Source organism: Nocardia anaemiae NBRC 100462, assembly GCF_001612725.1.
Classification (GTDB): Bacteria; Actinomycetota; Actinomycetes; order Mycobacteriales; family Mycobacteriaceae; genus Nocardia; species Nocardia anaemiae.
On record NZ_BDAZ01000072.1, the window covers coordinates 1 to 56,847 of the forward strand.

Here is a 56,847-nt window from a genome sequence, read left to right on the forward strand (position 1 = left end):
TCGGCGGGTGGTGGGATCGATATCGAAGTTGATCAGCGTGCCGTAGCAGTCGAAGGAGACATACTTCGGCCGGAAAGACTTGTCTGCCATGGTCTTCCGTTTCATTGAAGAGGGGCGGCGAGGGTTCGGGAACCACTGCCGTTCCCGGGAGGATGCGGAGTTGCGGGCGGCGGTGGCCACCCTCACGCAGGACTTTCGTTGCCTGCTGAACCGACCCTAAGCCCCTAGATTGTCGATTGTCAACAGTTTACGATCAGCGTAGTGTGATCCATCGCACCGGTGATTCAATTGTGAGGAACATCGCTGTCAACTGTCGACAATTCGATGTGGAGGTGGTTGTATGAGGCCTGTCCGGAAGTGCAGATGCCCGCACGCACACCCCGCCACCTGCGCCAACAGGAATCCACCGGCCGGGAATCTGAGAACCCGCGATCCCTTCAGCGAATCCCTTGCGCTGAAATCATTCGAAGGAAACCCATGAAGACAAGCACAAAAGTTCAGGCCGTAACGGCCGGCTTCGCCCTCCTGTTTGCCCTGAGCGCGTGCGGCAGCGCTGACACCCACGGGCCGACGGGTGCGACGTCGAATACGGCCGATATCTCCGAGGGAGTGAAGCCGGACGGCGCCGCCGTCGCACTGTTGCCCGCCTCATTCAAAGACAAGGGCGAACTGACGGTGGCGATGGACCTCCACTACCCGCCGACCACCTTCCTTGCCGACGACAACACCACTCCCATCGGCCTCAACCCTGATGTGGCCCGTCTGGTGGGTAAGAAGCTCGGACTCCGGGTGAAGTTCGTCAACACCAGCTTCGACACCATCGTTCCTGGCATCGATGGTGGCCGATTCGACTTCACCGTGACCACGATGGTGCCCACAGCGGACCGGCTCAAGGTCATGGACATGATCAACTACTTCAGTAACGGCCTATCCGTGGCTGTCGCCGCCGGCAACCCGCTCCACCTGAACAACGACGATTTGTGCGGCAGGAACATTGCCGTGACGAAGGGCTCGAGCGGTCAGCTCATACACCTGCCCCACGTGTCCGAATGGACGTGCGTCTCGCGGGGCAAGCCAGCGATCAATGCCGTCACCCTTCCCAATGTCCAGGAAGCGCTTACCCAGCTGCACTCCAAGCGGGTCGACGGTGTCTTCTACGACACCCCTTCACTGGTATGGGCAGAAAAGCAGCAGCCGAACACCTTCACCATCCTCACTCCAGAGGTCGACACGCGTTCGGACCACAACGTTGCTGTCGCCCTGAAGAAGGGCTCCCCGCTGACTCCCGCTCTGCAAGTAGCCGTTCAATCGGTCCTCGACAGCCCCGAGTACAAGACCTCGCTCACCAATTGGGGGCTCACTAGTGGGGGCATCACCGAAGCCCACCTCAACTAGGGAGACACCATGGTGCAACTGACTACCCACGGAAATAACCCGACGATTAACGGGATCGACCCCGCCCTCAAACCGAGGCTCCGGCGAAGAAGTGCGTCCGAATACGCGGCTTGGGCGGTGTGCATCCTGCTCGCCGCGGGAATACTCGTCTCAGTCTCGACCAACCCCAACTTCCAGTGGAACGTGGTCGCCAAATACTTCACCGATGAATCGATCCTGCACGGCCTGGTCCTGACGATCGTCTTGACAGTGGTCAGTATGGTCCTCGGAACGCTGCTGGGGCTGATCATCGCGATCATGCGGTGCTCGAGCATCAAGCCGGTCGCCGCAACGGCCGGGGTGTACATCACTTTCTTTCGAGGCACTCCGGTGCTGGTCCAGCTGATCTTCTGGTTCAACATCGCCGCGCTGTACCCGAACCTGTCCATCGGCGGCATAGCCATCGACGTCAATGCCCTCATCACCCCCCTCATGGCCGCCGTCATCGGCCTCACTCTCAATGAAGCGGCGTACATGGCAGAGATCATCCGCGGCGGCTTCTCCTCGGTGGCCAAAGGCCAGATCGAGGCCGCCGACTCGTTGGGCATGAGCAGCGCGATGAAGATGCGCAAGGTCATCATCCCTCAGGCGATGCCGTCGATCATTCCGGCAACTGGAAACCAGGTCATCGGAATGTTCAAGGAGACCTCCCTGGTCAGCGTGCTGGGTGTCGCGGAACTGCTCCAGAGCGCGCAGCTGATCTACGCCCGCACCTACGAGACCATCCCGCTACTGATCGTTGCCAGCCTGTGGTACCTCGTGATGACCCTGGTTCTGAGCTACCCGCAATCCCAGCTAGAGAAGAGATACTCCCGTTCGGCATCGAGGCTTCCCCGGAAAGCGAAGAGGGCTGTGCTGACAGATTCGGAAGGTATTGCCCGATGACTTGCGACGGAACGATACACGGCCGAGGAATCCGTAAATCCTTCGGCTCCAAAACAGTTCTGAAAAACATCGACGTCGATATCGCCAGTGGGGAGATCTGTTGCATCATCGGCCCCAGCGGCTCCGGCAAATCGACATTGCTCCGCTGCGTCAACGGCCTCGAGACCATCGATCTCGGAGTTCTGAAGGTCAATGGCGAACACTTCGGCTACTACGAAACAGACACCGCCTTCCACGCCCTGAGCCGCAAACGCCTGGCCGCGCAGCGCACTAAGGTCGGCATCGTCTTCCAACAGTTCAACCTCTTTCCCAATATGACCGCCCGGGACAACATCATGGCCGGTCCCGTGCTGGTCAAGGGCGGTGACAAGGCACAGGCAGCCGAGCAGGCGCAGCAACTGTTGGCGAGCGTGGGACTCAGTGGTTTCGGCGGCCACTATCCCGCGCAGCTGTCCGGCGGCCAGCAACAGCGCGTAGCCATCGCGCGAGCGTTGGCTATGGATCCGCAGATCATGCTGTTCGACGAGCCCACAAGCGCGCTGGATCCCGAAAAGGTTGGGGAAGTCCTCGCCGTCATGAAGGACTTGGCCCAGAAGGGCATGACCATGGTCGTGGTCACCCATGAGATGGGTTTCGCCCGGGAGGTGGCCGACTCGCTGCTGTTCATGGACGAGGGATGCATCGTCGAACGCGGTGATGCCCGTGAGGTCCTTGCCCACCCGAAGGAACGCCGCACCCAGGCCTTCCTGGAAAAGGTGCTCTGAACACAATGGATGGACAACTTGCCGTCATCGGCCTTGGCAGCATTGGCAGCATGGCATTGTGGCAGGCGTCCCGATCGTCCAACTCGGTGGTTGGATTCGAGGCACAATCCCCGGGCCATGGCCGCAGCGCCGTCGGCGGCGACACCCGCCTGTTCCGCATGCTGTATCGAGGAACGCCGAACTACTATCCCATCCTCGAGCGCTCCCGCCGCCTCTGGGCCGCGCTCGAGGCCGACTCAGGTCAACAAATCCTGACGCGCTGCGGCGGATTGTCCATCGGAACGGTGGACGGACCGTATCTCCCGCACCTGCTCGAAACCACCCGACTGACCGGGGCGGACCACGAAATACTGACCCGCGGCGCGATGGCCGAGCTGTACCCGCAACACAATCTTCGGCCGGACGACCAAGCGGTATTCGATCCCCATGCCGGCGTCCTGCGGACCGACCGCGCGGTCACGGCGGCGGTGGACGCCGCCCAAGCGAACGGAGCAACGGTACTCACCAATACTCCGATCGACGACATCCGCGATACCGACGACGGCGTCGTTATTACCTCCGGGTCCAGCTCGTGGAAATTCGAGAACGTCATAGTTTCCTCGGGCGGCTGGTCCCGCCGCCTGATGCCCAACTATTTGAGGGCAGTTACCGACACGCGGCGGATCTTCCTATCTTGGTTCGTGGCCAGGGACGCCGCCGAGTTCGCGCCGGAGCGATTCCCCATCTTCATCCGGATCTCCGGAGATCGTTCCATGTACGGAGCTCCCAGCGTCGATGGGGTGACCGTCAAGGCAACCCTGGACGGTCGCGGAGCGCCCACCCCACGCGCCGACGCGGTGCCGCGAGATCTCACGGCGGAGGAAACCGCGGAGACCGCCGATACGGTCATCGAGTTCCTGCCGGGTCTTTTTCCGAACATCGTCCGCTCCGATGCCTTCCCGGACCTCTTTACCGCAGACAAGAACCCCCTGCTCGGCCGCCTGTGGGAGAACAGCAGAATCTACTGCGCCACCGGATTTTCCGGCGCCGGCTTCAAAATGGCCTCCGGCTTCGGTGAGATCGCCGCGCACGAGGCCCTGGGCACGCGGTCCTTCCACGGACTGGATTTCCTGCGGCCTGAGCGGTACCGATCATCCACAGCGCGCGACTGCCAGGATCCCACCGCCAAGGTGTCCGGTGGAAGCCGGCGCGTGGGGTCATAAGACTTCGACCTAGTCCCGATGTAGTCCTGCGAGACAGGACGAGGCTGCGTGCCTCGCCCGTACCCGCATCAAACCAGCCAGCAAATTGCCAATTGTTGACAATTGACAATCCGGTAGGAAAGTATGAGTCCATGGCAGCTCTCAGTCCCGTTCTCAAGCAGGCCACCCCGGTCGTCGTCGACTATGCGGCCGGTAGTTGGGTGTACGCCACAGACGGCAAGAAGTACCTCGACTTCACCACCGGCATCGGTGTGACCAGCACCGGTCACTGCCACCCGGACGTCGTCGCCGCGGCCCGCGAGCAGGTGGGCAAGATTGTTCATGCCCAGTACACGACGGTGATGCACAAACCCTTGCTCGAGCTGACCGACAAACTGGGCGAGTTCCTGCCCGCTGGCCTGGACAGCGTCTTCTACGCCACCTCCGGTTCCGAAGCGGTCGAGGCCTCAATTCGTCTGGCGCGCATGGCGACCGGACGTCCCAACATCATCTCGTTCCACGGAGGCTTTCACGGCCGGACCGTGGGTGCCGCCTCACTGACCACCGCCGGCACCAAGTTCCGCTCCGGATTCTCGCCGCTGATGGGCGGAGTGCACATCGCCCCCTTCCCCCACGCATTCCGCTTCGGTTGGGACGAAGAAACGGCAGTTGCCTTTGCCCTGAAGGAACTCGATCACCTCCTGCAGACGATCAGCACCCCCGCGGACACGGCTGGGTTCATCATCGAGCCCGTACTCGGCGACGGCGGTTATATCCCTACCCCGCCAACCTTCCTGCACGGTTTGCGCGAACGCGCCGATCAGCACGGCATCGTGCTGATCGTGGACGAAGTCCAGGCTGGTGTGGGGCGGACCGGTAAGTTCTGGGGACACGACTGGGCCGGCATCCGGCCGGACGTCGTCATCACGGCGAAGGGCCTGGCGAGCGGATTCCCCATCTCCGCGATAGCGGCCCCGACGGAGCTGATGGCCAAGGCATGGCCGGGCTCTCAGGGCGGTACGTACGGAGGCAACGCCGTCGCCGCCGCTGCCGGCGTCGCGACGCTCGGCGTCATCGCGCGCGAGAACCTCGTGTCCAATGCCCGGCTCCGGGGCGACGAGCTGCGCGCGGGCCTGGAAAGCCTCGCGACCGAGTTCTCCGGAATCGGGAACATCCGTGGCCGTGGCTTGATGCAGGGCGTTGAATTCACCACCGCCGACAACACCCCGGACGCTGCCACTGCACTGGCCGTGCAACAGGCCGCCGTCGACGCGGAACTGCTGCTTCTCACCTGTGGTCCGTACGGAAACGTCATTCGCATCATTCCGGCTCTCAACGTCACCAGCGACGAAATCCGAGTCGGCCTCACGAAATTCACGCAGGCGCTGAAGACCGCGACCACCTAGACATCCCACATGGATTCCGCCAGACGACGAACTGATCCCCACCTGCGGAACCCGTCCCTCGATCACCGAAAGTGCGACAATGAGCTCCTCCCTTGACCCCACCACGCTGCACACCGACCTGTTCATCGACGGTTCCTGGCAGAAAGCAGCGGGCGAAGCCACCTTCACCGTGGAAAACCCGGCAACGCACGAAGTCATTGCTGAGGTGGCCGACGGTGGGCTCGATGATGCTCTCGACGCCATCGCGGCAGCTGGTCGCGCACAGGCGACGTGGAGCAAATCCACCCCGCGCGAGCGCGCGGACATCCTGCGCCGCGCCTACGACCTCGTTGTCGCCAACACCGACCGGCTGGCCGCCATCATGACTGCGGAGATGGGCAAGCCCCTCGCTGAAGCCACAGGCGAAGTGGCCTACGGCGCCGAGTTCCTGCGGTGGTTCTCCGAGGAGGCCATTCGTATCGGCGGAGACCACACCACCTCCGTCGATGGAAACACCCGAATCCTGATCAGCAAAGAGCCGGTCGGGCCGTGTGTATTGGTGACGCCGTGGAACTTTCCGCTGGCGATGGGGGCCCGCAAGATCGCCCCGGCGGTTGCGGCCGGGTGCACGATGGTGTTCAAGCCCGCTGACCTGACCCCGCTGACATCGCTCGCTTTGGTCGAAATCTTCCGGCAGGCCGGCCTGCCGGACGGGGTTCTCAACGTCGTGACCACCGCCAGCCCCGCCAGCGTGGTGGAGGCGTGGATGAACAGCGGTATCGCACGCAAGGTCAGTTTCACCGGATCCACCGAGGTCGGCAAGATCCTGTTGCGGCAGGCAGCCGATAACGTCATGCGCGCCTCCATGGAACTGGGCGGCAACGCGCCGTTCGTGGTCCTGCCCGACGCTGACGTCGAACGCGCTGTCGCCGGGGCCATGCAGGCCAAGATGCGCAACATGGGAGAAGCATGCACTGCCGCGAACCGATTCTTCGTCCACCGTTCACTCGCTGAGGAATTCGGAGAAAAGCTCGCCAAGCGGATGGCCGAACTGCAGATCGGCAACGGCGCCCTGGAGGGGACCGATGTCGGCCCCCTCATCGAACAGAAAGCCCTGGACAAGGTCGAGGGCTTGGTGGCCGACGCGCTCGCCAAGGGCGCTCGCATCCTCACCGGCGGCAACCGCCCCGAGGGGCCCGGATACTTTTACACCCCCACCGTCCTGACCGATGTTCCCCTCGATGCGGAACTGATGACAACCGAGATCTTCGGACCGGTCGCGGCCATCACCCCCTTCGACAGCGAGGACGAAGCGGTGCGCCTGGCAAACGACACGAACTGGGGGCTCGTTGGCTATGTATTCACCGAAAGCGTAGACAAGGCAATGCGTTTCTCTTCCGAACTGGAAGTGGGAATGGTCGGTCTGAATACGGGTCTCGTGTCGAATCCAGCGGCTCCGTTCGGCGGCGTCAAGCAGTCTGGCCTGGGACGCGAGGGCGGCAAGGTCGGCATCGACGAGTTTCTCGAATACAAATACACCGCGATAGCGCTTTAGGCGCGCTTTGCGTCCGAGAAGTGGTAAGCGAGATTCCATGGCGTCGACGGAGGGGCTCCTTGTGTTAGAGGGACGCCCCACAGCACAATTGATTGCCGATCATCTGCGGGAACAAATCATCCAAGGCATTTTCCGCCCCGGGCAGCAAATCAACGAATCCGTCCTGGCAGGTCAGCTGCACACATCCAGGGGCCCAGTCCGTGAAGCACTGCAGCGGCTGGCCCAGGAAGGGATACTCGTCAGTCTGCGGAACCGCGGCGTCTTCGTGCCCGAGTTGTCGATAGACGACATCAAAGAGATCTACGCGGTGCGTGAGGCCGTGGAATCAGCATCCGCGAATATCCTCCTGTCAACCGGACCGGAACAAATCGCTCGCGTCTGCCGGTCGCTGCAAGTAACGCTGAAAGAAATGGCAGCGCAGGTAGAATTATCGGACTGGCAAGCGCTCACCCGACTGGATATGAAATTCCACACCTCATTTGTCGAAGGGACGGGAAACTCACGTTTGATTCGGATCTACGACACATTGGCAGCCGAATCGAGAATGTGCATCCTCAACCTCCGAGTTTCCTATCCCCGAGTGGGCGCCCTGGTGCAGGAGCACCAGAATCTCCTGGACTTATTGAAAGCGGGCGACAGCGAAGGGTTGGAGCAGGCCATCAGTCGTCACTTGCGCAAGGCCGTTGACGATCTCACCGCAAGAACACTTCAGAAGTAGTTGGGCCGAAATGTTGTGCATGCCTGGGCGGGGACTTGATTCGCCGGTTCGTTGTCGGTCCCCGTTCGCGGACGATATCACCGGACTGGCTGGCCGGAAGGGGTTGCTCCATGCCCAAATCGACTAGCGAAAAGCAAAGGGGGAGAAGGCTTCCAGAACCGAGCCCTATCTAGATTGGTGACAGTTGCACGGGTAGGTTCCGTGCCACCCCAGCCGAGGCACGTCAGCCAAGCGTGCCCCAGAAACGGAGTAACCATGGTCAAGGCGACCGTCATGAGTGATGCAACAACTGAGAACACTGGGAACCATATCCCTAAGGCCACGTCCACGACGCCCGGTCAGACTGAAGTCTCCCTGGGACTATGGGACGGAAACGGTCTTCGGACGGGAATCTGGGAGGTCACCCCGGGAACGTTCACGAGCACCCGGGACGGCTACAACGAGATCTGCCAGATTCTCAGTGGAACCGCCACCATCACCGAATCCAACGGCAACAGCTTCGACATCGGTCCGGGTTCGTTGTTCGTGACCCCCGCCGGTTGGGAGGGCACCTGGACCATCCACACGCCCCTCCGCAAGATGTGGGTTGTGCAGGACCTTTCGGGCGCGGTCGACTGATCAGCGGAAATAACAGCACATCGCACGAGGGCAGGCCAGATCCCGTGGATCGCGCCTACCCTGCTGCGGTGCATGCCGTCCCCCCCCAGAACTAGCTCGGCAGACGGGAAACCGACGGTACAGGGGGTGCAGGCGAAATCAGCCAGGGCCCTCCTGCGAATCGAACTCGATTGAACGGATTAGGATCTCGGGGGGCGGCTCTGCGCCGACGTATCCGCAGGATGTGCCGCGGTGCACGGCGGGCCACTGATGCCGTTCGGCGCTGAGGTGTAATATCGCCAACTGTCAACAATTCACAAGTCAGCAATAGCCGTTCATCAGGCGCGGTTGACAGTGCATTCGGGGAAAGGCAGCAGCAACAGATGGCCGGCGTCGACAACATGGTTCCCATGCCTCTTCGGGTCACCTCTGCGGTGATCGCGGAGCAGCTGCGGGAACTGATCCTGGATGGCAGCTTCGCCCCGGGGGAGCAGATCAGCGAATCGCAACTAGCCGCCCGGCTGCAGATGAGCCGCGGTCCCGTCCGAGAGGCCGTCCAGCGCCTCGCCCAAGAGGGACTCCTGGTCAACCACCGCAACCGCGGTGTCTTCGTCGTCGATCTCGACATCAGCGACATCGAGGACATCTACCGTGGCCGGCGCGCTGTCGAGAAGGAAGCGGCGAGCACCGTGTACGAACGCGGGATTCCGGCCGAACTCGTGGATCGTCTCCAGGAAATTCTGCAAAACATCGCCCAGTACATGAATGCCGGCGACTGGAAAAGACTCGCCCGCGAGGACCTCCATTTCCACGAAACGATGGTCGAGGCCGCGCAAAGCCCACGGCTGAGCCGTATGTTCTCCACACTCGCCGCCGAGACGATGCTGTGCATGTCGGCTTTTGATGCTCGGTACATCCGGCCGCCTACGGCGATCGAGGAACACCAGCGGTTGCTCGATCGGTTGCTCGGTGGTGATCTCCCCGAGATGCTGGCAGAAATCGATCGGCACATGACCGACGCGGTCGACTCGCTGACAAGCGCACGCCGCGAACGCGACGGCGACCGGTAGGCCCTCGATCTCCTGCCTGGCCGTGTCGCTCCCGTGTCGCTGTTTCGTCGTCGCAGCAGATGGTTCTCGATGGCGTCCAGCTCGGCGCCCACTCACATCCCCGATCTCCGGTTCACCCGGACACACCCAACGACGGTCGGACCGTAGGTGTACCTGAAGCCGTCACCAGGCCGGCCCGATTCGTAATCCCGCACCCAAACCTCCACGCCGACATGATCATCCACGCGGCGATGCAGTGCCCCCTCGAGCCCAAGATCGGTTCTCGACAATTCAGGTGTCTTCGCCGGTTGCTCCTACCGGACCGCCTTTACCACCGCACCTAGGCTCACGTTTACGCCTCCAGTCGTTGACAGTCGACAAGTGCGGTCGTATCGTCGACAATCGACGAGATTGTCGACAATCGACGATACTTGGCACGAAGTGATGGAGGAGTCATGGCATTCGAAACCAAACCGAAGTTCGTTACGTTCGACATGAACGGAACGCTGATCCACTTCCGGATCAATGACGCGATCCGTGAGATCTTGGGCGACCGGCTGTCGGCCGAACTCGCCGATGATTACTTGCGGGCCTGCAAGGCGTACCGGATCGACGAGTGCATGGGCGACTACAAACCGTTCCACCAGATCGTCGCCAACTCCATGGAACGCGCCTCCCGTAGGGTCGGCATTGAGTACCGTGCGGGCGACGCGCGGGCGGTCTACGAGATCATCCCCACCTGGGGTCCCTACCCCGGTGTCACTGAGGCACTGAACCGCCTGGCCGAGGAAGTCCCGCTGGTCATCATCACCAACAGCGACGACGCGCATGCGACGCGCCTGGTGGAGAACCTTGAGGCTCCGTTCGATGTCGTGATTACTGCCGAGCAGATGGGCGTCTACAAGCCACGGCTGGGTGCCTTTGAGTACATGTTCGACAAGCTGGGCGCGGCACCCGAGGAGATCGTGCACGTCTCGGCGAGCCCGATGTACGACCACCGATCCGCGGCCATCATGGGTATCAAGAACAAGGTGTATGTGGACAGGGGCTTCGAGGCCGACGAGCACTGGCTCGGCTACGAACGGATCACCGACATCGCCGACCTCCCTGTCATCTTCGGCCTCCCACGTCCTACCGCTTAGTGGATAAGTACAAATGATCGTGATCCACGCAAGGGCGGTGGGGGCATGAGTCCGCCGCTACCTCGAACCGTAAAGGGCGGCTCGGCTTCAGACCGGCTCAGAACCCTCGGTTTGAAGCTTCCCGTCCTCGCGAGTAACGCGTACTTCGTGCATCACCGGGCGGTGGGCTCCAGCATCCATATCTCGGGCCAACTGCCTTTCAAGGACGGTGAGCTGCTGGGGCAGGGCGTTGTCGGCCGGGACGTGGAGTTGGAGACTGCGCAGGAGCTCGCGCGTCATGCCGCGCTCAACTGCCTTGCTGCCGCGGCGCGGGCGGTGGGAGATCTGGACCGGGTCCGGATCGTGCAGATGCTGGTCTTCGTGGCCAGTACGCCGGACTTCGGTCTGCAGTCGCGGGTCGCCGACGCGGCCAGTGATTTGCTCATCGAGGTGTTGGGCGAGAACGGACGGCACGCCCGCACTGCGATCGGAGTCGCCGGGCTACCGCTCAATACCCCTGTAGAGATCCAGATGGTCTGCACGTCCGCCTAGGCGGCACGCGGGGGCATTCTTCGGGACCCGCGGTACGGGTCCTGAACTTGCGGCAATCGAGGGAATGCCTACGCACTCCTTTTCCACTCAAAGACAGATTCATGAGGAACAGCGTGAACCGGCTCCAACGAGCACTCGACGCTCTAGTCGAGCGGGTCGACACTCCCGCACCGATTGTGCTGGTCGACGTGATGCAGGGCAACATCGACCGTATGCAGGGCCTTGCCGCCCAGCAGAACGTGGACCTCAGGCCACATGTCAAGACGCACAAATGCGTCGAAATCGGTCGGCGCCAGGTCGAGGCCGGAGCGGTGGGAATCACCGCAGGCAACGTGGGTGAGGCTGAGGTCTTCGCCGCGGCCGGGTTCGACGACATATTCATCGCCTACCCGATCTGGCCCGCTGGAACTAAGGGGCCGCGGATCCGCCGACTCGCCGAGACCACCCGGCTGCGGCTCGGCGTCGACAACTTCGCTGCGATCGATGCCATCGCCGACGCGATGGGAGACGAAGCGGAACGGCTGCAGGTCGTGATCGAGATCGACTGTGGCGCCCGACGTTCCGGTGCGCCGCCCGAGATCGCGGGAGACCTCGCGGTCACCGCCCGCAAGCGCGGCCTGGTGCCGGTAGGCGTCTTCACGTATCCCGGTCACGGCAGCTCCAGCCGGGACGCTCGCAAGCGTGCCGCTCGAGACCAGGACGTCGCGCTCACCACCGCAGTGCGCAGCCTCAACGCGGTGGGTATAAGCGCAGAGGTGGTCAGCGCGGGCTCCACCCCTACCGCCGAGTTCTCCACCAGCAGCGTGATCACCGAGATCCGTCCCGGCGAGTATGTGTTCAACGACTTGAACAACACCCGGCTCGACGCTTGCACCGAGGATCAGATTGCTCTGTTCGTCGCCGGCACAGTCGTCAGCGACTGGATCCAGGATCAGTGCATCCTCGATGTGGGTACCAAAGCCCTCGGCCGCGAAGGCAGCCTCGAGATCGGCTACGGTGCCGTCCCCGGCACCACGGCCGTCCTGGCCAAACTCAACGAGTACCACGGATTTCTCCCGCTGCCCGCCGGCGATTTCCGCCCCGGCATCGGCACCGTGCTTCCGGTAGTGCCGAACCACGTCTGCCCGGTCGTCCTCAATTTCGAGGAATTGATCATCACCGACAGCACGGGCACGTCGCTCGAGCGGTGGCCGGTCGATGCCCGCGGATTCCTCAGCTAATCCGTCCCGGAGGGAACCTGGCTCGAGCAAACAACCCGAGCAATATCTGACAAAGGAGTGTCTGGCATGAGACTTGACAAGGTCACGGCCCTGGTAACCGGCGCCAGCAGCGGAATCGGGGCGGCAGTGAGTTCCCACTTCCGCCGCGAAGGCGCGCGACTGCTACTCACCGGCCGCAAGGAACGAATGGACAGTACCCGGCTCGAAGACCGGTACGTCCCCGGAGACCTCAACGACGAGGCGTTCGTCGAGGGCCTGGCCCGGCAGGCCGCCGAGGCGTTCGGCGCCATCGACGTCGTCGTCCTCAACCACGGTCTACAGCTCAGTGGCCCGCTCACCGACATGGACTACGACGATGCGAGGGATGTGCTCCACACCAACCTGCTCAGCGCCTTCTTGGTGATGAAGCACTTCGCACCGCTGATGCCCGCCGCAGGAGGTTCGTTTGTCTGCGTCAGTTCCCGGCTCGGCATGGTCGGCAAGCCCGATGAAGTCCTTTACTCCGCGGCTAAAGGAGGTCTCATCATGCTCGCCAAGGGCGCCGCGATCGAATGGGCCGCACGCAACATCCGCGTCAACGTCGTCGCTCCAGGGCTTACCGCAACCCCGGTCATCGAGGCATCGTTCCAGCGCAGAACCGACCCCGAGGCCCAGCGCCGCCAGCGCGAGGCCCAGATACCGCTCCAACGCCTCGCCACCCCCGAAGAGATCGCCGACGCCGTACTTTTCCTGGCATCGTCGGAATCGTCCTACATCACCGGCGCGGTCCTCCCCGTCGACGGCGGCTACACCGCCTTCTGAACAACGCAAAGAGGACAAAAATGAAAGGCCTTGCGGCAATACCCCGAAACGGGGAACTCGGCTTCTGGATGGCCGGACTCGCGGATGAGAGGCCCACGTACCCTCGTTTCACGGACCTGGATGCCGTGGACCTGGCAATCATCGGTGGTGGCTACACAGGCCTGTGGGCCGCGTACTTCGCCAAGAAAATAGAACCTTCACTCTCGGTCGCGGTATTCGAGGCAGAACAGGTTGGCTACGGAGCGTCCGGACGCAACGGCGGCTGGCTATCGGCGCTCATTCCAGGAAATCGAGCCACTTTTGCTCGCATATCCGGGGGCGGGGTGGAAGCGAGCCGGGCACTGCAGCAGGAGTTTATCGCCGGCGTCGACTCAGTCCTGGATATCCTTCAAGCCGAGGGCATCAACGCGGATCAGCACAAAGGTGGCACCCTTACGGCAGCCCACACCCGGGCGGGGCTAGGCAGGCTTGTAACCCGACGTGAAGCCGATTTGAAATATGGGTTGACCGCGGACGAGGTGCAACTGCTCGCCCGGGACGAGTTCCAAAGCAGAATCAACATAGCCACCGTCCATGGAGGTCTCTATTACAAGCATTGTGCGCGGCTCCACCCGGCGAAACTTGTCTATGGTCTTGCTGACACGCTCACAGACATGGGTGTCAGCATCTACGAAGGCAGCCGGGTCGACAGTATCGATGGGACGACGCTCAGTCTGGTCGGCGGGCGGATGGCCGCGGCTAAAACGTTCATCTGCACCGAAGGGTATTCCGGACAGCTGCTCGGTAGCAGGACTCTGATACCGATCAATTCCTCGATGATCGTGACCCAGCCGCTATCGGAGGACGCGTGGCAGCAGATCGGCTGGAACGGCCTGCAGTGTCTCAGCGACTCAGCACACACTTTCATCTATGCACAGCGAACATCGGACGGCCGTATCGCGATCGGCGGGCGGGGCGCACCCTACCGCTACGCATCCGGCACGGGCGATACCGGTTCCACTGGCCAGTCCACTATTGACCTGCTCTCTGAAAAGCTCGGCTCCTTCTTCCCCGGTATCGATTTCGAAGTGGACCACGCCTGGTCGGGAGTCCTCGGGGTTACCCGTGACTGGAACGGCGGGGTGCATTGGGATCCAGCGTCCGGGATTGGATCTTCTGCCGGATATGCAGGACACGGCGTGACGGCAGCCTACGTCGGCGGGCGCACTCTCGCGGAGCTGGCTTTCGAACAAGAGACAGAAAGGACGACACTTCCCTGGGTCGGCTACCGCGCACGGAAATGGGAACCGGAGCCCATCCGCTGGCTAGGTGTTCACGCAATGTACCGGCTTTTTGGTCTTGCTGATCAATGGGAAGAGCGCAGGGATTCCCACAAGACCTCGCTCTTGGCCAGATTCGGCAGCAGACTCGCTGGACTGCACGAATAGTGCGACGAACCAGGCTTCCCACGGCTGCGCGGCGCGCTCGAGGTGCGCCCGGGCCCGCTTGGGCTCGAAACAGGCGCCATCACTGCTGCCAAGATCTGCTAATTGGTAATCCCGTGCTGCCAACAGTTACCGAAAGAAATGACACTGAAATGGGTGAATTGGATCCCGCGCTCGAGCGTGGGCTGCAGCCTAGAAGCGTCTTTGAATACGTGGCATGGGTCGCGCTTGGCCTGGGCCTCCACTTTTCCGTTGCGACCAATCCGAACTTCAAGTGGGATGTGGCAGCGAAGTGTTTCACGCACGAGTCGATCCGCCGCGCCCTGATGCTCACGGTCTTTCTTGCCGACCGCACAGAGGCCACCTCGGATGATCTCCGCCATGTAGGCGGCCTGATTCAGGGGCAAGCCGACCAATGCTGCCATGATGGCTGCCCTCAGAGTATTAACCCCCAGTCGTTGCTGGAAAAGGTGCTGTAGAACGTGGATGGAAAACTCGCCGTCATTGGCCTGGGCAGCATCGGCAGCATGGCACTGTGGCAGGCCTCGCGGCTGACCGACTCCGTCGTCGGATTCGAGGCCCACTCGCCCGCCCACGGCCGCAGCGCCGTAGGCGGAGATACCCGCCTGTTCCGCATGGTCTACCGCGGCAACCCCAGCTACTACCCCATTCTGGAACGCTCACGGGATCTCTGGGGCGAACTGGAAGCGGATACCGGACAGCACATCCTGACCCGCTGCGGCGGACTCTCCATCGGAACCGCCGACGGGGCCTACCTCCGCAGCCTCCTCGAGACCACCAGAACCAACGGGGCGGCTCACGAAATCCTCACCCGCGGGGAAATGGCCGAACGCTACCCGCAACACAACCTCCGGGCTGACGACATCGCCGTCTACGACCCCAACGCCGGGGTCATACGCACCGATCGTGCCGTCACCGCCGCCGTCACCGCAGCCCAGGCCAACGGCGCGCAAGTCCAGACCCACACCTCCATCGACGCCATCCGAGAAAACACACACGGGGTGGTTGTGACTTCGGGTGAGAAATCCTGGACCTTCGAGAACGTCATCGTCTCCTGCGGCGGATGGTCCCAACGCCTCATGCCCGACCATCTCGCGGCTGCCACGGAAACCAAACGGATCTTCCTGACCTGGTTCGTCGCCCGCGACGCAGCCGAGTTCACACCGGATCGTTTTCCCATTTTCAGCCGACTCTATGAGGGCCGCTCAATGTATGGGGCCCCCGCCGTCGACGGGGTCACCGTCAAAGCCACTCTTGACGGCCGGGGGACAGCAACATCCGACCCAGGCGGCGTCGCCAGGGAACTCACCACAGCCGAAATCACTGAGACCACCGAAACAGTCTCGGAATTCTTCCCCTGCCTCATCCCGACGATCGTCCGCTCAGACGCCTTCCCGGACCTCTACACCGAGGACCGGAATCCGCTGGTGGGCCGGTTCAGCGAGTCGAGCAGGATCTACTGCGCCACCGGCTTCTCCGGCGGCGGATTCAAAAATGCCACCGGGTACGGCCACATTGCCGCGTACGAAGCGCTCGGCAAACAGTCATTCGAAGGCCTGGAATTCGTACGCCCTCAGCGGTTCTAGACGGGCTAGACCACTCTGTCAGTGAGTAGTACGGGTCTGGGCATCGCACAGTGTTGCAATACGCCTGTGCTTTCCTCCGAGGACTGCCGGAATGGGCAGACCGGCACGGCATCGTATATGTCCTCGGAGGTCCGTGGGTCGCACCGGCAAGTTCTGGCCGACGACTGGGCCCTAACGGTATGCGGATGGCGAGGAGGACAGCCCAAACGCTGCACTCACGATGTCGCTTTGGGCGAGGAGTTGCGGTGGCAGCATGCACTGCAATGCCCGAGAGCGGCGCACGACACAGGTCCCACGACGTCGGGGCCTGTATAGTCGACAATCGACAAAGAGAGGGCCCGATGGACCGCAAGTTCCAGTGGCAAGAGCAGCGGACCACGACGCCGGACGGCGTCTACCGCTTGCTGCGTACCGCCATCCTTGACGGAACTGTGCCTCAAGGTGGACAACTGCGCGAGACACACATTGCTGAAGATCTCGGGATCAGTCGGTCCCCGCTACGCGAGGCGCTGACCAGGCTCGAGGAGGAGGGGCTGGTCGTGAAGATCCCCTTCCGGGGGGCGTTCGTTGTGGAGGTGACTGCACGCGACGTCGCCGAGATCGCATCGATCCGCGTACTTGTCGAGCCATACGCTGCTGAGCTCTCGGCCGAAAAGCTGTGCGGTCCTGAGCGGCCTCGGCTAATGCAAACCATCGAGGAACTCCACCGCGCCACGGACACGAACGATATCCCGGCCAGCATTGACGCTCATCTTCGCTTCCACAGGCTCTTCTACGACTCTTCGGGAAACGCCGTTCTGCAAGGTCTTTGGAATGGTTGGGAGACCAAACTGCGTCTCTACCTCGCAGTCGACCATCGTAGTTACAGCAACCTGCATGACATTGCCGTTGAGCACGAGAGACTGGCTGCGCTTGTTTTGGAGGGTGACATCGATGGCTTCCGCCAGGAGCTGGTCAGTCAAATGCAAAACGCACTCCGAGCCCAACTGTAAACGAGACGGACTGTGAATCCCCCCCGGTGAGTCCGGGACTTCATCTCTTGTGAAGGATGGAGTCGTGTCGAGGAGGAAGTACCCGGTCGAACTGCGTGAGCGGGCCGTGCGGATGTTTGTGGAGATCCGTCATCAGCATGGTCGGAGTGGGCGGCGATGCGGGCAGTAGCCGAGTTGTCGGGAATCGGCCACCCGGAGACGGTGCGGATGTGGGTGCGCCAAAGTGAGGTCGACACCGGTGCGCGTCGGGTGTCACGACCGAGGAGTCCGAGGAACTGAAGCGACTGCGGCGTGAGAACGCAGAACTCGAGCGCGCCAACGCAATTCTGAAAGCGGCTTTCTTCGCGTCAATGTAAGGACGATCAAGCCCAGCGGGTTCGCTCTCCCCGGCTGTTTGATGCTAGTAGCTTGTCACGATGTGCGGCCCCCGCCGGGTTCCGGCCGGTGGGGTTCGTGGCCTGATAGGAGCGCGCTCGATGCCCGATTGACGCGTGCCCGTCCTCACTCGGCTCGCCAGATTCCGAGCCCGTGGAGAGGATGAAACGTGGCCGGAGGCGAAGTTCGCCATGGAGGACTGCCGCCACGTGACACGCGGGCTCGAACGGGACCTTCTCGCAGCAGGATTCGAAGTTGTTCGGGTGCCGACGCACTTGATGGCCGCTGCTCGTCGTGGTGGCCGGGAGAAGGGCAAGTCCGACCCGATCGACGCCCTCGCCGTCGCGCACGCGGCGCTGCGCGAGCCGGACCTCCCGACCGGCCGCCTGGACGGTCCAGCACGGGAGGTGAAACTGCTGTCGGACTACCGGCATGTCCTGGTTACCGAGCGGACGGAGCTGATCAACCAGCTGCGCTGGCACCTTCACGAACTCGACCCCGGTCTCGGATTCCGGCTCGTGGGCTGCGCCGCTACTGCGTCATTGACGACCTCGCCGAACGCCTCACCAGCTTCAACGGGTTGGTCGCCCAGCTCACGCGAGAGATGACGGGCCGCTGCCGCGAGCTGACCCGTCAGATCAACGATCTGGAACGGCAGCTGCGTGACCGGGTCCGGCTGCTGGCACCACGCCTGCTCGCCGTCCCCGGATGCGGGGTGCTTTCGGCGGCAGTGATCATCGGCGAAACCGCTGGGGCACAACGGTTCCGGAACAAAGACGCCTATGCGCGATTTACAGGGACCGCGCCGATCCCGGTTTGGTCGGGCAGCACGCCGGGCAAGGTCCGGCTCAACCGCGGCGGGAACCGCTGGATCAACTGTGCCCTGCACATGATCGCGCTTACCCAAACCCGTGGCCTAGGCCCCAGCAAGGACTACGTCGGCAAGCTCACCGCTCGCGGCAAGACCGGCGTCGAGGCTATGCGCCTGCTGTGCCGGCGGCTGTCCGATGTCGTCTACCGCGCTTTGATCACCGACGAGCGAGCCGCCGCTCAGTCGCCATCGGAGCTCACGAAACCGGCTGTGTTGCAGGCGGCTTGACATAGGAGCATCGCCGAGATAGACCGGCGACAGCGCTGATAATCGGGTTCATCACCGAACACCAGGGCCCCCGAGAGCGGCGGCCTGCGGCGGGCGTCGAGTCCATCTGCGCCGGGCTCACCGAGCTCGGAGTGAAAGTCGCCTCATCAACGTATTACGAATACCGCAACCGCACCGTCACGAGACAGATCCATGGCCGCCCCCCTCTACACCAGCGGCATCCTCGGATAGAGGTCGGCGTGCTGGCGCCTTGTCTCCTGCTTGCTCGTGCTGACGCAAACGAGCCCCACCAATGCCATTTCGTGTGGCTCGCCTGTGTGCAGTTTCCGACGACGTGCGCACGGAATTGGTCGTGCATGCGTCCGTCTCAGTCGTGCTGCTGCCGCATGTTAGAGAGGGGCGACGGACTCCCGCTCGCGCACGCGGAGGTGTCGACGGTGACGGAACTGTGTGCTGCGAGCGGCTTCGCTGTCTGATCTCGGCCAGGTATGACTGCCCGAGCGAGGGCGAATGTGCGCGAGGAGGCCCTCGTGCACGCGGATGGCTCAGTTGTGCCGAATGCGCGTGCTAGAGAACTGGGCGAAATTCACTCGAACACGCGGGAGGGGTCATTTCTGACGTCAATGTGTGGTGCGAGTGCTGCTTTCGGCGCATGTGCGCCACGACAGGGGCGGCCGTGAGCGACTCGGAGGGGGAAGAGTGGGTGATCGAGCACGTATTTGCATCAAATTTGACGCAAATACGTACTCGAGCAGTGCGCGAGAGGGGACTTGATCACAGATCTACGTCATCCTTGACGCTGATTGGTGTTCAAGTGGAGGCTATTTCGGTTCGCTGGAACATAGCATGGAGTCGCTGACAATGTTGTGATGTCCGTATTGTCTTGACTTGTAACGTTTTTGGTACCGTGGTGGAGGTAGCTGCGTGGGGGACGTTGTATCGATTGATTCGGTCTCGGTCTGTTGGCTGCTTCAAATGGTGAGGGTGAGGGAGACGGGTTGCCACCGGTCTATGCGTCCTTTTTCGCGTAGCAGGATGTCCGCCGCCGGATGAGGGACACCCCGCCTTCGTTCAGGCTGCCGACGGCACCGCTACAATTTCCAGCTCGCCCGCGGCATACTTCCCCCGCAGGACCTTCTTGTCGAATTTGCCGACGCTGGTCTTGGGGATTTCGGGGAGGAAGGCCCACCGTTCCGGCAATTGCCAGCGGGCGAACGTATCCGCGAGAAAGCGTCGCAATTCGGCGGCACTGGCGGTGGCGCCGCCGTGCAGCACGGTGGCGACCACGGGCCGTTCGTCCCACTTCTCGTCGGGTACGCCGAATACGGCGGCCTCAGCGACGGCGGGATGGGCCATGACGGTGTTCTCCAGGTCCACCGACGAAATCCATTCACCGCCGGATTTGATAATGTCCTTGGCCCGGTCCACCAGCGTCAGATAGCCGTCCGGGCTGATGAATCCGATATCGCCGGTACGCAGCCACCCGTCGGAGAAGGCGCCGGAACCGGTCGTCGCTCCGTCCGGAACGTAATAGCTGCCGGTGATCCAGGGACCACGGATCTGCAACTCGCCTAGAGATTTCCCGTCCCAGGGCCGGATCGAACCGTCGTCCCCGACCAGACGGGCCTGTACCGACGCAGGGAAGCGTCCCTGCGTCACCCGATAGTCGAATTCCTCCTCGGCGGACAAACCGCTGGGCGGCCAGGCGATGGTGCCCAGCGGCGAGGTTTCGGTCATACCCCACGCCTGGACGATCTCGACGCGATGTTCGTCGGCGAACGCGCGGATCATCTGTGCGGGTACCGCCGAGCCGCCGACCACCACCGACCGCAGGTGGCCGATGTCCTGTGGCCGCTGGGCGAGTGCGGCCAGGACGCCGTTCCACACGGTGGGTACTGCCGCGGCGAAACTGGGTCGTTCGGCGGCCATGAGTTCCAGTAGTGTGCCCGGCTGCAGGAAACGGTCGGGCATGATGAGCGAGGCGCCAGACATCATTGCGGGTGTTCGGCCAGCACGCCGAGGCCGGCGGCGGCATCGTCCCATCCCAACGGCGCCGCGCCGGAACGGCCGTGTCCATGAAGATCCATCGTCACCGGCCGTAGGCCCGCCGTGTGGACGGTGTGGTCGGCGAAGCGTGAGGTCAGCTGCGATACAGCCCGGGTTTGTTCGGTCGCGGCCCCGGTGTGGCATCGGCTCGGGAGGCGGGTTCCACAGGGCCCGGCGCGTCGGCTACGCGATGCCGACTGTCGGCCTCGGCGGCGGCTCTGGCATCGACCTCGCGTCGCGCGAAGGCGATATCGCGTGCGCTGCGCACGGACAATCGGCCGAGCGAGGTCGCGGCGAAGAACAGGATCAGCGCCCCGAGACCATAGAAGTAGGCCAGTTGTAGCAGGGCCCGTTTCAGGTCGGACGTGGCGACGGGTTCGCCGACATCCCCGATTTTCAGTGTGTGCGCCAGTATCGGCCCGATCACGAACCACAAGCCCGCCGCCACTGCCAGCCACGCGCCGAAGCTCGCCACAAGCCGGTTGCGGCTGGCCAGCATGAGCAATCCGCCGATGATCGCGGCGACGCCGGGCAACACCTGGAGCCACCCGCGCGCCGCCGTCCACACCCACGGGTCGTCCGGAGTGAACGCGAAGCCGAAGTAGGGTCCGATGAACGGGATCAGCGCACCCCAGATGCCCAGCACTAGCACCGCGAGCCCGCCGAGGGCTCCTCGGCTGCGGGGAATTCGAAGGCGACGGCCGTGGCCTGCGTGGACGGTGTCGTCGACGTCTCTCATGGCGCCTCCATTCGTCGAAGTAGGTGCACATATGCGGCCTACCCTTTGCACACCGCCATACGCACGGAAGCGCGTGCGGGTCCGCTGCCTGCAGTGATCGGCGGTTTCGAAGATCATCGGCGGCCGCGATTGCGGCGGTGTCCGGTTTGATCGGCCGGGACCTGGATCGTGGCAGCGATCCCACGCTCGCGCGGGTGTGCCGACGGTGCCGAGTGCGCATGCGGGAACGGCTCTGCCGAAGGAGCTTCAGGTGATTTTGGATCATTTGGAGCCGTTGCCGGGTGTGGTTAGCGGGTGGCTCGTTGCATGCGCTGCCGTATACCGGATCGTGTCGAGGTGAGGATCCGTAGCGTAGGGCGCCGTACACCCTCGTAGTGGGTGTAGTCGGCGCGGGGCGCTCATTGGTCTGATGCGTAGCCTCGTGCCACCAGCAGCGCAGTATGGTGAGCTGTCGTTCCATAAGGGGTCCAGCCAGTTGTTCTTGGATCTTGGCGAGGTGGGCCGGTTCTTCGGCGGTCCATTCATGGCCGTCCTCGGCGTTGTCGGCAACGGTTGCTCGCTGCTGACGTATCCGCTTGTTGCCGATAGTGGCGGCGACTGTCCCACTGGCGTATGGCGTTTCGGCTTCGGCTCAGTGGTTGGGGCGCACTGTCGACCACGTCGAGTTGGCCACGGGCGCCGCTGCGTTGTCCTAACCCACGACGCGCCATAGCGGTCGTCGTACTGCGGTTGATTGCCGGTGTGCATGCGCGCTCGGACAACCGCGCCTTGCGCTCGATTGCTGGCGGTATGCTCGGGATTGATACGTCGGAGGTGGATGTTGCGTGTAGTGCTGGCCGATGACGACGTCCTGCTTCGCGAAGGTGTCGCCAGCCTGCTCGCACGCTGCGGTTTGGACGTGGCGGGACAGGCCGGAGACGCCGCGCAACTCTTGGCGCTGGTTCGGGACAAGGTTCCGGATCTGGTGGTGGTCGACATTCGGATGCCACCGACGCATACCACCGAAGGTCTCGACGCGGCCCGGGTGATCCGGGGCGAACTCCCGGAGACGGGGATCCTGGTCCTGTCGGCGCATGCCGATGTCGAGGACGCGATGGAGTTGCTGGCTGGAGGTCGGCGGATCGGCTATCTGCTCAAGAGCCGGATCACCGACGTGGAGGAGTTCGTCGACACTCTGTATCGGATCGCCAAGGGCGCATCGGTCATCGACCCCGCTCTGGTGCAGGAGCTGGTATCGGCGCGCCGACGCGACGACCCGCTGGCGGTACTCAGCGCCCGGGAGCGGGAAGTGCTCGCGCTCATGGCGGAGGGCCGATCCAATGCCGGTATCGCCCGGCGGCTGTGGGTCACCGAGGGCACGGTCGAGAAGCATGTGCGCAGTATTTTGACCAAACTGGATCTGCCCGAGACCGGGGACGACCACCGCAGAGTCCTCGCGGTGGTCACCTTTCTCGATGCTCGCTGAGCGGATTGCCATAGTCCGCGGCGGCGAGCAGCGCACGAATCGCGCCCGAGGACAGCGCGGACTTGGCCAGGAAGCCCACCGCGCTGCTCGCAGCGACCATATCGGCGATGTCCTGCTCGGCACGGGCCGAGGTCAGTATCACCGGCGGCGGCGTCGGCCCGCCGTGGTGGTACACGCGCTCGGCAAGTTCGAAGCCGTTCTCCTCGCCGAGCTCGATATCGACGAGCATCACGTCCGGCTCCAGCTCCGCGACACCCCACATCGCCGCTGCGCTTGTCGACGCCACGCCGACGACGGTGATGCCCTCTCGCTCGAGCAGTTCGCGTCCGGCGTCGAGAAAGTCGACGTTGTCATCCACGATGAAACAACGCAGACGCTGAGCCGACGGCACCATGACCTGAGTGTCTGGCAGCGCGCTACGGGCGCGCATCCCCGCTAACGGGAACTTTCCGCACCGGCACAGCCACGGCCGCCTCGCCAGCGGATCGTGGAGGCTGGGCCGCTGCTCATCGGGTCGGCTGGGCCATACGGTTCTCGAAACTCAGCATCCACCGCTGTTTCTCGATGTCGTCGATGAGATCGTGCAGCAGATCCGCCGTGGACGGGTCCTCGCCGCCGACGTCGTCGTGAACGATGCGCATCGTGCCTGCGGTGGTGCGGAGCCGGTCGCAGATCAGCTCGACCACAGCGGCGGTGTTCTGCTCACTACGGGGGAATGCCCTCAGCAGTGTCGTCGCGGCAACGGTGTCGGGCCGTCCATCGGGCATGGCGTCCAGTGCGCGCATCCGCTCGGCGATGGTGTCGCTGCCCTCGCGCGCGATGTCGACGATTTCTTCGAGCTGCAGGTCCAGGTCGCGGAAACCGTGGCCGATGACGTTCCAGCGTGCTTGCTTGCCCAGCAACTGCAATGCGATGAGATCGGTAAGGACCTGTTGTAGGTCCGCGCGCATCCTCGACGAGGCGCGGAACCCCGCGGCGCTGACTGCGGAGTCATGAAAGATCGAGAAGATCGAGGTGTTGGACATGGTTGCTCCCGTTTCGTGATGGGCCCCGATCGACCAGGGCAATCGGTATCGGCCGAGGAACGCCGGTGGCGGCCCATGGCGTTCGGCCGCCGTCGTCGCGAGCAGGCAATCGGCTTCGACCTGCCGCTCGGTTCCCCGTCCGCTATCAGCTTCGCCGTTCGACGAACTCGTGTCGTCACCGCTGACACCCATTCACCGCACCCGCGACCAGGAAGATCGCCTACCTGCTACCAGCCAGTCCTGCGAACGGCTCGTCCGGAGCAACCACCCGATTGTCCGATCGTGGCCAGGGAGGATACTGAGTTCATGCCGCCGAGGGATGTGCTATCGGCGTTGCTGCGTCCGGCGACACCGCCGCTGTGGTTGGGGATCGTGATCGCCGCGGGCGTCATCGCGCTGGAGACGCTTGTGATCGTCCTCCTGGAGCATCTGTCGCCCGGTGAGACGTTCGAGCCGGTCTATCTGCTCGGCATCCTGGTGGTCTCCATGGTGTGGGGGTTGGGCCTGGCGGTGGCTACCTCGCTGGTCAGCGCCATCGCCCTGGCTTATTTCGGTGGCGCCAGACCTGGCGACGAGTTCGCGTCGTTCAGCTTCGAGAACGGTGTGCTCGTCGTCGTGTTCCTCGTGGCGGCATTGTGTACGAACTTCATCGCGGGTTTGGCCCGAGTCCGGGCGTTCGAAGCCGAGCAACGCCGCCGCGAAGCCGAGGACGCCAAAGCCGGCCTGCGGGACAGCCGCGACCGAATCGGGGTGCTGGCCGAACAGCAGGCCGCGCTGCGGCGGGTGGCCACCCTGGTGGCGCGTGGCGCGCCCGGCTTCGAGGTCTTCTCGACGGTGGCAGAGCAGTTGGCCCGCGCGCTCGGCACCGCCAATGCGTCGTTGTGGCGCTACGAGTCCGACGGCACCGCCACTCTCGTCTCGGCTCATGACGACCCGTCGCAGAATACGGCGAGGCCGATCGGTTCGCGTTGGTCGCTGGAGGGCGACAACATCGTCGGCGTAATTCGCGCCAGCGGCCGCCCGGCCCGGATCGACACCCATGACGCGCCGGGATCGGCGGCCGCGCGCATCCGTGAGCTCGGTCTGCGCGGCGGGGTGGGGGCGCCGATCATGGTCGAGAGCAATCTGTGGGGCGCCGCCGTCGTCGGCAGTGCCGAGCCAGGGTCGCTGCCACCGGATACCGAGGCGCGCGTCGCCGACTTCGCCGACCTCGTCGCGACGGCGATCGCCAATGCCGAATCGCGTGCGGAACTGACCGCGTCGCGCGTCCGGATCGTGGCGGCCGGCGACGAGGCGCGGCGCCGCCTGGAACGCGATCTGCATGACGGAGCTCAGCAACGGCTGGTATCTCTCGCATTGGAATTGCGCTCTTTGCAGGACTCGGTGCCCTCCGAACTCGATGCCCTGAACGGGCAGATCGCCCGGGTCGCGAGCGGTCTGGCCGCCGCATCGGAGAATCTCCAGGAACTTTCGCGCGGAATTCATCCCGCGATCCTGTCGAAAGGTGGACTCGTCCCGGCATTGAAGACGCTGGCCCGCCGCTGCCCGGTTCCAGTGGACCTCGATGTCGGGGTCGAACGGCGATTGCCGGATTCGGTGGAGATCGGCGCCTACTACGCGGTGGCCGAAGCGCTGACGAACGCCGCCAAGTACGCCCAAGCCTCCGAAGTGTCCGTCCGGGCCGCGGTGAAGGGCGACAGTCTGTGTTTATCGATTCGCGACGACGGCATCGGCGGTGCCGACGCCAGAAAAGGTTCAGGACTGATCGGTCTCAAAGACCGCATCGAAGCGCTGGGCGGCCACGTACTCGTCACCAGCCCGACGGGGATCGGTACATCGCTGTACATCACGATCCCAGTAGAGGTTCACGACAGCACACGTCTTGTGTGACCGCGCGGGTCTACCGCTCAGCACGGGTTCGGCGTGGAGTCGTCCCGCCGGCGGAGCGGCTACGTTCGGTGCCGGATCCAGCGGGCTCGATCGGGCCGGGTTGCAGCTAGCGGGTATCCGCACTGTCACGGTGGTGGGGCCTATAGACGGCGGCCAGCGCCGACGACAAAGGGTATGCGGCCGGACGATTCTGGATGTCGGTTCCCACCGGGCAAACGAGGAGTCTCGACATGGTCATGTACCAACAAGCCGTCATATCCCCAGCAGCCACCGAAGTTCACACTCGCGCACCGGCAGGGCGGACCACGGAGGCCGCCGCGGTGGCGAGGGAGTTCGCGGCCCGACCTGCGACATGGCCGGGTGGCCCGGTTGGCGAACTGATCGCCGAACATATCAATGCTCTGCACGTCACGCACTTCAGCATCGCGAACCCACAATCCACCGAGTTCGCGGCCAAGATGACCAACAGAACTCGCAGGGGACGGTGGCGGCTGAGTTGGCTTCCCGAAATGTCGCTGACCCGAAAGCAAGTCGTCAGTGCAATGGTTCTCGAGAAAATCCTCATCGCTCATGATCTCGACAGCGCAACCATGTTGCGGATCATGAATGTCCTAGCCGCCGATCTCCAGATGCCCCTGCACCAACTCCTCGGTCGCCTCTCGTCACATCAGAAAGGAGCAGGCGCGCCGCACTGCGGTGGCTCGGCACCGTGGTGGAGCAGGGGTCCGCTCATGGAGTACTGATACCGATCTCCGGCGCCGGAGCTGCCGAAGAAGCGCGCATCCTGCCCGCGTCCGCCGGGCCACCCGGCTATTGATACGCCACGGTGTCTATTCCGCCCAGCAGTTGCCGAGTATGACCTCGACGAAATCGGTGCGGGGGAAGCTGGGTGCGCAGTGGGCGAGGGCGTCGGCGTTGACCGTGCCGAAGGTGGAGTCGGGGCGGTGAGCGAAGCCCTTGGTGAACGCGGCGAGTCTTTGACGTTTGAAGTCGGGGCGGATGGGCCGCGACAACGGCCTCGATGTCGGTGCGGTCGAGGTTGTGGTAGCCGAAACCCGGGACGTCGGTTTCGACTCCGGCGATGACCATAGCGATCTCGGGGCCATGTGCTCGGGAATGTCCGGTGTGGAGTGCAGTGCGATGGCAGTCCAGATCCGTTGGGCCGCATCGTGTTCGATGCCGTGGGCGGTGAGGAGTTCGCGGGCGGTGTCGGCGCCGTCGACCTCGAACCGTTGCATGCTGGCTCGGTACGCCTCGCTCGAGCCGAGGTCATGGAACAAGTCGCCGACTACAGCAGTTTGGGATCAGGCCGCAGACCGAGGCGGCGAGCTTGCGGCTGTTGCCTTCTTTGGCATCGATCCCCTCGAGCATCGCGGCCATGCCTGCGGCGACCCGCTGTCCGATCTTCGGCGGGCAGCCGAGCAGGGAATCGGTGACCCCGAATGCAAGCGGGAGCGCGTACTGGCTGATCAGATCGGCAGCACCGGCCTGGCAGAAGGTGTTGGTCAGCGGGATGGCGATCTTCTCCACGGTGGCATCGAGAGCGTACAGATCTACCGCGTTGATACTCATGGTGATCGCCTGCCGGTAGCGCAGCAGGACCGCTCCGTCGTTTCGAGTCCCGTTGGGACGCCATTCCATCAGCGGCCGGATCGGGCAGTCGGCGGGGATGTTCTGCTGCCAGGTGCGTGGATCGGCAGGGAAGTGCTCGGGATCGTTGAGGATCCGCAGCAGGGTCCGGGCGATCATTGCCTCTGCCGGTCGCGGTTTTGTCAAAACACCTTGATTGCAACGGTTCTCTGGTATGCCAGCTTCTCGACATCGATCCCGATCACCGATCCACGCCTCGGGGAGATAAAGCTCTCGATCCATCAGGGCACGCCCGGACTTGCCGGCGTAAGCCAGGAACACGCCGAGCTGGGAATTTTCACACGTCCCGCTGTGCCGGAGTGTTGCCGCTGGACACCGGCCGATTTCACACCCTTCTCGAGGAATCCCTTCTCGTCCGGCACCAGGACGCCGTCCGGGCAGGCCAGTGCCTCGGCGCCATACGAGCGCAGACGGTCACGCAACTCGTCGGCCTCCCACCGGGCGCGGTTCAGCAAATGCTGCAACACATCCGGCCCTACCGCGCCCGACGGCAGCTGCCAGGAGTTCTTACGCAGCACCGGCGCCAGCCACCCGGTCAGATACGACCGCGCGCACCGCCGCGGCTCGGACCGGAAGAACACCCCCACCACCCGCGCGAACAGCTCATCGAACGCCGTCCGCCACGCCGAAACATCCTCGGCTACAACATCATCCAGCACAGACCAACAAACGACCGCGGATCCAAACATCCTGCATCACAACGAAATACAACTGTCGTGCCTTGCAGTCTTATTGACTTTCATGGAAAACTTCCGCTGACGAGGCGATTCCGCCGAAGCCGCACAATTGAAGGAAACTGCACGATGAGCGCACTCCGGAGCGTCCTCGACATGCCCACTACAGCAATGGATCGGGCGATGCGCGTTTTAGGCTCTCCCGAAACTCAGCTGAATATTGGTGCAGTTCTGCACTTGGATGGACAACCGCCGCATCTCGGTGACATCCGGGACTACATCGCTACCCGGCTGGCCGCTCTGCCGGCGTTGGCTGCGTGGATGACCCCGGGCGCCCGGCATTGGACGGTGGCCGACGAAGTGGACTTGACCAGCCATGTCGTCGAGCGTGTTGTTCCCACCCAGGAAGATCTGGAGCAGGTCGTTGCCGAGTTGGCGAGGACTCCGCTGCCGGAGGACGCGCCGCACTGGCGGATGTGGTTGCTGCGAGGTTACTCGCCGAATCGGTACGTCCTGCTGTACCTGGTGCACCATAGCGTACAAGACGCCGCGGGAACGCTTCGAACACTGGAGTCGCTGTTCGCACCTGGTATCCCTGAGAGCGAATCGTCGGCGGTATATCACGGTTTCGCTCAATACCCGCGCACGCCGGCCCGCACGCGAATGCAGTGCGCCGCAATGGGTCTGCAGAGCCTTCGGAGTCTGGGCGCCTGGGACCTGCCGGGGTGCCGGCCCACAGATGAGATAGGATTTGCGTGGGGCCGCGTGCCCACCAGCACGCTTACCTCCGTCGCCCGTGCTTTCGGCGGCACTCGCAATGACGTATATCTCGCATCGCTCGCCCACGTGCTCACTCACTGGCAGAGCGAAATCCGCGGGAACGCCGACTTGCCCGACATCCCGTTGCTGGTGCCGGCCAACGTCCGCCGCCCGGATGAGATCGCCCTGGCGGGCAACAGGACAGCCACCGCCTACCTGAGACTGCCGGGAGCGCTGCTCTCCTTCGACCAACGGCTGACCAGCACCATCCGCGCCACCCCGCCGTTGAAGTCCCCTACTGTCCGCGCAGCGTTTCGCAGCAACTTCGACGCCACGCCCACATGGCTCATGCGCACAACACTTTCCGCTCTTTCGAATCCACGGCGTGCTCCCGCCTCACTGTCAAATGTCGTGTTGCGTCATCCCCTCGCGCTGCACGGCGATCCCGTCACCGCGATCGATCCGATCACGACCAGCCTCGGAGGCATTCCGCTGAGCGTGCTCCTCCTTGTCTACGGAGAGAGTGCCACCGCATGTTTCAGAACCAATACCGGATTCCCTGGCCTCGACCAAATACACCGCGAGTGGGAAAAGACCCTGCTCTCATGGCAGAGCGATGCGGCCACGCCAAGCCGATCCTAGGCCAAGGTCCTGCGCGATAGGCCAACGGCATCCGGGCACAGACGCTTCCGTGGGAGTTCGAATTGGTACTTTGCGGCGAGCTTGGTCAGGACTGCCATTGTGCCCCTCGGCGCAGGTGGTGAGGCCGGTTTCAGCGCCCACCCGAAAACCGAAGATCGTGCGATTCATATATTCGACACGCCCCGCCGAGGGGCATGCTGCGACGATCGTGACAGGTCTCCGGCTTCCCCTTGCCCGCGGTTCGGCGCGCCCAGCCCGCCGCAAACGGGCTCTACCGGCTTGGTAGGGGCTGGACCGCTCGGGCTGCGCCATTGAGGGAAGGTCATGCCGAACTCGGCGCGGAACAGGCGTCTGCGTACACCGGTGTGCACGCGGTGGGCAAGCCAAGCGCGGGGGCACGACCGATGACTGCGCGCCATAACCGGTCTATCCCACGGATGGGGTTTGACGTGATGATTACGTCATTATATTGTGGCGTCATGCTCTTCCCGACCCCCGCTCTGACCGCGTCCGATACTGGCGTCCTCGCCGACGTGGATCGGATGCGCGACGAACTGCGTCACGAAATCCAGGCCAAACCCGGGAAATGGGCGGGTGGCCTGCGTAAGTTCCTCACTGCGGATGCCGTCGCCGCATCGAACTCCATTGAGGGGTTCAAAGTCTCCACCGTCGACGTGGAGGATCTGATCGCAGGCGAACGAGACGTTGAGGTCTCCGAAGAGAACAAGGCCGAGACGCTCGCCTACGAGCGGATGATGACCTACATACAGACGCTCCACGACGAAGGCGATTTCGCCTACAGCAAAGGCTTCCTGAACGCTCTGCACTGGATGCTCCAAGGGCATCGGCACACCGAACGCCGCCCGGCCGGGCGGTGGCGCTCCGGCCCCGTATACGTGACCGACGCCCGCGATCCCAGTATCGCCGCCTATACCGCGCCCGACGCAGAGCACCTGCCGACCTTGATGGAGGAACTCGTCGATTGGCTCAACAGCGACAACGGTACCCACCCGCTGGTGCGCGCGGCCATGGCGCACCTGCACCTCGTCTCCATTCATCCGTGGGCCGATGGCAACGGACGCATGTCACGATCACTGCAAACACTGATGATCGCGCGGGAAGGTGTTCTCGCACCGGAGTTTTCGTCCATCGAGGCATGGCTCGGCCGACCAGGCAACACATGGGAGTACTACCAGGTCCTCGGCCGACGGGGCAGCACCTATCAGCCGGATCAGGATGTGTCGGAATGGATTCGGTTCAATCTGACCGCCTACCATCAGCAGGCGCAAACGGTACACGCCCGCTGGGTACGGTCCGGCGCGGTATGGTCGCTGCTCGAGGAGTACGTCGCGGGCATCCGCCTGGACGAAAGAGTTGTCAGCGCATTGCATGATGTCGCGATGTCGGGCCGAGTCCGCCGAACCCGCTACGAACAAGCCGAAGGCCTGAGTCTGCAACAGGCACAACGCGATCTGCGCGACCTCGTCGCACTCAGAGTGCTGGAGCCGGTCGGCCGTACCCGAGCACGCTTCTACACCGCCGGACCGGATTACCCGGGACACGTATCAGAAGTCGCCAGCACTCCGACCATCCTCGACAATCCTTACCAGCGGTAACGCGGGCCGCCGGGGCAGGTCTAGAGGCCGTGCGCTGGTGGCATGTGTGCAGGAGTTACTTCGTGATCCCATTCCGTGCAGCGATTGCGTGGCCGCCGCCAGTACGAATCCGCGGTTGCCGGCTCACAGACGAGCCATCGGTTACGAAGATCTCAGGGCGCAGAAATTTCTCGGTGTCGATGTCGAAACCGCGGCTTGCCGTTCGACGTAGGGGTGAGTCAGGGTGGAGACGGTCCGCGAACGGTGGGTCGGCCCCGGCGACGGCTAAGGAGTAATCACATGCGAGTCATGATTCTGGGGAAGGCGACCGAGGACACCGAGCGCGGGGTCCCGCCCACCAGCGAGGAGTTCGCCGAGATGGAGGCCTTCAATGAAGAGCTTGCCAAGGCCGGCGTGGTGCTGGCCGGTGACGGCCTGAAGCCGAGCTCGGCCGGCAGGCGGGTGGCCTTCGACGAGAAGGGCGGCTCGTCGGTGCTCGACGGGCCGTTCGCCGAAACCAAGGAGCTGATCGCCGGCTACCAGATCTGGGAGGTGTCCTCGCTCGAGGAGGCGCTCGAGTGGGTCCGCCGCGCCCCGATCCGCAATGGTGTCGTCGAGGTACGGCCGTTGTACACCGCCGAGGACTTCGGCGAGGCGCTGATGCCCGAGCTGCGCGAGGCGTGAGACGACCGGGCTTGTAGGACCGAGGGCAGCTGGTGACCAGTGTGAGCCGGCGGACCGTGGAGGCGGTCTGGCGGATCGAGTCGGCGCGGTTGACCGCCTCCCTGGCGCGAATCGTGAACGACCTGGGTTTGGCCGAGGACTTGGCCCAGGATGCGCTGATCGCGGCGCTGGAGCAGTGGCCCGAGTCGGGCGTTCCGGATAAGCCGGGCGCCTGGCTGCTTGCTGTCGCCCGCCGTCGCGCGGTCGACATCGTCCGCCGCCAGGTGAACCTGGAGCGCAAGCTCGCACTACTCGCCCGCGAGAAGCCTGAGGGCGAGGATCCGATGGACGCGATCGAATTCGACAGGCACGTCGTCGATGATGTCCTGCGGTTGATGTTCACCGCCTGCCACTTGGTGCTCGGCCGCGACGCACGGGTGGCGCTCACGCTCAAGACGGTGGCGGGACTGTCCACCGACGAGATAGCCCACGCCTTCCTGATCCCGCCCACCACGCTCGGTCAGCGGATTTCGCGGGCGAAGAAGACGTTGTCGAACGCGGGGGTCCGGTTCGAGGTTCCGGTCGGCGACGAGCTGACCGCACGGCTGGCCTCGGTGCTCGAGGTCGTCTACCTCGTCTTCAACGAGGGATACGCCGCCACCAGCGGCGATACCTGGATGCGTGCAGAGCTGTGTGCGGAGGCCATGCGACTCGGTCGGATGCTCGCCGCGCTCGCACCCGACAAACCGGAGCCGCACGCACTGGTGGCGCTGATGGAGTTCCAGGCGTCGCGGCTGCGGGCCCGAACCGACGCCGGCGGCCGGCCGGTGCCGCTGGGCCGTCAGGACCGGACCCGCTGGGACCGGTTGCTCATCACACACGCCGAGGGGGCGCTGCGGCGGGCCGAACACCTCGGCGGACGCGGGTCCTACGTGTTGCAGGCCTCGATCGCCGCCTGCCACGCCCGCGCGACGAGCGCACCCGTTACCGACTGGCACCGCATCGCCGAGCTCTATCACGAACTCAGCGCACTCACCGGCTCGCCGGTGGTCGAGCTGAACCGGGCCGTCGCGGTCTCGATGGCCGACGGACCCACCGCCGCGCTGGCCATCGTCGACGAGCTTTCCGCCCTCACCGCGCTGCGAGGCTACCGCCTACTGCCTGCCGTCCGGGGTGATCTGCTGCTCAAGCTCGAGCGTCGTGACGAGGCACGCTCGGAGTTCGAAAGGGCCGCGGCGATGACCGGCAACGAGGCCGAGCGGACGCTGCTGCTCGACCGGGCCGCGTCCTGCTGAATCGGCCGCGACGACGGAATGCTGTCCAGCGTTCGTTTTCCACTCGCTGCCGGAGAAGCCGATGACGTTGGCGACAGCGGCCTCGAGGTTGTCGTAGCGGACCTGCCCGGCCGGGACGCCACCGAGTGTGGTGAACGCGTGCACGTGGCCTTCGAAGAACGCTTCCTGCCCACCCGACATCGACAGCCGGTGAACCGCCTTGCCGGAGAACGACATCCGCAGCGAGAACAGATAGCAGCGCACCAGTTCGCCGCAGCCGGATCACCACCTCACCGAAGTCGACCTCGGCCTCCATGCCCGGCCGATGGGTCTGCGGCACGAATACCGGCGACGGCGCGTGCCCGGACTCGATGCGGATCTGCGGTTTGCGTTCGGCGACATAGGCACGGACTCGCTGATAGGACACCTCGGTCATGCCGTGCTCATCGAGCAACCGGTGATAGATGCGGGTGACCGTATGCCGTTACTTGCGTGGCGCATTCAGATCCGTGCGCAAGATCTCATCGATGAACGGCTTGAACGGATCCAACCGCGAGGCCTGTGGCGGGATTCAGTGCGCCTGCCTGCGGTGCCTCAACTTCGCGGGACGGTCGGTGAGCTGCTCGTCTCATTGATCATGAGGCAGGTTGGCTACTGACATGGCGGTGTTCATTGCGACGCCGATTGTCGGCTTCGCTTGTCGGGTCAGTGAGCGGCTGGATGCGGGGAGTTCGTGTGTTCCGGGAGTGTCTGTGTGCCGGTGGAGCGGAATCCGTCGATGAGCAGGGTGAGGTGACGGCGCCATGCGTCTGGCGCGTGGTCGCGGGTCATCTCGACGGTGCGTGAGATCCCCCAGACCACGAAGGCCAGATCATCGACGGTGGCGTCGACGCGGAGCTGACCGCGGTCCTTGGCGTTGCCGAACAGTTCCGCCAACGCTGCTGCCGCTTTGTCTCGCAGTGGTTGTGCGGCAGGGGATTTCAGGCCGCGTGCGGCGACCTCGTTGAACCCGCGGTCGCTGGCCTGGAGCTCACACATTCCCGTGACGTAGGAGACGAACCCGCGCCAGGGGTCGGGGTCTGCTGCTGCGTGTTCGGCGAGCGTGGCGAGTGTTTCGAGTCGGTCGAGGAACACCGCCTCGATGAGGTCCTGCCGGGTCGGGAATCGGTTGTAGAGGGTGCCGTTGCTGACGCCTGCACGACGGGCGATGTCTGCCATCGCCACGTCGATGCCGTGCTCGGCGAAAATCTCCCGCGCCGCGTCGATCACCCGGGCCCGATTGCGCTCGGCGTCACTGCGCAACGAGCGGGGCACCGGAGTGGTAGGTGGCATTCCCGAATTCTATAACTTGACGGCACCGTCATGTTATGCGGTAACCTCCGAGACTAACTTGACGACACCGTCAAGTTGTGGTTCTTTCGAGGAGGATTCATGACCGAGACGTCCAAGACGATCGCGGTGTTCGGTGCGGGGCCAGGGCTCGGGCGTTCGGTGGCACGCCGGTTCGGGCGAGAGGGGTTCCGGGTCGCCCTGGTCGCGCGCACCATGGCGAAGTTGGACGCTATGGTCGCTGAACTGGCGGTCGACGGCGTCGAGGCCGCGGGGTTCGTGGCGGACCTCGGCGACCAGCAACAGCTTTCGGGTGTGCTGGAGGCGATCACGGGCCGGTTCGGCCGCATCGATGTGCTGGAGTATGCGCCGGCCGGGCCGGAGTGGATGCAGCGGCAGGTCGATATCCGCTCCTGTGATCCGGAGTCGTTCGAGTTCGGCCTGAATATGCTGCTGCGGACTCCGACGGTGTTGATCGAGTCGGTGCTGCCGGGCATGCTCGACCGCGGGGACGGGGCTGTGTTGTTCGGGTTGGCGGTCGTGGCGAGTATGCCGGTCCCGCAGTTGGGCAACGTCGCGGTCGCCGCCGCGGCGGCGCGGGCCTATCTGCACAACCTCCACGTTTCGCTGGCCGGAACCGGGGTGTATGCGGGTCTGGTCCAAGTGGCAGGCATGGTCGGTGGCAGTGAATCCGCCGAATACGCTGCCCAGCAATGGGATCCGGCGATGCTTCCGGAACCCCTCGACCCTGCCGATCTCGCCGAAGCCGCCTGGGCGTTGTATTCCACCCGGGACCGATTCGAGACAACCGTCGGGCTTTGACCGGACGGCGCGCCGAAGCGAACAGAACTCGCTGGCGCAGAGCACGATTCGCTGTCACATGACAGTGGTCGTGGCGAGAAGTTGATCCAGTAGATGCTGTTGATGAGGATCGACCACCAGCCGCCATCGCACCCGGACCTCGTCGTCGTACGAACGGCCCCACAGGCCTTGACGCCGACCACCAGCTGGGCCCACTGGGCGCGCACGGCCGGAACGGTGGCGGATGGCGCCCGCACTGCAGCCGTACTCGGCGAGAAGGCCTGGACGCAGGCGTGAGCGACAGCCGGGGTAAACAAGCCGATCACCTAGCAGGACGTACACCAACAAATTTCCGCGATGATGCTTTGCCATGCATTGCGGGCGAGCAGCTTCTAGATTTACCCGGCCATCAGGTTGGCGACAGTCGGCTGGTGCGGTCATGTTGTCTCCCCGTCTCCAGACTCCCAACAGTCATTCCCGGTGAGGCCGACCATGTTCCGCCCCAGAAACGAAGCTGTCGGTCCATGCGCGGGACGCCGGACGGGCCGGGATTGACCTACCTCGCGGTCAACCAGGGCAGTCCCGCACCAACTGGGTCCGCTGCTGGAAAGGCCCACGCCCACGAGTATCGAGTATCACCGCATCGGCCAATTCTCGGACCGGTTGCCACACAGATGAATTGATATGGTCGCGGCATGCCCGACTTGATCGCGCCCACCCTTCTATCACCGGTGGCGGCAGTATCACCGCGGCCATTCGTCGCGGTGTCGTCACCTGTGATGCACCGGCACGCCCGTGCGGTTCGAAGCGACCGAGGGCTCTGAATGCCAACCGACCGTGCGCATCCGACGCTGGCGTATGCATGTACGCGAACCGTGTATTCGTCGAACGCCGGATATGCGCCTTCCGGCTGCTACGCGACCGTTGAGGCGTGAGCCGCAACGAGCCGCCAGCCCAGCGAATCATCGTGGGACCAGGTGCGGGTGTAGCGCATCCTCGCCGCGAAAGGTGAACCGTGAACGTTTCCTTCGACGATCCCAAGGAACCAGGTAACTCCGGTCGTGCCCTCTACCAGCACCGTCAGTTGCTCTTCCTCGAGCTTGGTCAGAATCTGAGCCTTCGTGCGGTGCAACTCGAGATCATCGGCCTTGGTGAAGGTGTCCGCACCGAAGGTGAAAATCAACCGATTATCGAGCAACTCATCGAGCGTTTGGATATCCCCTGCCAGTTGCGCCGCTTGAAGTCGTCGTTCGGCGATCCTCAGATCCTGTTCCATGCCCTTACTCTGCCAGCTCGAAATCGTTACGGCCCTTGCGTTTCGCTGACAGCAGACGCACCTGGATTCCGGTTCGAGCGCCGACGACCTGGAAGATCAGACCGAAACAACTCGGCCCCATCCTCTCAGCAGGTGCCCGGTAGATGACGGAATGATTTGTCGCATCAGCTCTCCGCGGGTGAATCGTGGTCCTCAATCCTCGCGGCTCCACATCCCACTCTGCACGATCCAGATTCCGTGGGCGCCTTGGGTTGCCGGCTGGCTGAGGTTCAAGGCGACCTTGCCGCCATCGCTGTTGGTGACGAAGACGATCGTGGGGGCGCCGCCGCTAGTTTGGACGCTGGTCCAGCCGAATCGGCTCTGCACGAAAGTCTTTGCGACCTGAATGCGATCCAACCGCCAGGGCTGGTGGCCGCCGTCGACTGCCTTCTGCAAATCGGTGATCTGTTGTGCACCAAGACCTTCGCCGCCGAATGGCGTCCCCGAGGGCGGGTACGAGGTCGAGCTGGGCTGCGTCGATGCCGATGTAGTCGGTTGCGGGGGAGGGGATTGTGGCGAGGTGGGCGAGGCTGAGGGTGTGTTCGGGGCGCCGCTTCTTGACATGGAAGGTCCATCGCCACCACCCGACTGGGAGGGATCGGCGCCATTGCCTGACAGAGAAGGGGTGGCACCAGCTGGCGAGGAGAGGGCGGTGACCACCGTCGATGCCGTCGTCGACGACTGGCTCGTCGGCGACGACGTGGCCGTACAGCCGCTGATGGCTGCCGCGGAGGTGAGAACACCGAGAACTGCTGCCGTGACTCGCCGATCGAGCAGGGCGCTAGCGGACAGACCGCGCCTAGGGATGGTGTTGTGCATAGAACTCCTCGATTAGAAACAGGATTCCGGACTGCGGGCCGAAAGGGACCTCTGCCATTTTGTTCTGCACCCCGACCTGGACAGTTAACCATTCCACAATTAGCCAGCCGATTTTTGGAAGCAATCGCGGCCGACTCTCCAACTCGCCGACATCTCCGCAGACTCGAATTGTACGGAAACCACGTTGTCGAAAGATCCGCCATGTGGCGGAAGTTGATGAAGATCGAGCGGACTCCAGTCCGATGAGACTCGCCGATCGCGCTCCTCTGTCGAGCGTTGAGACGCCTTCCCGTCATTGGTAAACGCGCACCTACTGTAGCGAATTCGGGGCTATCGTCGGCTCTGATGATGTCGGCTTCGAATCGTATGCGGTATTCGGTACATCCGTACGACGGCATACGATTTCGCTGCAGCTTGGAGTACGGAAATGTCGGAAAGAGCGTCGGAAGGCTTGGCTGGTTGCGAGATCTCGCACCCGAGCCGTATCAGGGCAACTTCGGCGGCCGCGAAGGGGCGTGAATTCCAGGAGACCTACTGTTTGTTTGCAGTACAACAGAATTCGATCGAGGCAGAAAATTTCGGCCGAGTTCGCATCGGTCCCTCGAGCAGTGAAGCGGATCGATGTCGGTCGGTCTCGAGATCGGCATCGCATTGGCTTTGAATGCGGGTGCGCAATGAGCTGTTCCGTGGCTGCGGATGTCACCTTCTGGCACAGGGTATTTCGCGACAAACGAGCATCTTGGCCAATGGCTGGGTGTGTGCGGCCGTACCGATGGGCGACGCATTCGAATTTCGATCATTCGCAGTTTGATTCATGGAGGATACGGTCGTGAATTTTGCCCGGATGCGCCCGCGCCGCGACGGTGCATCGGTGAGCCACCCGTTCTCGGGCGAGCACACTAGTTACGAAACGTCGCGCATGACGAGCAGCGCTGATCAGCTCGTCGGCCCCGACAACGCGACACCCGATTTCCCGAATGCGATGAGCTACGGCGACTATCTGTCTCTCGGGGCGATCCTGAGCGCACAGCATCCGCTGTCGCCGGATCCCAACGAGCTGCTGTTCATCATCCAGCATCAGACGACCGAGCTGTGGATGAAGCTTGTTCTGCACGAACTTCGTTTGGCCCTCGAGGCGATCCACCGCGACGAGCTGCCGTCCGCGTTGAAGGTGCTCGCTCGGGTAGCACGGGTCTTCGAGCAGCTCGTGCAGGCATGGAACGTGCTCGCCACGCTGACACCGTCGGAGTATTCGGCGATCCGGCCGTATCTCGCGCAGGCGTCTGGACTGCAGTCCTATCAGTATCGGCAGCTCGAATTTCTGCTCGGCAACAAGAACTCGCAGTTGCTCCGTCCACATGTTCACAGGGTGGAGGTGCTAGAGCAGTTGCGTCCAATGCTCGAGGCGCCGTCGTTGTACGACGAGGTGGTTCTTCTGCTCGCTCGGCGTGGTTTTCCGATTACGCCTGCGCGGCTCGAGCGAGATTGGGCGCAGCCGACGCAGCACGATCAGACCGTCGAGGATGCGTGGATCGACGTGTACCGCACGCCGCAGAAACACGGGGAGCTGTATGCGATGGCCGAGCAACTCGTCGACCTCGAGGATATGTTCCGGCAATGGCGCTTCCGTCATGTGACGACAGTCGAACGCATCATCGGTTTCAAGCGGGGGACCGGCAGGACGAGCGGCGTACCGTATCTCCGGAAGGTTCTGGACGTCACGCTTTTTCCAGAGCTCTGGCACGTGAGGACGATTCTTTGAGGTGTCGTGAGCAGAGCGGGAAGATGCTCTGTCGCCACCGCTGACCGTCGTGGCCTCGGTGGCTTATCGCCGCGACTGATCGCTGCCTGCTGAGCGAGCCACCGCTCACCAGGAGCGGCGCCCCGGTCCGGTTCGACATCAGCCATGATCGTGGTCTGCTGCCGCCCATCGCTGGCGATCGCCCAGACGTGCGCGTTGGCACTCCGTCTGTCCGCATGCAGGTCTGCGATCATATGCCCAGCTAGCCCTTGGAAGGCCTGCTGCAGCCCGTGGGCGCAGCGAACCCGCGCCGGAATCGGACGAGACGGTCTCATGTGAGGTGATCGAAATCGCCGCGGACCCAACCGATGTAGCGTTCCGCGGACCGCTGGGTCACCACGCGCGCGTCGGACGCGATGGACTGACCGAAGTTGTCGTAAATACGGTCGAAGACCAGGCCGGAGATGGTCTGGGAAATCCGGGCGACCACTGCGGCCGAAAGCGGGATCCGGTTCGGGTAGCTGCGCATGAACGTCACGGTGGCGCGATCGCGGTTCGTGTGCACGGTGTCCGCACTCAAGAGAACGCCGTTGCCGTTGGCACCCGCTGCCCAGACTGCGACGGCACTGCCGGGAAAGTGTCCGCCGACTTGGGTCAAGGTAAGGCCCGGGACGATTTCGAGCTTGCCCGCCCACGGTTGGATCACCGGGTCGCGACGCGCGACCCATTCCAGGTCGGCTTCCGAAACTCGCACCGGCACGCCGCCAAGTGCCCGGCTCCACGCCACCTGGGCGCCGAAGTGATGTGGATGGCTGGCAGCGATGGCGACCACCCTCCCGAGCTGTCGGATCTGCTCGACTACGGCATCGTCGACGAACCCGACAGGATCCCACAGCAGGCAGCCGTTCGGGGTGCGGATCAGGTGGCAGCGATGGCCGATCGCGAAACTCGGCTCGACTTCTAGCGCGTACAGGTCCGGTTCGACGTCGCTGATCCGCACGCGATGCCCTTCGCCCGCCAATTCCGCAAGGCCGGTCCACGCCTGCCCGTCGGCTGGGACCCATTGGCGTTCGTCAGTACAGATCCGGCAGATCTGAGCGTTGTCATCGTGTTCCACGCCGCAGGTTCGGCAAATCTTCGACATCTCGATCCCTTTCCTTCACAGACGGCAGTGCACCTTTGGCAAAAGCTTAATGTTGAACAGTTCAATGTCAAGGAAAGATTCGGGTTCGGCATAGGGCGAGTGATGATCAAAGTCGCACCTAGGCGCGGGTTCGATCTTCGGTGTTAGGGGGAGTGTCGCCGAGTCCGACCAGGAGCTTTCGTAGCAGCTTGTCGAGTTGTTTCTGTTCGGCGGCACTGAGGGAGTCGAGCATGCGGGCTTCGTTGGCGACGTGGTCGGTCATCGTCGCGCCGACTAGTTCGCGTCCGCGGTCGGTGAGGCTGATCAAGACCGATCGCCGATTGTCCGGATCCACTTCGCGGCTGACCAGTTCACGTTTGACGAGACGGTCGACCCGGTTTGTCATCGCGCCCGCGGTGATCATCGCCGAGTCGGTGAGTGCGCCTGCGGTCAGTTGGTAGGGCGGACCGGACCGCATGAGGGTGGCCAGCAGATCGAACTCCCATAGTTGCTGGTCGTGCTCCGCCAGTGTCGTCGAGATGCCTTGTTCGAGGATTCTCGCCGCCCGTTTGATCCGTCCCACCGTGCCCATTGGACTCGGGTCCAGATCAGGTCGCTCAACCCGCCACTGCTCGACGATGCGGTCCACGTGGTCACCCATTTGTACCCCTCTGCATAAAACTGTTTGAGATTGAAATTACCATCCGGTGCCCGGTCGACCTCGTCGGTTGCGCGAGAGCGCCGCTTCGCTGCCAGGTTCCTGAGCGTGGGCCGCACTCTCTTGTCTCAGGTGATGGCCATCTTCGTCGGTCGGCCTCATGGCCGCTCGAGCTGAGTGTCGACCGTCGGGCGGCTATGCTTACACATCTCGATATCAAACTATTTGACATGAAAGTGTCTTGCGGCTATGTTAGTCCTTGTATCAAACTATTTGACATTGAAGGGTTGCGGCGATGACTGTCACCATCACCTACTGCAGGCCATGTGGCTACTTGAGGCGCGCCGAGAAGGCTGCTACCGCGCTGGAAAACGAACTCGGCGTGGTCGCTGAACTCGTTCCAGGCAAGGGCGGGATCTACCAGGTCGCCGTCAATGGCGAGGTGGTGGCGAAGAAGACCCGTTCGGGCTTCCCTGAACCGCAGGAAATCTGCGCGGCCGTGGCAGCCGCCGCGAGCTGACTGTTCGCCCTACCCTACAACTCGGAAGGAGGCGGCCATGCCGGTCGTCAACGTTCTGGACTCGTTCCTGCACTACCGCGAATCCGGTAGGCCGGACGGCATTCCGGTCGTATTCCTGCACGGCAATCCCACCTCGTCGCACTTGTGGCGCAACGTGATCCCCCATGTAACTCCCGACGCTCGACGGCTCGCGCCCGACCTGATCGGCATGGGCGAATCAGGCAAGCCGGTCATCGCCTATCGATTCGCCGACCACGCCCGCTACCTCGACGCGTGGTTCGACACACTCGGCCTTGATGAGGTGGTGATCGTGGGGCACGATTGGGGCGGGGCACTCGGAATGGACTGGGCCCGTAGACATTCCGACCGCATCCGCGGGGTGGCTGTCACCGAGACCTTCCTTCGCCCCAGCCGATGGGCCGAAATGCCCGAGAGAGCGGCGGAGCTGTTCCGGGGCTTCCGGTCCGACGAAGGCGAGGACATGGTTTTGGAGCGGAACATGTTCATCGAGGTGAACTTGCCGCTGCAGATCTTCAGCGGGCTCGCGTCGACCGACCATGATGTCTACCGTGCTCCGTATCCGGACCCGGCTTCACGCAAGCCCCTGCTGGCGTGGGCGCGCGAATTCCCCCTCGACGGCGAACCGGCCGACGTCACCGCCATTGTCAACGCCTACGACGACTGGATGGCGAACACCCCTGATGTGCCGAAACTGCTGATGGCCGTCGAAGGCGGCGCTACCCTGGGCTCGCCGGAGGTGATCGACTGGGCGCGAAAAACCTTCGCCGCGTTGGAAGTTGAATCCATCGGCCCCGGCGGACACCACATCCCGGAAGACCAACCCGACGCCATCGGCCGCGCCGTTGACGGATGGATCAATCGGCACGAACTCGCCAAGGTGTTCGGATAGAAACGGACTGCTCTCGATCACCAGGATCCCAATGCTCTGGCAGGCTATCCGCTGCACAACGCCGGGTTGCCTGGCGTGGATTCAGCGTGTGACGTATGCGGATGGCGCCATCCCGCTGAACGAACTGGGGTTCAACCGTGCCCGTTGGGCGTCGGTGAGAGCCGCGCGCCCGCTGCACTGCGGTGGCCACGAGGTCTCCGGTGAGGTTCTGATCTGTCGCTGGACCATCTACCGGAGACCTCGCCACGCTGGCCATCGACACGCCAACGCAGACAACATTTTCGGCTCAGGAATTGAAGGCGCCGCTGCCCGGCCACCATCAACTCCTACCACTTATGAAACACGCCCTAGCACGCGGTCACGGAACACGTTGCGCCGCAGCATCGCCCACGACTTGCGATCGGCCCGAGACCCTTCGGTCAACAGCAAGTTGCGGCGCTCTGGGAGCGATTGTCCGGTCCGCCCTTGTTGCTGCTTGGCTGGGTCGAAAACTCGGTCGTGTGGGCTGAACGCGAGCACGCCGCCGCCAAAGACTACACGCCGGTGCCGTTTCCCCGGCGGCCCATCACAAAGTGCCTGCGGATAGTGGTCGTCGCAGCGGATGTCGAACGCTCCGAGTTCGGCGCGGTGGTGAGGTGATTGATCTGGATTGGGCCGCGGATAGCTTTCGACGGTCTGCGATAACGGCTGATGTCTTCGACCTTGTGACCGGCCGCGTTGTAGACGACCCCCGCCCAGATGATGGAACGCGGCCCATTTCCTTGTGCGGTCAGCTTCTCCGCGTGCTTATGGCACGACTCCAGGAATGGACAGGCGAGACAGGTGCGGATCGCCTCGCGCCACGTTCGTATGGACCCGACCTCCAGGTCCCAGTTGTCCGGGCATACCGCACAAGGTGGATGGTTGGTAGCACAGTGTGCGGTGCTGATTGATGTAATGGGAACTGGCATCGCGATTCTCGGGTTGAGGAGTGTCTTACCGAGGGTATGAGCAGGTCATGGTCGAAACATCCGCACTTTTGCGTAGCTTCAGGCGCGCCGTTGCCCGGCCTGGGCTACTGCTTCCCGCAGTTGGGAAGCATGCGAACTGAGAGTGCGCGTCGGATGTACTCGTGGCGGGGTTGCGGTGGGTCATTATGTACCTGGGCCACGCATGATTTGGCGCTGCTGATGAACGGCCCGCATATGCGAATCTCTCTACCAGCAATCCATGTCGACGCTTGGGCTGACCACAGAACGGGCCGCCGCTTGACGATTAGCAGAATCGGAGGCCTGCAGGACGCCAACCGGATCATCGGCTCCGGCTCACTCGTTGGGAAGCTGCGATCAGTGCTGTGCTTCCGTTCTTCCGCTTGCCGGGCCGCGCGTTGGCAGGTCTTGCGCAGGTGCGGCTGATCAGCTTCTCGGAAGTCGAGTCGTTCTTTTGTCTCACCGTGATATGTCATGCAGTTTGAAAGATCCGCCAACATGCCGAAAAAGCGGCTTTTGCGGTGTGGCATGTGGATGGCGGCAGCATGATTCGCTGATGAGCTATGGCATGGCGGTCTGGGAAAGTGAACGGCCTGCTGGCGAGGGGGAAGCGGAGATAGAGAGTCCGCAGTACTCAGCCTACAATCAAGGTCCGTTGCCGGAAAACCACGGTTTACGCACCAGCGTCTCCGCCGTCGTGTAATCATGGTGCAGCCAGTGCTTCAATATATGTATCGGAAATTGCTGCTCCAGGATTCCGTGCGGCTCGGTGTTCTTGTACGCATGTACGCGCGCTGGTGGAACGCATCACCTATGCGGCGCAGGATCGCGTGGACTCTGGCCACGTTCGGCATGCTCGCTATCGTCCCCGGCGCGCTAGGCGCGATAGCACGAGCCCAAAACGAGTCGACTACCACCGAGTCCTCGCTGGATGCCCTGAGCTGGATGAATATCCACGACACGGAGGGGGCCCCGCTAACCGATTACACTTTCGCTACCGACCACGGCGGCGTTCTACATCCCGTAACGACCGCCCTTTCGGTGATATTGGGCCTCGAATTCATCGGTTATCTCGTCATCGTGACCTCTGCTGTGTGGATGATCGGTTATTCGGTGAGTTTCCAGTGGCTGGACCTGATCGGCCGGTCGCTGACCGGGGTTGCCCGCCGTCTGAGTGGTCAAATCGCGACTCCTATTGTCTTGATTACTGCGGCGTCTATCGGTGCGTTCTTCGTTGCTTGGTTTACGGTGCGTGGCTACTACGCCAAGGCAACCCTGCAGATCATGACTATGCTGGTGGTCGCGGCGCTCGGCCCGATTACACTGGCCGATCCGCTCGGGGATGTATTGTCTCCGCGCGGTCTGCTTGCGCAGGGCCGGGACCTGGGTATTTCGGTAGCTGCCGGCCTTTTTGGAGAATCGACGTCCCAGCCCGATCAACTGGCGATCGGGCTGCAGGGCGAACTGGCGGACAACTTCGCTCGGAAGCCATTGCAAGTATGGAATTTCGGTCACGTCATCGACCAGTCGCCTCGCTGTCGAGCGGCCTGGACAGCCGGCATCGAGTCGGGCCATGAGGACCAGGTGTTGGACGGCATTCGACAGTGCGGTGATTCCACGGCCTACGCCAAAGCTCGCAACCCGAGCCTGGGACAGGTGGGATCCGGCCTGTTGTTACTCATTTGCGCAGCCATTATGCTGTGCTTCGGCCAATACCTGGGGCTGAAGATCATCTGGGCTGCGTTGGACTCAATTTACTATTCGTTCAGAGCTATTTTCGGGCTTGCCGCAGGTGGATTCATCTACGGTCCGACGCAGACTGCGCTATTCCGCGATATAATTGACGTATTCATCGCGGCCGCGCGAATGACCGCGTTCATAATGTTCCTCGCCGTTTACGGACTGTTCCTCGGCGCTCTCTTCGAGCAAGCCCACGGTCACGTCATGACTGTGCTCGTGCTCGGCGCCAACGCGGAGTTTATTGGCATCGTGCAGCTGCGAAGGCTCAATGCCAGTCTCACACGGGGCTCTAATTGGATTACCAATCGGTTTGCTCTTGCCATACAAAACGGTGGACACAGCTCCGGTGCGGGTAGTGGCACTGCGCTGGGAATGGGGTATACGAACGTTCAGAGTCGGTCAAGCTTCGAACTGCTCGCTGCAGTTTCGGCGTTGAATGCGGTCAATACTTCCCCGATTACCGGTTGGCTGGCCGGCGGCACCAAGAATCCGCTGGACCCGTTGGCCCGGGGACGGCGACGTGTAGATCGAACAAATATCGAAGTTGCCCCGATGCAGCGCGATTTTCAGCGGTGGCAGGCTATGGCCCGGGAGAACTGGCGGTTGAAAGCATGGGCCCGTGCAGAGAACGCGGGAGGAATCCACAATGAGCTGGGCCTCCAGAATGCGCTCGATGGGCTTGGTGACAGCCGGGTTCCTGATACATATGTGGCCAGCACACTGCTCAGCTTTGGTGCAACGAACGCCGCCGTCATCAATGGTCAACGTGCGATGGCGGTCCAGAATGCCAGCATGTCGCGCAACCCTTACGGCTTCGCGCCGCTGCAGAAGGCAGTGGCCGCTGCGCGGGCCGTCGAGAATCATGTTGGTGATCCGGCCCACGGAGCGTTCGCTGCACAGGCGGTTGTTTCGGCAAACAACTTCCTCAGACATACCAACGCGCCAGCAGCTGGCTCGGCGGATGTCGACCGTGTCTTTGTGGACAGAGTGCTTGCATTGTCGGATTCCGAGATCGACCTGCGCGCACAGATTTTGCCGGACGAGTGGAACAGTGCCACCCGGGATACTCGGTGGACCATAGGCCACCAGCTGGCAACAGACCACCAGGCCGCAGCAGCGGCATATTGGGAGGCACTCAACGACCCCAACCGCGCACTACCCTTGGAGCGCTATCGCCTCGACCTGATGAACTCGGCCAGACGAATCTCCAACCTCGATCACCTCGAACCCGACACAGGTCTCGATCCGTGGGACCCCTAATTCCAGCTCCGCCGCTTCGGAGCGACATTCATCATCGACCAGGCCGGGACCCCGACAACGCATCCCGGCCTCCCACTGCCCCCGTCATGGAGCAACATTCCGCGGCATTGGGCGAGAGGTGAATGACCGCTCGCCCAAATCGGCCGGTTCGGGCATCGCCGTGCAGGCATGCTGCACATTGGAGCGTGTTCAGTCCGCGGGGGCGGCGTCTTCGATGTCAGCCTTGGTGATCGAGCGGACGACGGGGCGCAGAATCTCGACTACCCGGTCCGGGTCGGCCTCGGCTAGGTGATCGAGCTTGACCAGATGGCGACACAGGACGATGCCGATCAAGGCGGCGCTGACCACCTCTGCGCGCAGATCGGCTTCCTCGCCAGGGATGGCGTCGCTGATCTGATCCTTATAAACACGCGAGGAGGTGCGGATCTCCTCGGCGGCCTCGGGGTGGGTGAGCATCGACCGCAGCATGGCCAGCGAGGTAACCGGTTCCTCGATCAGTGAGTCGCGCAGTCTGTCGAGCAACTGCTCGGCGACATCCGCGGCGCTGCCCCCTGCGAGCAGTGCCGCTCCGGACCCGATAGCGCTCAGGAACAGCTGCTGTTTGCTGCCGAAATAATGAATGACGAGTCCGGGATCCACGCCAGCGGCGGTGGCGATCGCCCGGATGGTGGTGCGGTCGTAGCCGGATTCGGCGAACAACGTGCGGGCGTGGGCGAGGATCCGCGCCTCGGTATTGCGTCGCTGCTCGGCCCGCGAAGTGGGCGCCGGGGGGTTGCTCACGCGGGTCATTCTACGGGCGTTGACCGGGGCGGCCTTTCGTTCTACGCTCGTTGAATCATTGATACAACGAGCGTTGAATGAAAGGTGGTCGCCATGACCCAATCAGGTGTAGAGAGCCCACTGCAGGTCTTGGAGCGGCGAAACAAGGCGATCCTCGCCAACGACATGCACGCGTTTGTGGACCTGTTCGCGGAGGACGGCGTGATCGAGATGCCGTTCACTGCAGGCGAATTGCCTGCCCGGCTGGCAGGCAAGGAGGCAATTCGGGCGTACGCGATCGACGCCGACCGCGGTGGGTTCCATCTCGACGAACTTCGTGTACACCAGACCCACCGGACTGCCGATCCGGAGGTCGTGATCGTCGAACTGACGTCCATCGGACGCGTTATGTCGACCGACCAGCCGTTCAAGGTGCCCTGTATTCAGGTCTTCCGAATCCGCGACGGGAAAATCGTGTTGTTCCGTGACTATGTCGGCCACGCGTTCCTACCGGACCTGAGATGAGCCTCGATCCAAGCGGACTTCAGGTAGTGCTCTGACGCATTCCTGCCACTTCGAGCGCATCCTCATCGAACCGTTCGGGCCGATGATCGTGTCGCCGCTGCGCTCACCTGCTTCAAGAAGCTGATGAAGGCGAAATCAGCCACGTAAGTGGTCCGGGACTCCGGCGACTGCGCCGTGCTGTATGGCGCGAAAGGACCGTGACCTCCGACGGCAAGGCCTACTTCAGCGCCGTCGGCTCGGGCATCGGCGACGATGCGTGACTCATAGGGTCGGAGCTAGCGGCCGGCAATGCGCGGTGTCGTCCCCGGTGCCCGGCGGCGTCGGTGCTGGCTGTGATAGCTACTATCAAATTGGCCATCGTTCCTGTGCCTGGCGACTAGCGTGAGTGCTGGGTCGCTCGTCCGGAGCGAACAGCAGCACAGGGCGAACAGCACGCCGAGTAGGGCCGGTGGTCGCGGGGCGGGCGCGCCCACACCATCCAGCCGACGTTCAGGCGCTCGGCGACAAGCGCATAGTCCGACGTGTCTAGGCGCGTCTGTGAAGTATTGGCGCACAAGATGTTTTGCCTGTTGCCGGGCTATCGTCACCAGCCTGTCAGCGCAGCCCACTCCAACTATGCACATCGTCTGTCATTGTTTCGAAGGCGCCTTGAGTGCTGACGTGCGGATTCGGTTCTGACTGAAGGGACTTCGTACATCGGCGTGTCGCGTACTCCGCTTCAGTAACGTGCTTTTGCTCGTACTCGTCGTCAGCCGATGCGGTTCGCGCGATCGTCGGTGATCCAGTACTCGGGCGATTCCGCAGATCCAGCTGATGTGATCGTGATCGTCTCGGTTGCCGATCCGGCCACCGAGACAACCGCATCACGGCGGCCCGCGAAGCGCTGATACCGCGGCCGCGACCAGCACAAGGCGCGCCGCCACCGCGAGGGGTACGGGGGAATCCGAGCGCGGAGGCCGTGCCTCGCGCGCGTCAACCGCCTATTTGTCCCTAGACCGGTCCTTTTTCCCGGTTCGCGCAGTCTGTACCGGTGGAAGGTGTTGTCGACTGGGAGAGTGAGGCGACTGTGGTGTCCGATCGGGGCGATTTCGCCGTCCGTACTGATCCGTTCCGGCGGGAGCTGCTGGTGCACTGTTATCGCATGATGGGGTCGGCTGATGAGGCCGAGGACCTGGTGCAGGAAACCTATCTGCGTGCCTGGCGCTCCTACGACAATTTCGAGGGTCGTTCCTCGTTGCGGACGTGGCTGTATCGGATAGCCACCAACTCCTGCCTGACAGCGCTCGAGCACCGCGGACGTCGGCCGCTGCCCTCCGGCCTGGCAGCACCGCAGGAGCAAGCGGATACCGCCGTGGCGCTGGTGCGCCAAGAGATCGACTGGCTGCAACCCCTGGCCGACAGCGAGGTCTGGGCAGCGACATCGGATCCCGCGACGGTCGTGGTGTCGCGGGAAAGCCTCAGGCTGGGTTTGATCGCCGCACTGCAGTTGCTTCCACCGCGCCAGCGTGCGGTCCTCATTTTGCGCGATGTGCTGGCCTGGTCGGCTGACGAGGTCGCGGACCTGCTCGGAACCACGACGATCGCGGTCAGGGGCCTGTTGCGGCGAGCCCGGAATCAGCTCGAGCAGGCGAGTCCGCGCGAAGAGCAACTTGCTGAGCCGGACGATCCGGCCGTGCGTGCCCTACTGGAGCGCTATATGGCGGCCTTCGAACACGCCGACGCCGTCGGGCTGGCAGAGTTGCTACGCCAGGATGCCGAGTTCGAGATGCCGCCGTTCGTCACGTGGTTCCGTGGTCGCGATGCTGTCGCGGGATTTGTCGGGAGTACGGTCTTCAGCCTGCCGGGCGCGTTTCGTATGGTGGCAACGCGAGCGAACGGGCAACCCGCCGTGGCGGGCTACCTACTGGGCGCCGATGGCGTCTACCGGGCACACGCCATTCAGGTCCTGACGATCACCACCGGCGGGATCGCACACATCGCCTCGTTCCTCGATCCGGCTTTGTTTCGTTGGTTCGGACTCCCACCGATCGCCGATGACAGCGGAGTGCCGGTTGCCAATGAACCGAACAGGATCGCGCCATGCCCATCGACGCCATAGCCCTGCTTCGCGCCGCCACGGCCTACGCCATCGATTCCACGACCGGGCTGACGTCGCACCTGCTCACTCGCCGCACTCCGTGCGCCAACTGGGATCTGCGTCGGCTGCTCCGCCACACCGACGACTCTGTGCAGGTGCTTATCGATGGTCTCGGAACCGGTTACATCGATCTCGATCCGCGCCATGTCCACGCCGTCGGCACAGATCCGGTGGTCGCGTTTCACACGCGTCTCGATCGGCTACAGGTGGCCGCGTCACGCCTGGCTTCCACCGACGGGATGGTCGCCTTGGCCGACCGCAAGCTCCCCGTGGGTGTGGTAGCCCTGGTCGGGGCTGTCGAGCTCGCAGTGCATGGTTGGGACATCCCCCCAGGCACGCGGTTGCGCCTCACCTATTCCCTCCGAACTCGCCGATGACCTGCTGTACGTTGCAGAACGAACGATCCGCCCCAACAGACATCCCGAGTTCGATCCGCCGGTGCCGATATCCTCGCATGCGGCGTCAGGCGCCAGATTGATCGCTTTTCTCGGGCGACGCCCGATCTCCTAGTACTGCAACGACACCTATGTTTCCAGTGATGGGTTGATTGTCACGCCGGTGAGGGCGGGAGACGGATACTGGGTCGGTGAAAATCTATGAGTGTGGTGTTGGCGATCTGGACGAGCTGGCCGCGCTTCGTACGCAGCTGTGGCCGGAAAGCACTGTCTCGGAGCATCGTGTGGACATCGGTGATCACTATGACGGTTCCCGCGCGGCCGTGGCGTTTCTGGCTCGCGACGAACATGGGACGGCGGTCGGATTCAGCGAGGCCACGCTGCGCCACGACTATGTGAACGGGTGTGACACGTCGCCGGTCGCGTTCCTGGAGGGCATCTTTGTGCTGCCTGAGCATCGACAAGGCGGCACGGCGCGTGCACTGTGCGCGGCCGTGGAGGAATGGGGCCGTGCGAATGGGTGCACCGAGCTCGGGTCCGATGCCCTCCTGGATAATGCCACGGGTCAGAAGGTGCACACGGCCCTCGGCTTCGAAGAGCGCGAACGTATCGTCTGCTACCGGATGTTGCTGTGAGTCGGTCAGTTTCGTGGTTGCATCGACCATGTCTCGGTTCTATCGGCATTCATGTGAGCGGGTGCACCCTTCGCCTGTAGTGGCAGAGGCGGGCCTGGTGTTGTCGGCGGCGACGGCAGGTCGACCACGACCAAACATGATCGGTTGAATTGGTATGTCGGAGAACAAGGTTCACTGCAGGCGATAGATCTCGGGTAGCGTGAGAGCGCTCAGGTCTTCAATGGCTGTTCCGATTCCCTATTTTGCGGCTGCTGCTTTCGAGCAGGCCAGCCAAGCCAGGGCGAGCATGGACAGGGTGATGTGGGCGTACCCTGCCCGGAAGGTGCGGACCTGGTAGTGGTCGAGCCCGGTCTGGTCTTTGGCCTGCTGGAAGCATTCTTCGACAGACATTGCCACGATGCTGCGGGCATTGCAGCGATCGCGGTGTCGACCCGCTCGGCCATCGGGCCGCCGCGCGTGGGGAAGCGGTCGTCGCCGCGGGTGGCCATCACGTGACGTCGGCATATACAGCTCGCGGTCGATCAACGTGTGCCCGTGCCGCGAGGCATACGCCAGGAAGACCCCGACCTGGCAGTTCTCCGTACGCCCGGCCGTGCCGGAATACTGGCGTTGCACCCGCGCCGAGAGGCGGCCCTTCTTCAGGAACCCGGTGTCGTCGGCAACCAGCACCGCATCGAGGTTGCCGAGCTGCTCCACCACGTAATCGCGCACGTCATCCCGCATACCATCGACGTCCCAGTCCGCCCTGCGTAGCAACCGCTGCATCCCGTCCGGGCTCACCTCCCCGGCACGCTCGGCCAGCGTCCACCCATTCTTGCGTTACAACCCCGCGACCAGCCCGGACACATACTCCCGCACCCGAGACCGCGGCTCTGCCCGAGCGAACCGACCCCAAACCCGCTCGACCAACGAATCCAACTCGGACACAAGACGATCCAATACCGCACATAAGGACTACCAGCACCAATCCGACCAAGTGCCGTTGCAGGTAGTAGCCGATTTTCGGACTCGGCGGCCGTTTTTGAGTCGCGCGGCGGTCTGTATGGATGTGGCCCGGACCCGGCCATTCCAGGGGCCGAACTCGATCGGACGTCTTCGAAAGTGAGTCAATCATATGAGCCCATCACACACGCCCCGCGCGACGGCAGTGGTCACCGGCGCCAGCCGCGGTTTCGGATCGGCGATAGCGGCCGCGCTGGTCGCGGCAGGTCACCAGGTTGTCGGAATTGCTCGCAGCGCCGACGCACTCGCCGAGGTCCGCACGACCCTGGGTGAGGCTTTCGTTCCCCTCACCGCCGACGCGACCGACGCCGACATCGCCGACACCCTGATCGAGCAGTATCAGCCGTCGCTGCTTGTGCTCAACGCCGGCGCTGCCCCCTCGGTACTGCCGATACACGAACAGTCGTGGGACTCGTTCAGCCGTAATTGGCAGGTCGACACCCAGCACGCATTCCATTGGATCCGCGCGGCCCTGCGTGCCCCGCTCGCCTCGGGCAGTTCGGTGGTGGCGGTGTCCAGCGGCGCGGCCCTGCGCGGCTCGCCCCTCAGCGGCGGATACGCCGGTGCCAAGGCGATGATCAGGTTCCTGGGCGAATACGCGGCCGAGGAATCCCGCCGCGCCGGGCTCGGGATCCGCTTCGTGACCGTGTTGCCCCAGTTGACCCCGAGCACGCAACTGGGTAGCGCGGGAGTCGCCGGTTACGCGCGCCGCCAGGGCATCGACACCGCGACATTCGTCCAAAATCTCGAGCCGGTGTTGACGCCGGATCTGGTCGGCGCCGAAGTGACCCGGCTGGGCCTCGACACCGAGAACGTCGAGCCGCACCAGGAATATCTGCTCACCGGCCACGGTCTGCGCCCGGTGGCGTGAGAGCTTGCGCCGGTCGAATCGAACTGTCCGACAACCGAACCCAGAAGCCCCATGGTTACAGCCAGAGTAAGGAACAAATGATGTTGCTGGAAAACAAGAATGCCGTGATCTACGGCGGAGGTGGCGCTGTCGGTGGTGCCGTCGCCCGCAGCTTCGCTCGGGAGGGTGCCCGGGTTTTCCTGACCGGGCGAAAACTCGATGTCCTCGACGCAGTGGCGCAGGAGATCACGGCTGCGGGGGGAGTGGTCGAGACCGCCCAGGTGGATGCCTCGGACGAGCAGGCGGTGACCGAACACCTGGATGCGGTGGTTGCGCAGGCGGGCACCATCGACGTGTCGTTCAACGCCATCGGAATTTCACCGCTCGGGCTGCAGGGCGCGCCTCTGATCGACCTCCCGGTCGACAACTTCATGCTGCCGATCACGACGTACCCGAGGGCACACTTCGTGACCGCGAAATCTGCTGCACGGCACATGATTTCCCAGAAGTCCGGAGTAATCATGATGCACACGCCGGAACCGGCCCGTCTGGGCCTGCCGATGGTGGGCGGCATGAGCGTGGGCTGGGCGGCGCTGGAAGGCCTCAACCGGTCGCTGTCGGCCGAGCTCGCCCCATACGGGATTCGTGCGGTCTGCCTGCGCACGACCGGCATGGTCGAAACACCGGTCATCGACGTCGTCTTCGGGCTGAATGCCACCGGACTGGGCATGACCAAGCAGCAATTTACCGAGATCGCATCCAGCATGACCCACCGCAAGCAGCTGACCAAGCTGACTGAACTCGCCGAGGCGGCAGTGCTTCTGGCCTCCGATCGGGCATCGGCGATGACCGGAACCGTCGCCAATCTGACCGGCGGAGTCATCGTCGACTGACCGCAACACGCCCCGGCCCAAGACCGGCGGCGGGGGCGCCCTACACACAGAGGAGCAAGGCAATGAACGATCTGCTCGCGAGCGCGGTCGCCGCGCATGGGGGTTTGGACCGATGGAATCGGATCCGGGCGATCCGCGTCGACGCCGCCATCACCGGAGCAGTCTGGCAGGTCAAGGGACACAATGACGTGTTGAAGGACATCCGCTTCGAGGTGGACACCACGCGGGAACGGCTGACCATGGACTTCGTCGGTCGAGACCGACGGTCGGTGTTCGAGCCCGACCGAGTTGTCCTCGAGCAACCCGTCGGCACTGTTATCGACGCACGTGACGATCCGGAGCGGTCGTTCGACGGCCACCAACTCCAGACGCCATGGGACGACCTGCATCTCGCGTACTTCACCGGGGAAGCACTATGGACTTACCTCAATACGCCGTTCCTGTTCACCTGGCCGGGATTCGTCTGCGAGGAGATTGCGCCCATCGAGGCCGACGGTGAGGAATGGCGGCGGCTGAGCGTGGCCTTTCCCGACCACATCAAAACCCATACCCGCAAGCAGGTGTTCTGCTTCGGCCCGGACGGGCTGCTGCGTCGGCACGACTTCCGTATCGACGTCGTCGACCCGACCACCGAGTCACAGCTTTACGCCGCCGACTACCGCGATGTCGACGGCATCATCATCCCGGCCACCCGCCGAGCCTACGCCCCAATGGGCGATGACCAAATCGTGATGGTCGCCATCGACATGGGCGAAATCACCGTCCGTTGAACCGATTTGCTTCGACACAAGGACATCACGATGAACGACACGTATCGAGTTCGGGCCGTCACGTCTGCGGAATGGGAGGAGGCGCGCTTGCAGCTGTTGGCGAAGGAAAAAGACCTGACTCGCGCGCGAGACGCCCTGGCCGCTGACCGCAGGCGGATGCCGTGGCTCAAGGTCGACAAGGAGTACCTGTTCGACGGGCCGAACGGAACCGTCGGCTTGCCCGACCTGTTCGACGGCCGCCGTCAGCTGCTGCTCTATCGTGCCTTCTTCGAGCCGGGGGTGTCGGGCTGGCCCGACCACGCATGTGTCGGCTGCTCCCTGATGGCCGACCAGGTCGCTCATCTCGCTCATCTCAACGCCCGCCACACCACGCTGGCCTTCGCCTCCCGCGCAACGCAACCCGACATCGAGCGGGTGAAAGCGCGCATGGGCTGGGCCGCCATACCGTGGTACACGCTCACTGACGGTTTCGATGTCGACTTCGGAGTGGACGAGTGGTACGGCACGAACGCCTTCATTCACGACGGCGACAGCGTCTACCGCACCTACTTCATCAACGCGCGCGAACACGAACCGATGGGGGGGACGTTGAGTTCCCTCGATTTCACCGCACTCGGACGCCAGGAGGATTGGGAAGATTCGCCCGTCGGTTATCCCCAGGTGCCACGCTTCTCGTGGCTGAACCGACACGATGAATACGGCCCGACCGAGTCATCGAGCCATCCGATCACGGTTGATCCGCAGTGCGACCACTGACGACCGGCGCGTCGCCGACCGGCAGATCCGCGCCGTGCTGGTCGGCGTTGTGTCGCGCCCATGCCGGTGGCCGGGGCACCGTCAATTCAAGGAGCAATACCCGTGAACGATCTACTCGCGAACGCCGTCGTCGCGCACGGCGGCATGGATCGATCGATCCGACACCATACGAGCACCGTCGACGCCGCCTCGAGGACATCACGATGAACGACACTGACCGGGCGCGCCGAGAACCCCACCACAGAATCGGCGGATCATGCGCACCATGACTGAAGCCGAAGCCGGCGACGAGGATTTCGCAAGGCTGAGCGAGCCGTTTCGGCGTGAGCTGCTTGCCTACTGCTACCGCATGCTCGGCTCGGTCGACGACGCCGAAGAGGTGGTGCAAGACGTCTACCTCGAAGCATGGCGTGCCTACGACCGCTTCGAAGGGCGATCGTCGCTGCGAACTTGGCTGTACCGCATCGCGACCCGGGCGTGTTTCAAGGCGCTGGAAAAGAGTAGGCGAAGGCCTCTGCCTGCGGATCTCGGTGCCTCCCAGACAGACCTGGATGCGACGCTCGTCCCATCCGCTCGCGAGGTGCCGTGGCTTCAGCCGATACCCGACTTCCTGTTCACGACCGCACCGGCCGATCCGGCGACCGTCGTGATGGAACGACAGACCATGCGGCTCGCGTTGGTGGGAGCGCTGCAACAGCTGCCACCGCGGCAACGGGCCGTGCTGATTCTCCGCGACGTGCTGCAATGGCGTACCGCCGAGGTCGCCGAACTGTTGGAGATGACGACAGCAGCTGTCAACAGCGCACTCCAACGCGCCCGAGCTCAGGCCCCGGTCAGCCAGGACGAGCTGACCGAACCCGCCGAGCCACAGCAGCGGGCCCTGCTCGACCGATACGTCACCGCCTTCGAAACCGCGGACGTCGATCAACTCGTCGCGGTGTTGACCGAGGACGCTCGATGGGAAATGCCGCCGATCACGACCTGGTTCGAAGGCCGCGATACCATCCTCGCTTTCCTCGCCAAGCAGATGCGCGTGGTCGGGCCGGTCGTGGTGGTCGCCGCTTCTGCCAACGGACAGCCCGCATTCGCGGTCTACGCTCGCGGCGGTGAGGGCGCATATCGCCCACACGCGCTGCACGTCCTGACGCTAACGACCGAGGGTGTCGGCCGGATCGTCGCATTCCACGGCGCATCGTTGTTTCCACTATTCGGACTCTGACAAAGCAGCACCATGCCCGAACCAGAAAACACCGCCGCATGTAGTGAGGCACTTGACACGCAGCTGTGGCTGTTCTGCTATCTCATGCTCGGCTCGGCCGAGGCCGCCGACCTCATGATGCGGCAGATCTATCGTCACGCACTTGATCAAGGCGACAAACAGAATCAGCAATCAGAACGTGTCCGACTGTTTTGTGTCGCCGCCGACCTTTGCGGGGTCCGCAATTCTTCATCGCACTAGTAGGAAAACTACGCACATGGTGTTATCGGTGCTGCAGCCATTACGGCAGCCTGACGGTGATAGTCGAGTGCGGCCGGGTGCCGTCGCGGATCATATCCGCGAATGTCCAACTGGCGGTGGCCTTTTGGGTCGATTACCACGCTGCGTGGCACGCTCGCACTATTCACGTGCTGATCATCGGCTCGGCGGGAATCATTCGTATGGTCAGCTTCCAAGATGCTGCGCCTCTTCCGCGGTTCGGTCTCGACGTCGAGTTGCCGGATGGCGGGACAGCCGAAATTTCGTGCGCTTGCGGCGATGA

At 63.4% G+C, this 56,847-nt stretch carries 56 protein-coding genes and 3 pseudogenes; 45 read left to right on the forward strand and 14 right to left on the reverse strand.

The window, feature by feature from the left end; all coding sequences use genetic code 11:
- The first annotated feature begins 477 nt into the window (after nt 1-477).
- From NA5_RS33205 to NA5_RS41935, 20 genes and pseudogenes are all read left to right on the forward strand, one after another.
- Entirely contained in the window at nt 478-1,395 is a 918-nt protein-coding gene (locus NA5_RS33205; RefSeq protein ID WP_062992988.1) for an ABC transporter substrate-binding protein, read from the forward strand.
- Between the two features lie 9 nt (nt 1,396-1,404).
- Complete coding sequence (locus tag NA5_RS33210) at nt 1,405-2,319, forward strand: amino acid ABC transporter permease (protein WP_062992989.1); 915 nt, start codon at nt 1,405-1,407, stop codon at nt 2,317-2,319.
- Nucleotides 2,316-3,083, forward strand: coding sequence for an amino acid ABC transporter ATP-binding protein (locus NA5_RS33215; protein WP_062992990.1), 768 nt, complete (start codon nt 2,316-2,318; stop codon nt 3,081-3,083). The genes NA5_RS33210 and NA5_RS33215 overlap by 4 nt, the downstream gene beginning before the upstream one ends.
- A gap of 5 nt (nt 3,084-3,088) precedes the next feature.
- Nucleotides 3,089-4,285, forward strand: a complete 1,197-nt coding sequence (locus tag NA5_RS33220; protein ID WP_062992991.1) for an FAD-dependent oxidoreductase — start codon at nt 3,089-3,091, stop codon at nt 4,283-4,285.
- Nucleotides 4,286-4,416: 131 nt separating this feature from the next.
- Nucleotides 4,417-5,670, forward strand: a complete 1,254-nt coding sequence (locus NA5_RS33225) for an aspartate aminotransferase family protein (protein ID WP_062992992.1) — start codon at nt 4,417-4,419, stop codon at nt 5,668-5,670.
- A 79-nt stretch (nt 5,671-5,749) separates the two neighbouring features.
- Nucleotides 5,750-7,204 carry an NAD-dependent succinate-semialdehyde dehydrogenase gene (locus tag NA5_RS33230; RefSeq protein ID WP_062992993.1) on the forward strand — a complete coding sequence of 485 codons (1,455 nt, stop codon included), beginning with the start codon at nt 5,750-5,752 and terminating at the stop codon, nt 7,202-7,204.
- Between the two features lie 61 nt (nt 7,205-7,265).
- The gene (locus tag NA5_RS33235) at nt 7,266-7,922 is read left to right on the forward strand and encodes a GntR family transcriptional regulator (protein ID WP_245672510.1); all 657 of its coding nucleotides are present in this window, start codon (nt 7,266-7,268) and stop codon (nt 7,920-7,922) included.
- A gap of 255 nt (nt 7,923-8,177) precedes the next feature.
- Nucleotides 8,178-8,540 carry a cupin domain-containing protein gene (locus NA5_RS33240; RefSeq protein WP_062992995.1) on the forward strand — a complete coding sequence of 121 codons (363 nt, stop codon included), beginning with the start codon at nt 8,178-8,180 and terminating at the stop codon, nt 8,538-8,540.
- Nucleotides 8,541-8,902: 362 nt separating this feature from the next.
- Nucleotides 8,903-9,589 (forward strand): GntR family transcriptional regulator, encoded by a 687-nt coding sequence (locus NA5_RS33245; RefSeq protein ID WP_084484625.1) that lies wholly within the window; start codon nt 8,903-8,905, stop codon nt 9,587-9,589.
- A gap of 434 nt (nt 9,590-10,023) precedes the next feature.
- Nucleotides 10,024-10,710, forward strand: a complete 687-nt coding sequence (locus NA5_RS33250) for a haloacid dehalogenase type II (protein WP_062992996.1) — start codon at nt 10,024-10,026, stop codon at nt 10,708-10,710.
- A 45-nt stretch (nt 10,711-10,755) separates the two neighbouring features.
- A complete protein-coding gene (locus NA5_RS33255) occupies nt 10,756-11,241 on the forward strand; it encodes a RidA family protein (protein WP_062992997.1) in 486 nt (161 codons plus the stop codon).
- Nucleotides 11,242-11,342: 101 nt separating this feature from the next.
- Entirely contained in the window at nt 11,343-12,461 is a 1,119-nt protein-coding gene (locus NA5_RS33260; RefSeq protein WP_245672512.1) for an alanine racemase, read from the forward strand.
- Nucleotides 12,462-12,527: 66 nt separating this feature from the next.
- Entirely contained in the window at nt 12,528-13,262 is a 735-nt protein-coding gene (locus tag NA5_RS33265) for an SDR family NAD(P)-dependent oxidoreductase (RefSeq protein ID WP_062992999.1), read from the forward strand.
- Nucleotides 13,263-13,282: 20 nt separating this feature from the next.
- On the forward strand, nt 13,283-14,689 hold the full coding sequence (locus tag NA5_RS33270; protein WP_218020212.1) for an NAD(P)/FAD-dependent oxidoreductase: 1,407 nt from the start codon (nt 13,283-13,285) through the stop codon (nt 14,687-14,689).
- 149 nt (nt 14,690-14,838) lie between these two features.
- Entirely contained in the window at nt 14,839-15,165 is a 327-nt protein-coding gene (locus tag NA5_RS33275; protein WP_062993001.1) for a hypothetical protein, read from the forward strand.
- A gap of 3 nt (nt 15,166-15,168) precedes the next feature.
- Complete coding sequence (gene solA / locus NA5_RS33280; RefSeq protein WP_062993002.1) at nt 15,169-16,293, forward strand: N-methyl-L-tryptophan oxidase; 1,125 nt, start codon at nt 15,169-15,171, stop codon at nt 16,291-16,293.
- Between the two features lie 341 nt (nt 16,294-16,634).
- Nucleotides 16,635-17,285, forward strand: a complete 651-nt coding sequence (locus NA5_RS33285) for a GntR family transcriptional regulator (protein WP_062993003.1) — start codon at nt 16,635-16,637, stop codon at nt 17,283-17,285.
- A gap of 112 nt (nt 17,286-17,397) precedes the next feature.
- Nucleotides 17,398-17,623, forward strand: a pseudogene (locus tag NA5_RS41500) (IS3-like element IS987 family transposase); the annotation flags it as partial.
- 153 nt (nt 17,624-17,776) lie between these two features.
- Nucleotides 17,777-18,268, forward strand: a complete 492-nt coding sequence (locus NA5_RS41930) for an IS110 family transposase (protein ID WP_371856478.1) — start codon at nt 17,777-17,779, stop codon at nt 18,266-18,268.
- Nucleotides 18,241-18,759 carry a transposase gene (locus tag NA5_RS41935; protein WP_218020214.1) on the forward strand — a complete coding sequence of 173 codons (519 nt, stop codon included), beginning with the start codon at nt 18,241-18,243 and terminating at the stop codon, nt 18,757-18,759. Before NA5_RS41930 ends, NA5_RS41935 begins: the two co-directional genes overlap by 28 nt.
- A 1,071-nt stretch (nt 18,760-19,830) precedes the next feature.
- On the opposite strand, the pseudogene NA5_RS33300 reads toward NA5_RS41935, so the two are convergent.
- Nucleotides 19,831-20,757, reverse strand: a pseudogene (locus tag NA5_RS33300) (AMP-binding protein); the annotation flags it as partial.
- 142 nt (nt 20,758-20,899) lie between these two features.
- The gene (locus NA5_RS33305; RefSeq protein ID WP_062993006.1) at nt 20,900-21,544 is read right to left on the reverse strand and encodes a hypothetical protein; all 645 of its coding nucleotides are present in this window, start codon (nt 21,542-21,544) and stop codon (nt 20,900-20,902) included.
- An 817-nt stretch (nt 21,545-22,361) separates the two neighbouring features.
- Between NA5_RS33305 and NA5_RS33310 the strand changes: the two genes are divergently transcribed.
- Entirely contained in the window at nt 22,362-23,009 is a 648-nt protein-coding gene (locus NA5_RS33310; protein ID WP_062993007.1) for a response regulator, read from the forward strand.
- On the opposite strand, the gene NA5_RS33315 is transcribed toward NA5_RS33310, so the two are convergent.
- Together NA5_RS33315 and NA5_RS33320 are read right to left on the reverse strand one after the other, a co-directional pair.
- A complete protein-coding gene (locus NA5_RS33315; protein WP_174555301.1) occupies nt 22,987-23,403 on the reverse strand; it encodes a response regulator in 417 nt (138 codons plus the stop codon). The genes NA5_RS33310 and NA5_RS33315 overlap by 23 nt on opposite strands.
- A 112-nt stretch (nt 23,404-23,515) precedes the next feature.
- The gene (locus NA5_RS33320; RefSeq protein ID WP_062993045.1) at nt 23,516-24,034 is read right to left on the reverse strand and encodes a Dps family protein; all 519 of its coding nucleotides are present in this window, start codon (nt 24,032-24,034) and stop codon (nt 23,516-23,518) included.
- A 306-nt stretch (nt 24,035-24,340) separates the two neighbouring features.
- Here NA5_RS33320 and NA5_RS33325 point away from each other — a divergent pair, with 306 nt between their 5' ends.
- The gene (locus NA5_RS33325) at nt 24,341-25,924 is read left to right on the forward strand and encodes a GAF domain-containing sensor histidine kinase (protein WP_062993008.1); all 1,584 of its coding nucleotides are present in this window, start codon (nt 24,341-24,343) and stop codon (nt 25,922-25,924) included.
- Between the two features lie 830 nt (nt 25,925-26,754).
- Here NA5_RS33325 and NA5_RS33335 read toward each other — a convergent pair.
- The 3 genes from NA5_RS33335 to NA5_RS33345 all read right to left on the reverse strand — a co-directional run bounded on the left by NA5_RS33335 (nt 26,755) and on the right by NA5_RS33345 (nt 28,233).
- Nucleotides 26,755-27,162 carry a hypothetical protein gene (locus tag NA5_RS33335; protein WP_062993010.1) on the reverse strand — a complete coding sequence of 136 codons (408 nt, stop codon included), beginning with the start codon at nt 27,160-27,162 and terminating at the stop codon, nt 26,755-26,757.
- 31 nt (nt 27,163-27,193) lie between these two features.
- Nucleotides 27,194-27,673, reverse strand: a complete 480-nt coding sequence (locus NA5_RS41505; RefSeq protein ID WP_062993011.1) for a cytochrome P450 family protein — start codon at nt 27,671-27,673, stop codon at nt 27,194-27,196.
- A 122-nt stretch (nt 27,674-27,795) separates the two neighbouring features.
- Nucleotides 27,796-28,233: a transposase gene (locus NA5_RS33345; RefSeq protein ID WP_062993012.1), complete on the reverse strand. Its 438-nt coding sequence runs from the start codon at nt 28,231-28,233 to the stop codon at nt 27,796-27,798.
- Nucleotides 28,234-28,377: 144 nt separating this feature from the next.
- Between NA5_RS33345 and NA5_RS33350 the strand changes: the two genes are divergently transcribed.
- From NA5_RS33350 to NA5_RS40910, 5 genes are all read left to right on the forward strand, one after another.
- On the forward strand, nt 28,378-29,649 hold the full coding sequence (locus NA5_RS33350; RefSeq protein WP_084484628.1) for a wax ester/triacylglycerol synthase domain-containing protein: 1,272 nt from the start codon (nt 28,378-28,380) through the stop codon (nt 29,647-29,649).
- Nucleotides 29,650-30,086: 437 nt separating this feature from the next.
- Nucleotides 30,087-31,265, forward strand: a complete 1,179-nt coding sequence (locus NA5_RS33355; RefSeq protein WP_245672514.1) for a Fic family protein — start codon at nt 30,087-30,089, stop codon at nt 31,263-31,265.
- A gap of 279 nt (nt 31,266-31,544) precedes the next feature.
- Nucleotides 31,545-31,928: a YciI family protein gene (locus tag NA5_RS33360; RefSeq protein WP_062993015.1), complete on the forward strand. Its 384-nt coding sequence runs from the start codon at nt 31,545-31,547 to the stop codon at nt 31,926-31,928.
- A gap of 32 nt (nt 31,929-31,960) precedes the next feature.
- Nucleotides 31,961-33,202, forward strand: coding sequence for an RNA polymerase sigma factor (locus tag NA5_RS33365; RefSeq protein ID WP_218020215.1), 1,242 nt, complete (start codon nt 31,961-31,963; stop codon nt 33,200-33,202).
- A 304-nt stretch (nt 33,203-33,506) separates the two neighbouring features.
- Nucleotides 33,507-33,839 carry a hypothetical protein gene (locus tag NA5_RS40910; protein WP_062993017.1) on the forward strand — a complete coding sequence of 111 codons (333 nt, stop codon included), beginning with the start codon at nt 33,507-33,509 and terminating at the stop codon, nt 33,837-33,839.
- Nucleotides 33,840-33,886: 47 nt separating this feature from the next.
- Here NA5_RS40910 and NA5_RS33375 read toward each other — a convergent pair whose 3' ends face one another.
- Entirely contained in the window at nt 33,887-34,513 is a 627-nt protein-coding gene (locus tag NA5_RS33375; RefSeq protein WP_062993018.1) for a TetR/AcrR family transcriptional regulator, read from the reverse strand.
- Nucleotides 34,514-34,612: 99 nt separating this feature from the next.
- Between NA5_RS33375 and NA5_RS33380 the strand changes: the two genes are divergently transcribed.
- Both NA5_RS33380 and NA5_RS33385 read left to right on the forward strand, forming a co-directional pair.
- Complete coding sequence (locus NA5_RS33380; RefSeq protein ID WP_062993019.1) at nt 34,613-35,332, forward strand: SDR family NAD(P)-dependent oxidoreductase; 720 nt, start codon at nt 34,613-34,615, stop codon at nt 35,330-35,332.
- A gap of 102 nt (nt 35,333-35,434) precedes the next feature.
- Complete coding sequence (locus NA5_RS33385; RefSeq protein WP_157110780.1) at nt 35,435-35,608, forward strand: hypothetical protein; 174 nt, start codon at nt 35,435-35,437, stop codon at nt 35,606-35,608.
- Nucleotides 35,609-36,224: 616 nt separating this feature from the next.
- Here the strand turns inward: NA5_RS33385 and NA5_RS33390 are convergent.
- Both NA5_RS33390 and NA5_RS33395 read right to left on the reverse strand, forming a co-directional pair.
- Nucleotides 36,225-36,587 (reverse strand): nuclear transport factor 2 family protein, encoded by a 363-nt coding sequence (locus NA5_RS33390; protein ID WP_062993021.1) that lies wholly within the window; start codon nt 36,585-36,587, stop codon nt 36,225-36,227.
- Nucleotides 36,588-36,779: 192 nt separating this feature from the next.
- Nucleotides 36,780-37,022, reverse strand: coding sequence for a hypothetical protein (locus NA5_RS33395; protein WP_062993022.1), 243 nt, complete (start codon nt 37,020-37,022; stop codon nt 36,780-36,782).
- Nucleotides 37,023-37,278: 256 nt separating this feature from the next.
- On the opposite strand from NA5_RS33395, the gene NA5_RS33400 reads away from it, so the two are divergent.
- Together NA5_RS33400 and kynA are read left to right on the forward strand one after the other, a co-directional pair.
- Nucleotides 37,279-37,461, forward strand: coding sequence for a hypothetical protein (locus NA5_RS33400; protein ID WP_157110781.1), 183 nt, complete (start codon nt 37,279-37,281; stop codon nt 37,459-37,461).
- A gap of 798 nt (nt 37,462-38,259) precedes the next feature.
- A complete protein-coding gene (gene kynA, locus NA5_RS33405; protein WP_157110782.1) occupies nt 38,260-39,207 on the forward strand; it encodes a tryptophan 2,3-dioxygenase in 948 nt (315 codons plus the stop codon).
- Nucleotides 39,208-39,517: 310 nt separating this feature from the next.
- Here the strand turns inward: kynA and NA5_RS33410 are convergent, their stop codons facing one another.
- Nucleotides 39,518-40,330 carry an MBL fold metallo-hydrolase gene (locus tag NA5_RS33410; protein ID WP_062993024.1) on the reverse strand — a complete coding sequence of 271 codons (813 nt, stop codon included), beginning with the start codon at nt 40,328-40,330 and terminating at the stop codon, nt 39,518-39,520.
- A gap of 118 nt (nt 40,331-40,448) precedes the next feature.
- Entirely contained in the window at nt 40,449-40,970 is a 522-nt protein-coding gene (locus tag NA5_RS33415) for a MarR family winged helix-turn-helix transcriptional regulator (RefSeq protein ID WP_062993025.1), read from the reverse strand.
- A 292-nt stretch (nt 40,971-41,262) separates the two neighbouring features.
- Here NA5_RS33415 and NA5_RS33420 point away from each other — a divergent pair, with 292 nt between their 5' ends.
- The 4 genes from NA5_RS33420 (at nt 41,263) to NA5_RS33435 (ending at nt 46,365) form a co-directional block, all read left to right on the forward strand.
- On the forward strand, nt 41,263-41,487 hold the full coding sequence (locus NA5_RS33420) for a SelT/SelW/SelH family protein (protein WP_062993026.1): 225 nt from the start codon (nt 41,263-41,265) through the stop codon (nt 41,485-41,487).
- The gene (locus NA5_RS33425; protein WP_281201771.1) at nt 41,402-42,397 is read left to right on the forward strand and encodes a haloalkane dehalogenase; all 996 of its coding nucleotides are present in this window, start codon (nt 41,402-41,404) and stop codon (nt 42,395-42,397) included. The genes NA5_RS33420 and NA5_RS33425 overlap by 86 nt, the downstream gene beginning before the upstream one ends.
- Nucleotides 42,398-42,862: 465 nt before the next feature.
- Nucleotides 42,863-43,036, forward strand: coding sequence for a hypothetical protein (locus tag NA5_RS33430; RefSeq protein ID WP_157110783.1), 174 nt, complete (start codon nt 42,863-42,865; stop codon nt 43,034-43,036).
- Nucleotides 43,037-44,070: 1,034 nt separating this feature from the next.
- On the forward strand, nt 44,071-46,365 hold the full coding sequence (locus NA5_RS33435) for a hypothetical protein (protein ID WP_157110784.1): 2,295 nt from the start codon (nt 44,071-44,073) through the stop codon (nt 46,363-46,365).
- 189 nt (nt 46,366-46,554) lie between these two features.
- Here NA5_RS33435 and NA5_RS33440 read toward each other — a convergent pair whose 3' ends face one another.
- On the reverse strand, nt 46,555-47,145 hold the full coding sequence (locus NA5_RS33440) for a TetR/AcrR family transcriptional regulator (RefSeq protein ID WP_245672515.1): 591 nt from the start codon (nt 47,143-47,145) through the stop codon (nt 46,555-46,557).
- 93 nt (nt 47,146-47,238) lie between these two features.
- Between NA5_RS33440 and NA5_RS33445 the strand changes: the two genes are divergently transcribed.
- The 4 genes from NA5_RS33445 to aac(6') all read left to right on the forward strand — a co-directional run bounded on the left by NA5_RS33445 (nt 47,239) and on the right by aac(6') (nt 50,816).
- On the forward strand, nt 47,239-47,649 hold the full coding sequence (locus tag NA5_RS33445) for a nuclear transport factor 2 family protein (protein WP_062993031.1): 411 nt from the start codon (nt 47,239-47,241) through the stop codon (nt 47,647-47,649).
- 1,030 nt (nt 47,650-48,679) lie between these two features.
- Nucleotides 48,680-49,747: a sigma-70 family RNA polymerase sigma factor gene (locus NA5_RS33450; RefSeq protein ID WP_063813749.1), complete on the forward strand. Its 1,068-nt coding sequence runs from the start codon at nt 48,680-48,682 to the stop codon at nt 49,745-49,747.
- Nucleotides 49,729-50,163, forward strand: coding sequence for a DinB family protein (locus NA5_RS33455; RefSeq protein WP_062993032.1), 435 nt, complete (start codon nt 49,729-49,731; stop codon nt 50,161-50,163). The genes NA5_RS33450 and NA5_RS33455 overlap by 19 nt, the downstream gene beginning before the upstream one ends.
- Nucleotides 50,164-50,372: 209 nt before the next feature.
- Nucleotides 50,373-50,816, forward strand: a complete 444-nt coding sequence (gene aac(6') / locus NA5_RS33460; protein WP_062993033.1) for an aminoglycoside 6'-N-acetyltransferase — start codon at nt 50,373-50,375, stop codon at nt 50,814-50,816.
- A gap of 237 nt (nt 50,817-51,053) precedes the next feature.
- On the opposite strand, the pseudogene NA5_RS43360 reads toward aac(6'), so the two are convergent.
- Nucleotides 51,054-51,755 (reverse strand): annotated as a pseudogene (locus NA5_RS43360) (IS701 family transposase).
- Nucleotides 51,756-51,930: 175 nt separating this feature from the next.
- On the opposite strand from NA5_RS43360, the gene NA5_RS33470 reads away from it, so the two are divergent.
- The 6 genes from NA5_RS33470 to NA5_RS33495 all read left to right on the forward strand — a co-directional run bounded on the left by NA5_RS33470 (nt 51,931) and on the right by NA5_RS33495 (nt 56,546).
- Entirely contained in the window at nt 51,931-52,689 is a 759-nt protein-coding gene (locus NA5_RS33470; protein WP_062993034.1) for an SDR family oxidoreductase, read from the forward strand.
- Between the two features lie 80 nt (nt 52,690-52,769).
- Nucleotides 52,770-53,561, forward strand: coding sequence for an SDR family NAD(P)-dependent oxidoreductase (locus NA5_RS33475; RefSeq protein WP_062993048.1), 792 nt, complete (start codon nt 52,770-52,772; stop codon nt 53,559-53,561).
- 62 nt (nt 53,562-53,623) lie between these two features.
- Entirely contained in the window at nt 53,624-54,331 is a 708-nt protein-coding gene (locus NA5_RS33480; RefSeq protein ID WP_062993035.1) for a hypothetical protein, read from the forward strand.
- Between the two features lie 30 nt (nt 54,332-54,361).
- Complete coding sequence (locus NA5_RS33485; RefSeq protein WP_062993036.1) at nt 54,362-55,087, forward strand: DUF899 domain-containing protein; 726 nt, start codon at nt 54,362-54,364, stop codon at nt 55,085-55,087.
- A 256-nt stretch (nt 55,088-55,343) separates the two neighbouring features.
- A complete protein-coding gene (locus NA5_RS33490) occupies nt 55,344-56,306 on the forward strand; it encodes a sigma-70 family RNA polymerase sigma factor (RefSeq protein WP_281201772.1) in 963 nt (320 codons plus the stop codon).
- Between the two features lie 12 nt (nt 56,307-56,318).
- Entirely contained in the window at nt 56,319-56,546 is a 228-nt protein-coding gene (locus tag NA5_RS33495) for a hypothetical protein (RefSeq protein WP_062993037.1), read from the forward strand.
- Nucleotides 56,547-56,847 lie beyond the last annotated feature (301 nt).

Coding starts and splice junctions, on each gene's coding strand:
- NA5_RS33485 (WP_062993036.1), top strand. CDS start 54,362: ATGAACGACACGTATCGAGTTCGGGCCGTCACGTCTGCGGAATGGGAG.
- NA5_RS33375 (WP_062993018.1), bottom strand. CDS start 34,513: ATGCCACCTACCACTCCGGTGCCCCGCTCGTTGCGCAGTGACGCCGAG.
- NA5_RS33260 (WP_245672512.1), top strand. CDS start 11,343: ATGAGGAACAGCGTGAACCGGCTCCAACGAGCACTCGACGCTCTAGTC.
- NA5_RS33230 (WP_062992993.1), top strand. CDS start 5,750: ATGAGCTCCTCCCTTGACCCCACCACGCTGCACACCGACCTGTTCATC.
- NA5_RS41505 (WP_062993011.1), bottom strand. CDS start 27,673: ATGATCGCCCGGACCCTGCTGCGGATCCTCAACGATCCCGAGCACTTC.
- NA5_RS33390 (WP_062993021.1), bottom strand. CDS start 36,587: ATGGAACAGGATCTGAGGATCGCCGAACGACGACTTCAAGCGGCGCAA.
- NA5_RS33355 (WP_245672514.1), top strand. CDS start 30,087: ATGGGGTTTGACGTGATGATTACGTCATTATATTGTGGCGTCATGCTC.
- NA5_RS33350 (WP_084484628.1), top strand. CDS start 28,378: ATGAGCGCACTCCGGAGCGTCCTCGACATGCCCACTACAGCAATGGAT.
- NA5_RS33205 (WP_062992988.1), top strand. CDS start 478: ATGAAGACAAGCACAAAAGTTCAGGCCGTAACGGCCGGCTTCGCCCTC.
- NA5_RS33425 (WP_281201771.1), top strand. CDS start 41,402: ATGGCGAGGTGGTGGCGAAGAAGACCCGTTCGGGCTTCCCTGAACCGC.
- NA5_RS33455 (WP_062993032.1), top strand. CDS start 49,729: ATGCCCATCGACGCCATAGCCCTGCTTCGCGCCGCCACGGCCTACGCC.
- NA5_RS33285 (WP_062993003.1), top strand. CDS start 16,635: ATGGACCGCAAGTTCCAGTGGCAAGAGCAGCGGACCACGACGCCGGAC.
- NA5_RS33480 (WP_062993035.1), top strand. CDS start 53,624: ATGAACGATCTGCTCGCGAGCGCGGTCGCCGCGCATGGGGGTTTGGAC.
- NA5_RS33410 (WP_062993024.1), bottom strand. CDS start 40,330: ATGTCGAAGATTTGCCGAACCTGCGGCGTGGAACACGATGACAACGCT.
- NA5_RS33385 (WP_157110780.1), top strand. CDS start 35,435: ATGAGGATCGACCACCAGCCGCCATCGCACCCGGACCTCGTCGTCGTA.
- kynA (WP_157110782.1), top strand. CDS start 38,260: ATGGAGGATACGGTCGTGAATTTTGCCCGGATGCGCCCGCGCCGCGAC.
- NA5_RS33255 (WP_062992997.1), top strand. CDS start 10,756: ATGAGTCCGCCGCTACCTCGAACCGTAAAGGGCGGCTCGGCTTCAGAC.
- NA5_RS33270 (WP_218020212.1), top strand. CDS start 13,283: ATGAAAGGCCTTGCGGCAATACCCCGAAACGGGGAACTCGGCTTCTGG.
- NA5_RS33320 (WP_062993045.1), bottom strand. CDS start 24,034: ATGTCCAACACCTCGATCTTCTCGATCTTTCATGACTCCGCAGTCAGC.
- NA5_RS33245 (WP_084484625.1), top strand. CDS start 8,903: ATGGCCGGCGTCGACAACATGGTTCCCATGCCTCTTCGGGTCACCTCT.
- NA5_RS33305 (WP_062993006.1), bottom strand. CDS start 21,544: ATGAGAGACGTCGACGACACCGTCCACGCAGGCCACGGCCGTCGCCTT.
- NA5_RS33325 (WP_062993008.1), top strand. CDS start 24,341: ATGCCGCCGAGGGATGTGCTATCGGCGTTGCTGCGTCCGGCGACACCG.
- NA5_RS33420 (WP_062993026.1), top strand. CDS start 41,263: ATGACTGTCACCATCACCTACTGCAGGCCATGTGGCTACTTGAGGCGC.
- NA5_RS33315 (WP_174555301.1), bottom strand. CDS start 23,403: ATGGTGCCGTCGGCTCAGCGTCTGCGTTGTTTCATCGTGGATGACAAC.
- NA5_RS33335 (WP_062993010.1), bottom strand. CDS start 27,162: ATGCAACGGTTCGAGGTCGACGGCGCCGACACCGCCCGCGAACTCCTC.
- NA5_RS33220 (WP_062992991.1), top strand. CDS start 3,089: ATGGATGGACAACTTGCCGTCATCGGCCTTGGCAGCATTGGCAGCATG.
- NA5_RS33275 (WP_062993001.1), top strand. CDS start 14,839: ATGGGTGAATTGGATCCCGCGCTCGAGCGTGGGCTGCAGCCTAGAAGC.
- NA5_RS33240 (WP_062992995.1), top strand. CDS start 8,178: ATGGTCAAGGCGACCGTCATGAGTGATGCAACAACTGAGAACACTGGG.
- NA5_RS33475 (WP_062993048.1), top strand. CDS start 52,770: ATGTTGCTGGAAAACAAGAATGCCGTGATCTACGGCGGAGGTGGCGCT.
- NA5_RS33495 (WP_062993037.1), top strand. CDS start 56,319: ATGCCCGAACCAGAAAACACCGCCGCATGTAGTGAGGCACTTGACACG.
- NA5_RS33470 (WP_062993034.1), top strand. CDS start 51,931: ATGAGCCCATCACACACGCCCCGCGCGACGGCAGTGGTCACCGGCGCC.
- NA5_RS33225 (WP_062992992.1), top strand. CDS start 4,417: ATGGCAGCTCTCAGTCCCGTTCTCAAGCAGGCCACCCCGGTCGTCGTC.
- NA5_RS33445 (WP_062993031.1), top strand. CDS start 47,239: ATGACCCAATCAGGTGTAGAGAGCCCACTGCAGGTCTTGGAGCGGCGA.
- NA5_RS40910 (WP_062993017.1), top strand. CDS start 33,507: ATGGGTCTGCGGCACGAATACCGGCGACGGCGCGTGCCCGGACTCGAT.
- NA5_RS33490 (WP_281201772.1), top strand. CDS start 55,344: ATGCGCACCATGACTGAAGCCGAAGCCGGCGACGAGGATTTCGCAAGG.
- NA5_RS33210 (WP_062992989.1), top strand. CDS start 1,405: ATGGTGCAACTGACTACCCACGGAAATAACCCGACGATTAACGGGATC.
- NA5_RS33265 (WP_062992999.1), top strand. CDS start 12,528: ATGAGACTTGACAAGGTCACGGCCCTGGTAACCGGCGCCAGCAGCGGA.
- NA5_RS33215 (WP_062992990.1), top strand. CDS start 2,316: ATGACTTGCGACGGAACGATACACGGCCGAGGAATCCGTAAATCCTTC.
- NA5_RS33310 (WP_062993007.1), top strand. CDS start 22,362: ATGTTGCGTGTAGTGCTGGCCGATGACGACGTCCTGCTTCGCGAAGGT.
- NA5_RS33380 (WP_062993019.1), top strand. CDS start 34,613: ATGACCGAGACGTCCAAGACGATCGCGGTGTTCGGTGCGGGGCCAGGG.
- NA5_RS33360 (WP_062993015.1), top strand. CDS start 31,545: ATGCGAGTCATGATTCTGGGGAAGGCGACCGAGGACACCGAGCGCGGG.
- NA5_RS33415 (WP_062993025.1), bottom strand. CDS start 40,970: ATGGGTGACCACGTGGACCGCATCGTCGAGCAGTGGCGGGTTGAGCGA.
- NA5_RS33250 (WP_062992996.1), top strand. CDS start 10,024: ATGGCATTCGAAACCAAACCGAAGTTCGTTACGTTCGACATGAACGGA.
- NA5_RS33435 (WP_157110784.1), top strand. CDS start 44,071: ATGGTGCAGCCAGTGCTTCAATATATGTATCGGAAATTGCTGCTCCAG.